54 protein-coding genes and 4 pseudogenes (2 of these 58 running past the window's edge) are annotated in these 57,671 nt (G+C 46.3%); 40 read left to right on the forward strand and 18 right to left on the reverse strand.

Translation table 11 applies throughout. The annotated features are described in order from the left end of the window. The 5 genes and pseudogenes from GCU48_RS22450 to GCU48_RS22470 all read left to right on the forward strand — a co-directional run. A pseudogene (locus tag GCU48_RS22450) lies at positions 1 to 535 on the forward strand (rhamnulokinase) (it extends 941 nt beyond the left edge of the window). A 20-nt stretch (positions 536 to 555) separates the two neighbouring features. Next, complete coding sequence (locus GCU48_RS22455) at positions 556 to 1,314, forward strand: DeoR/GlpR family DNA-binding transcription regulator (protein WP_152381515.1); 759 nt, start codon at positions 556 to 558, stop codon at positions 1,312 to 1,314. Positions 1,315 to 1,658: 344 nt separating this feature from the next. Next, entirely contained in the window at positions 1,659 to 2,387 is a 729-nt protein-coding gene (locus tag GCU48_RS22460) for a (Fe-S)-binding protein (RefSeq protein WP_152381516.1), read from the forward strand. Next, positions 2,384 to 3,904: a LutB/LldF family L-lactate oxidation iron-sulfur protein gene (locus GCU48_RS22465; RefSeq protein WP_152381517.1), complete on the forward strand. Its 1,521-nt coding sequence runs from the start codon at positions 2,384 to 2,386 to the stop codon at positions 3,902 to 3,904. The genes GCU48_RS22460 and GCU48_RS22465 overlap by 4 nt, the downstream gene beginning before the upstream one ends. After that, complete coding sequence (locus GCU48_RS22470) at positions 3,897 to 4,652, forward strand: LutC/YkgG family protein (RefSeq protein WP_152381518.1); 756 nt, start codon at positions 3,897 to 3,899, stop codon at positions 4,650 to 4,652. The genes GCU48_RS22465 and GCU48_RS22470 overlap by 8 nt, the downstream gene beginning before the upstream one ends. A gap of 338 nt (positions 4,653 to 4,990) precedes the next feature. Here the strand turns inward: GCU48_RS22470 and GCU48_RS22475 are convergent, their stop codons facing one another. Continuing rightward, the gene (locus GCU48_RS22475; RefSeq protein WP_152381519.1) at positions 4,991 to 5,416 is read right to left on the reverse strand and encodes a CHRD domain-containing protein; all 426 of its coding nucleotides are present in this window, start codon (positions 5,414 to 5,416) and stop codon (positions 4,991 to 4,993) included. A 169-nt stretch (positions 5,417 to 5,585) separates the two neighbouring features. Between GCU48_RS22475 and GCU48_RS22480 the strand changes: the two genes are divergently transcribed. The 3 genes from GCU48_RS22480 to GCU48_RS22490 all read left to right on the forward strand — a co-directional run bounded on the left by GCU48_RS22480 (position 5,586) and on the right by GCU48_RS22490 (position 7,838). Beyond that, positions 5,586 to 6,008, forward strand: a complete 423-nt coding sequence (locus GCU48_RS22480) for a hypothetical protein (protein WP_152381520.1) — start codon at positions 5,586 to 5,588, stop codon at positions 6,006 to 6,008. A gap of 238 nt (positions 6,009 to 6,246) precedes the next feature. Further along, positions 6,247 to 7,380: a rhamnogalacturonan acetylesterase gene (locus GCU48_RS22485; protein ID WP_370881005.1), complete on the forward strand. Its 1,134-nt coding sequence runs from the start codon at positions 6,247 to 6,249 to the stop codon at positions 7,378 to 7,380. 134 nt (positions 7,381 to 7,514) lie between these two features. After that, positions 7,515 to 7,838 (forward strand): MGMT family protein, encoded by a 324-nt coding sequence (locus GCU48_RS22490; RefSeq protein WP_152381522.1) that lies wholly within the window; start codon positions 7,515 to 7,517, stop codon positions 7,836 to 7,838. Positions 7,839 to 7,978: 140 nt separating this feature from the next. On the opposite strand, the gene GCU48_RS22495 is transcribed toward GCU48_RS22490, so the two are convergent. Continuing rightward, positions 7,979 to 8,167: a hypothetical protein gene (locus GCU48_RS22495; protein ID WP_010346071.1), complete on the reverse strand. Its 189-nt coding sequence runs from the start codon at positions 8,165 to 8,167 to the stop codon at positions 7,979 to 7,981. 319 nt (positions 8,168 to 8,486) lie between these two features. On the opposite strand from GCU48_RS22495, the gene GCU48_RS22500 reads away from it, so the two are divergent. The 10 genes and pseudogenes from GCU48_RS22500 to GCU48_RS29365 all read left to right on the forward strand — a co-directional run. After that, on the forward strand, positions 8,487 to 9,650 hold the full coding sequence (locus GCU48_RS22500; protein WP_152381523.1) for a TolC family protein: 1,164 nt from the start codon (positions 8,487 to 8,489) through the stop codon (positions 9,648 to 9,650). A 13-nt stretch (positions 9,651 to 9,663) separates the two neighbouring features. Beyond that, entirely contained in the window at positions 9,664 to 11,121 is a 1,458-nt protein-coding gene (locus GCU48_RS22505) for an efflux RND transporter periplasmic adaptor subunit (RefSeq protein ID WP_025717760.1), read from the forward strand. Between the two features lie 6 nt (positions 11,122 to 11,127). After that, positions 11,128 to 11,847, forward strand: coding sequence for an ABC transporter ATP-binding protein (locus GCU48_RS22510; RefSeq protein ID WP_152381524.1), 720 nt, complete (start codon positions 11,128 to 11,130; stop codon positions 11,845 to 11,847). Then, positions 11,844 to 13,055 (forward strand): ABC transporter permease, encoded by a 1,212-nt coding sequence (locus tag GCU48_RS22515; RefSeq protein WP_152381525.1) that lies wholly within the window; start codon positions 11,844 to 11,846, stop codon positions 13,053 to 13,055. The genes GCU48_RS22510 and GCU48_RS22515 overlap by 4 nt, the downstream gene beginning before the upstream one ends. 181 nt (positions 13,056 to 13,236) lie before the next feature. Next, complete coding sequence (locus GCU48_RS22520) at positions 13,237 to 13,908, forward strand: helix-turn-helix transcriptional regulator (protein ID WP_152382231.1); 672 nt, start codon at positions 13,237 to 13,239, stop codon at positions 13,906 to 13,908. A 13-nt stretch (positions 13,909 to 13,921) separates the two neighbouring features. Continuing rightward, on the forward strand, positions 13,922 to 14,728 hold the full coding sequence (locus GCU48_RS22525; protein WP_025717756.1) for a pyruvate, water dikinase regulatory protein: 807 nt from the start codon (positions 13,922 to 13,924) through the stop codon (positions 14,726 to 14,728). A gap of 216 nt (positions 14,729 to 14,944) precedes the next feature. Further along, positions 14,945 to 15,922 carry a class II fructose-bisphosphatase gene (gene glpX, locus GCU48_RS22530; protein ID WP_152381526.1) on the forward strand — a complete coding sequence of 326 codons (978 nt, stop codon included), beginning with the start codon at positions 14,945 to 14,947 and terminating at the stop codon, positions 15,920 to 15,922. Between the two features lie 809 nt (positions 15,923 to 16,731). Continuing rightward, on the forward strand, positions 16,732 to 17,556 hold the full coding sequence (locus GCU48_RS22535) for a thioesterase II family protein (protein ID WP_152381527.1): 825 nt from the start codon (positions 16,732 to 16,734) through the stop codon (positions 17,554 to 17,556). Positions 17,557 to 17,772: 216 nt separating this feature from the next. Then, a pseudogene (locus GCU48_RS29360) lies at positions 17,773 to 18,570 on the forward strand (ABC transporter transmembrane domain-containing protein); the annotation flags it as partial. Positions 18,571 to 18,576: 6 nt separating this feature from the next. After that, positions 18,577 to 19,422, forward strand: a pseudogene (locus GCU48_RS29365) (chitinase N-terminal domain-containing protein); the annotation flags it as partial. Positions 19,423 to 19,568: 146 nt separating this feature from the next. Here the strand turns inward: GCU48_RS29365 and GCU48_RS28675 are convergent. Further along, complete coding sequence (locus tag GCU48_RS28675; protein ID WP_269320816.1) at positions 19,569 to 19,703, reverse strand: hypothetical protein; 135 nt, start codon at positions 19,701 to 19,703, stop codon at positions 19,569 to 19,571. A gap of 29 nt (positions 19,704 to 19,732) precedes the next feature. Beyond that, entirely contained in the window at positions 19,733 to 20,086 is a 354-nt protein-coding gene (locus tag GCU48_RS22545; protein ID WP_025715885.1) for a hypothetical protein, read from the reverse strand. A 253-nt stretch (positions 20,087 to 20,339) separates the two neighbouring features. Here GCU48_RS22545 and greA point away from each other — a divergent pair, with 253 nt between their 5' ends. Further along, positions 20,340 to 20,819, forward strand: coding sequence for a transcription elongation factor GreA (gene greA, locus GCU48_RS22550; RefSeq protein WP_025715884.1), 480 nt, complete (start codon positions 20,340 to 20,342; stop codon positions 20,817 to 20,819). A gap of 135 nt (positions 20,820 to 20,954) precedes the next feature. Here the strand turns inward: greA and GCU48_RS22555 are convergent, their stop codons facing one another. Together GCU48_RS22555 and GCU48_RS22560 are read right to left on the reverse strand one after the other, a co-directional pair. After that, positions 20,955 to 21,494 (reverse strand): transcription repressor NadR, encoded by a 540-nt coding sequence (locus tag GCU48_RS22555; protein WP_152381528.1) that lies wholly within the window; start codon positions 21,492 to 21,494, stop codon positions 20,955 to 20,957. Further along, positions 21,491 to 22,645 (reverse strand): IscS subfamily cysteine desulfurase, encoded by a 1,155-nt coding sequence (locus GCU48_RS22560; protein WP_152381529.1) that lies wholly within the window; start codon positions 22,643 to 22,645, stop codon positions 21,491 to 21,493. The genes GCU48_RS22555 and GCU48_RS22560 overlap by 4 nt, the downstream gene beginning before the upstream one ends. Positions 22,646 to 22,810: 165 nt before the next feature. On the opposite strand from GCU48_RS22560, the gene nadA reads away from it, so the two are divergent. After that, positions 22,811 to 23,917 carry a quinolinate synthase NadA gene (nadA, locus tag GCU48_RS22565; protein ID WP_152381530.1) on the forward strand — a complete coding sequence of 369 codons (1,107 nt, stop codon included), beginning with the start codon at positions 22,811 to 22,813 and terminating at the stop codon, positions 23,915 to 23,917. Between the two features lie 43 nt (positions 23,918 to 23,960). Here nadA and GCU48_RS22570 read toward each other — a convergent pair whose 3' ends face one another. Then, positions 23,961 to 25,319 (reverse strand): outer membrane protein assembly factor BamB family protein, encoded by a 1,359-nt coding sequence (locus GCU48_RS22570; protein WP_152381531.1) that lies wholly within the window; start codon positions 25,317 to 25,319, stop codon positions 23,961 to 23,963. 224 nt (positions 25,320 to 25,543) lie between these two features. Here GCU48_RS22570 and GCU48_RS22575 point away from each other — a divergent pair, with 224 nt between their 5' ends. The 4 genes from GCU48_RS22575 to GCU48_RS22590 all read left to right on the forward strand — a co-directional run bounded on the left by GCU48_RS22575 (position 25,544) and on the right by GCU48_RS22590 (position 28,279). Beyond that, positions 25,544 to 25,873, forward strand: coding sequence for a hypothetical protein (locus GCU48_RS22575; RefSeq protein WP_244315849.1), 330 nt, complete (start codon positions 25,544 to 25,546; stop codon positions 25,871 to 25,873). After that, positions 25,839 to 26,672, forward strand: a complete 834-nt coding sequence (gene yidC, locus GCU48_RS22580; RefSeq protein WP_152381532.1) for a membrane protein insertase YidC — start codon at positions 25,839 to 25,841, stop codon at positions 26,670 to 26,672. The genes GCU48_RS22575 and yidC overlap by 35 nt, the downstream gene beginning before the upstream one ends. Positions 26,673 to 26,899: 227 nt before the next feature. Beyond that, positions 26,900 to 27,571: a GNAT family N-acetyltransferase gene (locus tag GCU48_RS22585; protein ID WP_244315851.1), complete on the forward strand. Its 672-nt coding sequence runs from the start codon at positions 26,900 to 26,902 to the stop codon at positions 27,569 to 27,571. 36 nt (positions 27,572 to 27,607) lie between these two features. Then, positions 27,608 to 28,279: a phosphatase PAP2 family protein gene (locus GCU48_RS22590; protein WP_152381533.1), complete on the forward strand. Its 672-nt coding sequence runs from the start codon at positions 27,608 to 27,610 to the stop codon at positions 28,277 to 28,279. A 39-nt stretch (positions 28,280 to 28,318) separates the two neighbouring features. On the opposite strand, the gene GCU48_RS22595 is transcribed toward GCU48_RS22590, so the two are convergent. Further along, positions 28,319 to 28,969 carry an undecaprenyl-diphosphatase gene (locus GCU48_RS22595; RefSeq protein WP_152381534.1) on the reverse strand — a complete coding sequence of 217 codons (651 nt, stop codon included), beginning with the start codon at positions 28,967 to 28,969 and terminating at the stop codon, positions 28,319 to 28,321. Between the two features lie 146 nt (positions 28,970 to 29,115). Between GCU48_RS22595 and GCU48_RS22600 the strand changes: the two genes are divergently transcribed. Then, entirely contained in the window at positions 29,116 to 29,826 is a 711-nt protein-coding gene (locus GCU48_RS22600) for a response regulator transcription factor (RefSeq protein ID WP_152381535.1), read from the forward strand. After that, positions 29,823 to 31,199, forward strand: coding sequence for a sensor histidine kinase (locus GCU48_RS22605; protein WP_152381536.1), 1,377 nt, complete (start codon positions 29,823 to 29,825; stop codon positions 31,197 to 31,199). Before GCU48_RS22600 ends, GCU48_RS22605 begins: the two co-directional genes overlap by 4 nt. Before the next feature lie 80 nt (positions 31,200 to 31,279). Here the strand turns inward: GCU48_RS22605 and GCU48_RS22610 are convergent, their stop codons facing one another. Then, a complete protein-coding gene (locus tag GCU48_RS22610) occupies positions 31,280 to 31,753 on the reverse strand; it encodes a C40 family peptidase (RefSeq protein WP_025718301.1) in 474 nt (157 codons plus the stop codon). 363 nt (positions 31,754 to 32,116) lie between these two features. Here GCU48_RS22610 and GCU48_RS22615 point away from each other — a divergent pair, with 363 nt between their 5' ends. Together GCU48_RS22615 and GCU48_RS22620 are read left to right on the forward strand one after the other, a co-directional pair. Continuing rightward, positions 32,117 to 33,151 carry a glycosyltransferase family 4 protein gene (locus GCU48_RS22615; RefSeq protein WP_152381537.1) on the forward strand — a complete coding sequence of 345 codons (1,035 nt, stop codon included), beginning with the start codon at positions 32,117 to 32,119 and terminating at the stop codon, positions 33,149 to 33,151. Between the two features lie 5 nt (positions 33,152 to 33,156). Then, positions 33,157 to 33,882: a succinylglutamate desuccinylase/aspartoacylase family protein gene (locus GCU48_RS22620; RefSeq protein ID WP_152381538.1), complete on the forward strand. Its 726-nt coding sequence runs from the start codon at positions 33,157 to 33,159 to the stop codon at positions 33,880 to 33,882. Between the two features lie 129 nt (positions 33,883 to 34,011). Here the strand turns inward: GCU48_RS22620 and GCU48_RS22625 are convergent, their stop codons facing one another. Both GCU48_RS22625 and GCU48_RS22630 read right to left on the reverse strand, forming a co-directional pair. Then, a complete protein-coding gene (locus GCU48_RS22625) occupies positions 34,012 to 35,355 on the reverse strand; it encodes a sugar phosphate nucleotidyltransferase (RefSeq protein WP_152381539.1) in 1,344 nt (447 codons plus the stop codon). Between the two features lie 40 nt (positions 35,356 to 35,395). Continuing rightward, positions 35,396 to 36,226 (reverse strand): DUF6492 family protein, encoded by an 831-nt coding sequence (locus GCU48_RS22630; protein ID WP_152381540.1) that lies wholly within the window; start codon positions 36,224 to 36,226, stop codon positions 35,396 to 35,398. A gap of 210 nt (positions 36,227 to 36,436) precedes the next feature. Between GCU48_RS22630 and GCU48_RS22635 the strand changes: the two genes are divergently transcribed. The 5 genes from GCU48_RS22635 (at position 36,437) to ytfJ (ending at position 40,812) form a co-directional block, all read left to right on the forward strand. After that, positions 36,437 to 37,306 carry a YheC/YheD family protein gene (locus tag GCU48_RS22635; protein WP_152381541.1) on the forward strand — a complete coding sequence of 290 codons (870 nt, stop codon included), beginning with the start codon at positions 36,437 to 36,439 and terminating at the stop codon, positions 37,304 to 37,306. 236 nt (positions 37,307 to 37,542) lie between these two features. After that, positions 37,543 to 38,250, forward strand: a complete 708-nt coding sequence (locus tag GCU48_RS22640; protein ID WP_025718281.1) for a DUF421 domain-containing protein — start codon at positions 37,543 to 37,545, stop codon at positions 38,248 to 38,250. A gap of 93 nt (positions 38,251 to 38,343) precedes the next feature. Next, positions 38,344 to 39,375, forward strand: coding sequence for a cupin domain-containing protein (locus GCU48_RS22645; protein WP_152381542.1), 1,032 nt, complete (start codon positions 38,344 to 38,346; stop codon positions 39,373 to 39,375). 174 nt (positions 39,376 to 39,549) lie between these two features. Further along, positions 39,550 to 40,329, forward strand: a complete 780-nt coding sequence (locus tag GCU48_RS22650; protein WP_152381543.1) for an ABC transporter ATP-binding protein — start codon at positions 39,550 to 39,552, stop codon at positions 40,327 to 40,329. Positions 40,330 to 40,404: 75 nt separating this feature from the next. Beyond that, positions 40,405 to 40,812, forward strand: a complete 408-nt coding sequence (ytfJ, locus tag GCU48_RS22655; protein WP_152381544.1) for a GerW family sporulation protein — start codon at positions 40,405 to 40,407, stop codon at positions 40,810 to 40,812. Here the strand turns inward: ytfJ and ppk1 are convergent. The 3 genes from ppk1 to GCU48_RS22670 form a co-directional block, all read right to left on the reverse strand. After that, positions 40,806 to 42,944: a polyphosphate kinase 1 gene (gene ppk1, locus GCU48_RS22660; RefSeq protein WP_152381545.1), complete on the reverse strand. Its 2,139-nt coding sequence runs from the start codon at positions 42,942 to 42,944 to the stop codon at positions 40,806 to 40,808. The two genes, ytfJ and ppk1, sit on opposite strands and share 7 nt — an antisense overlap. Before the next feature lie 189 nt (positions 42,945 to 43,133). Then, a complete protein-coding gene (locus GCU48_RS22665; protein WP_152381546.1) occupies positions 43,134 to 43,529 on the reverse strand; it encodes a hypothetical protein in 396 nt (131 codons plus the stop codon). A gap of 91 nt (positions 43,530 to 43,620) precedes the next feature. Beyond that, complete coding sequence (locus GCU48_RS22670) at positions 43,621 to 43,836, reverse strand: hypothetical protein (protein WP_152381547.1); 216 nt, start codon at positions 43,834 to 43,836, stop codon at positions 43,621 to 43,623. A 210-nt stretch (positions 43,837 to 44,046) separates the two neighbouring features. Between GCU48_RS22670 and GCU48_RS22675 the strand changes: the two genes are divergently transcribed. From GCU48_RS22675 to GCU48_RS22685, 3 genes are read left to right on the forward strand one after another with little or no spacing between them, the layout of a single operon-like run. Beyond that, positions 44,047 to 48,666: an HAD-IC family P-type ATPase gene (locus GCU48_RS22675; protein WP_425280854.1), complete on the forward strand. Its 4,620-nt coding sequence runs from the start codon at positions 44,047 to 44,049 to the stop codon at positions 48,664 to 48,666. Positions 48,667 to 48,703: 37 nt separating this feature from the next. Next, positions 48,704 to 48,982, forward strand: coding sequence for a DUF5132 domain-containing protein (locus GCU48_RS22680; protein WP_049825183.1), 279 nt, complete (start codon positions 48,704 to 48,706; stop codon positions 48,980 to 48,982). Further along, a complete protein-coding gene (locus tag GCU48_RS22685; RefSeq protein ID WP_025718266.1) occupies positions 48,983 to 49,207 on the forward strand; it encodes a hypothetical protein in 225 nt (74 codons plus the stop codon). It abuts the gene before it with no gap. Between the two features lie 78 nt (positions 49,208 to 49,285). Here GCU48_RS22685 and GCU48_RS22690 read toward each other — a convergent pair whose 3' ends face one another. Together GCU48_RS22690 and trhO are read right to left on the reverse strand one after the other, a co-directional pair. Beyond that, positions 49,286 to 50,209: an AEC family transporter gene (locus GCU48_RS22690; protein WP_152381549.1), complete on the reverse strand. Its 924-nt coding sequence runs from the start codon at positions 50,207 to 50,209 to the stop codon at positions 49,286 to 49,288. A 225-nt stretch (positions 50,210 to 50,434) separates the two neighbouring features. Next, positions 50,435 to 51,328, reverse strand: coding sequence for an oxygen-dependent tRNA uridine(34) hydroxylase TrhO (trhO, locus tag GCU48_RS22695; RefSeq protein ID WP_152381550.1), 894 nt, complete (start codon positions 51,326 to 51,328; stop codon positions 50,435 to 50,437). A gap of 355 nt (positions 51,329 to 51,683) precedes the next feature. Between trhO and GCU48_RS22700 the strand changes: the two genes are divergently transcribed. After that, on the forward strand, positions 51,684 to 52,727 hold the full coding sequence (locus GCU48_RS22700) for a PfkB family carbohydrate kinase (protein WP_152382232.1): 1,044 nt from the start codon (positions 51,684 to 51,686) through the stop codon (positions 52,725 to 52,727). A gap of 129 nt (positions 52,728 to 52,856) precedes the next feature. Further along, positions 52,857 to 53,826, forward strand: a pseudogene (locus GCU48_RS28915) (YbaK/EbsC family protein); the annotation flags it as partial. Here the strand turns inward: GCU48_RS28915 and GCU48_RS22715 are convergent. Both GCU48_RS22715 and GCU48_RS22720 read right to left on the reverse strand, forming a co-directional pair. Continuing rightward, on the reverse strand, positions 53,799 to 54,563 hold the full coding sequence (locus GCU48_RS22715) for a spermidine synthase (RefSeq protein WP_152382233.1): 765 nt from the start codon (positions 54,561 to 54,563) through the stop codon (positions 53,799 to 53,801). The pseudogene GCU48_RS28915 and the gene GCU48_RS22715 sit on opposite strands and share 28 nt — an antisense overlap. A gap of 27 nt (positions 54,564 to 54,590) precedes the next feature. After that, positions 54,591 to 55,520 (reverse strand): alkaline phosphatase family protein, encoded by a 930-nt coding sequence (locus tag GCU48_RS22720; RefSeq protein ID WP_152381551.1) that lies wholly within the window; start codon positions 55,518 to 55,520, stop codon positions 54,591 to 54,593. Between the two features lie 196 nt (positions 55,521 to 55,716). Between GCU48_RS22720 and GCU48_RS22725 the strand changes: the two genes are divergently transcribed. Next, a complete protein-coding gene (locus GCU48_RS22725; RefSeq protein WP_025718258.1) occupies positions 55,717 to 56,385 on the forward strand; it encodes a response regulator transcription factor in 669 nt (222 codons plus the stop codon). Continuing rightward, positions 56,385 to 57,671: the 5' portion of a HAMP domain-containing sensor histidine kinase gene (locus GCU48_RS22730; RefSeq protein ID WP_152381552.1), read on the forward strand. Its footprint extends 132 nt past the window's final position; only the first 1,287 of its 1,419 coding nucleotides appear in the window; its start codon is at positions 56,385 to 56,387; its stop codon lies off the right edge, out of view. Before GCU48_RS22725 ends, GCU48_RS22730 begins: the two co-directional genes overlap by 1 nt.

The raw sequence follows: 57,671 nt of genomic DNA on the forward strand, positions 1-57,671 counted from the left end.
AAGCTCCTATTCCTTTCCTGAATTGGTTCATATGGCGGAGCAGGCTCCGGCGTTCAACTGTTTGATTGACCCGGATGATGAACTGTTTCTGCATGCCGGGGATATGAAAACACGTATACGCCAATACTGCCGCAATACCGGGCAGCCCTTGCCAGAGACGCCGGGCGAGATCACACGCTGTATTTTGGAAAGTCTGGCCTTGAAGTACCGTTACGTTTTGGAGCTTACGGAGCGTGTATCAGGGCAACAGTTTAACGGGCTGCATATGGTTGGGGGTGGCATTCAAAATCGGCTGTTGTGCCAGTGGACGGCCAATTCGATTCAAAAACCTGTGTGGGCGGGACCGGCAGAAGCGAGCGCAATCGGCAATCTTGCGGTACAATGGATGGCACAGGGAAAGTTCGCCGATATATGGGAAGCACGCCGGGTCATTGCGGATTCTATTACCGTCGAGGGTTATGAACCTGCCGATTCAGAGGCGTGGGAGGATGCCTACGGACGATTCCGGCAGGTGGCGAGACTTTTTGTACATTAAAGATGTGGAGTGAGATTGCCATGCTGGTCGCAGAAAGATATGAAATGATTGTACAGCTCGTTAATGAAAAAGGCAGCATACGGGTGTCGGAATTAAGCGAGCTGTGCAAAGTAACAGAGGAAACGATCCGCCGCGATCTGGACCGTCTGGAGCAGGCGGGACGATTGCGTCGTTCGCATGGGGGAGCCGTCAGCGTCAAAAACGAGCAGCCTGAAACACCCTATGCGGTACGAGAAATTATGAACGCAGAGGAAAAGCGCCGGATTGCCGAGGAAGCGGTCAAGCTGATTCAGCCGCATGATCGTATTTTGCTGGATGCCAGCACGACCGCCTGGTATATGGCATCCAGTCTGCCGGATATTCCGTTGACGATATTGACGAATTCGATTCGGGTCGCTACAGAGTTGGCGGGTAAGGAAAAAATCGAGGTTATTTCCACGGGTGGGCAGTTGCTTCAGCGCTCGCTATCGTTCGTAGGCCCGCTCGCGGAGCGTTCTTTAGAAACCTATTATGTGGATAAGTTGTTTTTTTCCAGCCAGGGGGTTCATCTGGATCGTGGCATTAGTGAATCGAATGAACTGCAAGCTCGTCTCAAGCAGAAAATGGTCAGTATCGCAGACCGTGTGATTTTACTGGCAGATGCGAGCAAATTTGGACAGCAGGCATTCACGCATGTTGTAAACCTGTCGCAAGTGTCCGAAATCATCACGGATTCGCGGTTGTCGGGTCCGATTCACAGTCAGCTTGAGGAACAGTCGATTCCGGTTACGGTTGTGTAAAGCGTGTAGTTTCCGGGGTGAAGGCTGCTCCGCATTTGATTTGATCTTACGATCGCTGTTGCAGCGGGATTCTCTGATGATGTAAAACATGTATAGGTGAGAATCCCACTGCAAGGGCGAAAGCTGACGCTTCTCCAGATTCAAATGAAACCGCTCCGCTACTGCCCTCTTTACTATCTATTTAAGATGAACTTGTAAAATGTACACGACAACGGAGTAGGCGGAATGGTGCTGTACAAGCGGTAGCTATGGGAAGCACCATCCGACTGCGTAGTGGCGCAGCAGGCAACTTTTTAAGCTCAGTTTATATAATAGCTATTCCATGGACGGGAGGGGTGTTTCGTATGAAGGTATCTTTATTTATTACCTGTCTGAGTGATGCGATTTATCCCAAGGTGGGGGAAGCGATGGTACGCTTGCTTGCCAGATATGGTGTCGAACTGGATTTTCCGAGGGTGCAGACATGCTGCGGCCAGCCGTCCTATAACAGCGGTTACTGGGATGAAACGAGGGCAGCGGCCAAAACGATTCTGAGAGCGTTTGATGACAGCGATTTTGTCGTATCTCCCTCCGGTTCCTGCACATATATGCTTCACCATTACCCCGAGCTTTTCAAGGGGGAGCCCGAATGGCTGGACTCGGCGCGGAGGCTGGAGCAAAAGACGTATGAGTTTACACAATTTATGGTGCAGGTGCTTGGCGTGACCGATGTGGGCGCGTCTTTTCCGCATACGGTAACCTACCATCCGTCTTGCCATGGCACGCGTTTGCTCGGCGTAAAGGAGGAGCCGATGCAGCTGCTTGGCAGCGTAAAAGGCTTGCAATTGGTGCCGCTCCCTTTTGCCGAGGACTGCTGTGGCTTTGGGGGCACTTTTGCGGTGAAAATGCCGGATATTTCAGGAGCGATGGTAACGGAAAAGGTGGATCATATCAGGGAGACGGAGGCTGAGGTCCTGGTCGGACTGGACATGGCCTGCCTAATGAACATTGCCGGAAATCTTCGGTATCGGGATGAGCCGGTTCGGGTGATGCATTTGGCTGAGCTGCTGTATGAAGGAGTGAAGCACGCATGACCGCTGTACATTCGCATTCCATGAGTCAAAAGGTCCGTAAACGCGCGGACTTGGCCCTGAATGACGATTTTCTGCGCAAGGCTGTTCGTTTTACAACAGAGCGGCTGCGTAACGGCAAGCAGGTGGCTTCAACGCAGCACGGAAATTGGGAGGAATGGCGTGAACGGGGCCGTCAAATTCGTTTGCATACCATTGCCCATCTGGATTATTACTTAAATCTATTCGTGGAAAATGCCCGTGCCAACGGGGTGCATATCCATTTTGCCGATACAGCCGCCGACGCGGTACGAATTACACTGGATATTGCTGCACACAGTCAGGCCCGCTCTGTCGTCAAATCCAAGTCGATGGTGTCGGAGGAGCTGCATTTAAATCAGGCGCTGGAAGCGGCTGACATTGAGACGATTGAAAGTGACCTCGGCGAATATATTATTCAACTGGCCGGGGAAGCCCCATCTCACATCGTTATTCCTGCGATTCATAAAAACCGTTATCAGATTGCCGAGCTGCTGTCCAAAGAAGCGGGGGAGGAACTGTCCGCAGATACGACGGTATTGGCGGGTTTTGTCCGCAAAAAGCTGCGTGAAAAGTTTCTGGCGGCAGATATTGGCATGACAGGCTGTAATTTTGCCATCGCGGAGACAGGCTCCATGGTCCTGTTTGAAAATGAAGGCAATGCGCGGATGGTATCAACCTTGCCCAAAACGCAGATTACACTGATGGGCATGGAGCGGATTATTCCATCCTGGACGGATTTGGAAGTGATGGCTACCTTGCTGCCACGCTCCGCTACCGGACAAAAGCTGACCATGTACATGTCCGGTATTTCAGGCCCGCGGCGCAGCCAGGATGCTGATGGGCCGGAGGAAATGCACATCATCATCGTGGATAACGGACGTTCGCTCCAACTGGGCAACCCCGAGTTTCAAGAGCTGCTGAATTGTATTCGCTGCGGGGCTTGCCTTAATGCGTGTCCGGTTTACCGGCACATTGGTGGACACGCGTATGGCGGGACATATAGCGGCCCTATTGGAGCGGTACTTACACCTGCTCTGCACGGCAACATCGAAGAGTGGAATGATATTGCGAGTGCGTCCAGTCTGTGTGGTGCGTGTTATGAAGCCTGTCCAGTCAAAATACCATTGCATGACATGCTGGTTTATTTGCGTAGACGCAAGGTGGAGGCAGGACAAGGAGATCGGCTGGAAACGGCAGGAATGAAGGGGTTCGCGACAGTGGTTTCCAGCTCGAAGCGATTCGCAGCAGCGATAAGGCTGGGGCAGATTGCCCAGAAGGTGGTCGTCCGAAAGGGCGAAGTTACGCTCAAGCTTGGTCCGCTAAAGGGCTGGAATACGTACCGTGTGGCCCCGTCGCTGGCCAAAAAGTCCTTCCGCCAGCAATGGAGCACACTCGAACGTGAGCTGGAGCAGGAACGAAGCGTTATGCAAGCGGATGTGCGTAGCCGCATGGAGGCGATTTTGGCCGATAGAAATAAAGGAGGGTCGCAGCATGAGTGAAGAGCGTAATTCTTCTACGCAAACAAAAGCAGCTCATGAAGCGTGGCTTCATCAAATGGAAGCAGAATCCCGCGCCAAGCAGGTACGCTTTATGGATGGCATTGCAGCGAAGCTTAAACGTCCGCGACAGACAGAGCCGCCCGTGCAGCCGTTTCGCGGCGCACCTGCGTTTTGGCATGATTTCGAATGGAGCGTGGAGCAGCGCATCCAGGAGTTTACCGCCAACTTTACAGATGTTGGCGGGCATGTCGCGCGTCTGCCGGATTGGGAGCAGACGGCAGACTGGATCGCGCGCAAGGCGCAGGAACTGGGAGCGGCCTATATTGTCCGGCAGAATGAGCCGGACCTGGATGCGCTCCAGCTGGAAGCCGCGCTGCCGGAAGTCCGGCTGTCGGTGTGGAACACCGATCCCGCCGAAGACTGGAAGGCGCGCGCCGCCGAGGCGGATATCGGCCTCGTCATGGCCGATGAGGCCGCCGCCTACACCGGCTCGGTAGCGGTGCTGTCCTCGCCGGAGAAGGGCCGCTCGGTCAGCCTGCTGCCGACCGTACTGATCATTCTTCTGCCAGTGGAGCGTCTGCGAACGCGACTCGGTGAAATTTTAAGCCGTTTTGACGAAGCTGGGCGTGAGCAATTGCCCGCAGGCATTCATTTTATTACTGGACCCAGCCGTTCATCGGATATTGAAAATGATCTGACCATCGGCGTGCACGGGCCGGGTATTGTTTATACGCTGTTGATCGGCTAGGGGGGTTGCGAAAATACTAGGTGTTCCATACTCCGTCAGCACATTGGGCGCATTATGTATAACATAAAGGCTGGAATCTGTAAGTTGAACTGTTGCATAGGAAGTGGCGTGGACCATAATAACGGCTAATAGGCTGCATAAGCTTCATTTTTTTCGGCAGTGAACTGGATCTTATTGAACTTCCTCTATTAAAAGATAAAGTTCTTAACAACCTGAAAGGGTAGGGCTTAAGAAACGCTTATCAACTTCTTAACATTGGTTAAGTATCAAGAAAAAGAACTTCCATAGCCTCAATATGAGTGGTAAGGAAGTTCTTTTTTAATACTCATGTCCATTTGTTATTTGCAACGTCTGGTTTGTTCACGTTTGATTTGTCCACGAATGGCTCCGTTTGGATGACGAATGGTGTAAACATTGACGTAAGCATTGCCCTCTCTGATTTGGCATACCAAATCATAAATGGTTTTGCCTCTGAGCGGACCGGTGAGATCACATGCACGTAGCACGCCGCTAACGACACCTCTTTTAACGGTTATCCCAAACTTCGAAGGGCCAAACAGTGTAGCAACAATAGGGCCATTTTCATCTCTGCGTCCCAGATGGATATTCGCTCGGGTTACCCGTGAGATATTGCGCACAGTCAGCTCGAAGCTTAATTGTTGGCTAGCTTGACGGTAACGAAATTCGGCGGTTCCTGTCGCATTAGTTCTGACCGGAGGTACTTCATTAGCTCCCTTTAAAATAGCTTTAAACTTATTAGACATTACACCCCTCCTTTCCCAGTGTTGTTTTAGTGCATTCATAGAGCTAAAGAAAGGGCTGCACATTCGCCTATTCATAAGAAGTAGTGTGTTTTGCAAGTGATTCAGTCCAAGCACAAAACAATTCTTTTTCATAGTCTATGAGTATCTGATAGAGAGAGGAGGGGGAACCATGGGAACATTTATTGATGGAAGAACATCCCAAAATGCTTCGACAGCCAACTCTATTGCCATTCCGATTACTGTCTTGAATACGCCAGAATTGTTTGGGCAGATCGGATTAAACACACTGGGAATTACAGGTACGCCACGGGTTCTGCTTAAAGGAACCATATCGCTCCAGCTTCCGCTTGCTTTAGTCGGAATTACGATCACCATTGTAAGAGGTACCCTTATAACTGACCCTGTTGTTTATTCGGCAACTTCTACTTTTAGCTTGAGTGTATTGGCTCCGCAGGTCATCACGTTCTCGGCTGATGACTTTAACCCGCCGGTTACGCCACAGCTGGTGTATACCGCTTTTGTTTCTTCAGACGCACTGGCTACGATACGGGTAGGTCCAGAGAGTTTCGACGGTATTCTGGCAGGGGACTAATGTTGTGAATGAATATCGAATTATGAAATAATGAGATTTGGATTCACGAAGCTTCGCAGATATACCTGCGAGGCTTTTTTGTGCTTCTTTTCTTTTGCATAGAAATCAAATGAGTACAAACCTGTATTCATATGGTAAAATAATGTATGCGCTTACAATAAATTTGGAATATTCTTCTAGTACAATTTAATTTTTGAAGGAGGAATGAAGATTGAAGTGGAAAAAAGGATTGACAGGTATGCTTTTAGCTGCTTTTTTATGTGGTGGACCAGGCTTGGGCGTAGCTCCCCCGGCATATGCGGCCACTGGCGAGTACAAGTTTGATTTTGGGGGAGGCACGGTCGAAGCAGGCTATACCGGAGTGAGCGCTTCGCTTTCCTACGACAAGTCGCGTGGCTATGGCTTCCGTACTCCTGAGAATATGCGCAATGTCAGTGCCTCCGGGACTGGAGTGGCTAGTGATGCGGTACAATTTATGGCTACCGGAACAAAAAGTAAAAACACCTTTGATGTTGATCTTCCTCCCGGATTGTATGAGGTATCGGTTACGTTAGGGAATACTTCGCGTTCGAGTATAGCCGCTGAGGGTGTGTATCAGGTTATTAATATGACAGGAAACGGAGCCAAGGATCGCTTTCAAATTCCGGTGACAGACGGACAGCTCAACCTGCTGGCTACAGAAGGCAAAGAGGGTGCAGCTTTTACACTCAGTGCATTGGAAGTCAGGCAATTGTCTAGCAGCCCGGTCACCAATCGAACGATTTATATCGGCGGGGATTCTACCGTATGTAACTACTATCCGCTAGATAGCAGCGTGCAGGCCGGGTGGGGGCAACTGCTGCCAGCGTTTGTGAACACGAAAACTTTTCAAATTCGCAACATGGCGTCAGGCGGCCAAATTGCTAGAGGCTTCCATCAGGATGGCCAGTTGGAGGCCATTGTGAGATATATTAAGCCGGGGGATTATTTTATTCTACAGTTAGGCATTAATGATACCAATCCAAAGCATAATGAAAGCAAAGCGGAGTTTAAGGACTGGATGCGGGATATGATCCGTCAGGTTAAGGCCAAGGGGGCGACTGTAGTGCTATCGGCACCGCAAGGCCGAGCCACTGATTTTAATGCGAATAATGTACACAACGCTGAAAACAGATGGTATAGAAGTGCTATTTTAGCGTTGGCTCAAGAGGAACAAACCCCTTTGGTCGATCTGAACGTTCTGAGCTCAGCTTATTTCACTTCTATTGGCAAAGAGGCTACACTCGCCCTCTATATGAATGGTGACACGCTTCATCCGAACTTTGCGGGTGCAAGGGAGCTGGCACGATTGGTAGCGCAGGATTTAAAAAGACAGGGTCTGAACGGATTCTGAGCTTACATTACAGCGATTGGAACAACGGTCCGTTTGCGAAAGCGTCCACACGAGCGTCAACGTACATCCTACTCGAAAAACAAGGAGGGTGATATAATCATAGGAAAGCAATAGTAATGCAGGAGGAATAGAACATGCAGCCTTTCACTGCCCGTGTGCTTCAAATTATATTGCTGATCCCTGAGGGAAAAGTAATGACTTATGGGCAAATTGCGGCAGAAGCCGGCAGTCCGAGAGGAGCCAGGCAGGTAGTCCGCATTTTGCATTCACTAAGCCAAAAACATCGGCTTCCCTGGCATAGAGTAGTCAACCGTTTGGGCGAGATTGCTTTGCAGGAGGACGGGGCCGCCTCACTGCAGCGTCTGTATTTGGAGGAAGAAGGCATACATTTTAATGCAAACGGACGTATCCCGCTTGATCAATATTTATATGATCCGCAGGCGGAGATGGAAGAATAGGCGAGGTAAAGCAAAGATTGGGTCATCACCAAAAGAGCCAGGACAAATCGTAGTTTGATTTGTCCTGGCTCTTTTTAATCTAGCACGTCATGCGGCGATGGGCATGCCCGTTCATTTATAGCTAAATTTCGCCTGTCGGCTTATCCAATCAGGTGCTGCTGATTCCGCTGGGCAAGATGAAAAGAAATACTGTTCATCAGCGGTATATCGTTATTTTTCCGCGCTTCCCGGATCAATTGCATCTTTTGCTGTTCCGATTCACGTAAAAAACGGGTCATCCACAAATCAGACGGTTCGTTGGTAGTTGTCATGCGAGATTCTTTTATCATCTATTAACCCTCCTAGTGAGCGGCTGTTATTCTTTCTCTAGTATATGTCCCAAACCTTAATAGATGCTGTTGTTTTCCTTAAAATTAGCTGAAAATCAGGTAAAGTTCAGGTAAAAACAGTCTAATTCTGATATTTTCATGTGCACGGCGGGGCTTAGGTACGACTGGCGTTAAAGCAAAGGTTACAAAAATGTATTGTTTTTACACCTTGTACCTACATAAACAGGAAAGTACAATAGATTTCGATAGAGAGTGGAAATTTCTGTCGAAATCTATTGAAATGATGCGAATAACGCACAGAAAGGGGAGAAATCCATCTATGAAGCAAAAAGCGGCTGCCACGCTGCTTGTATTGTCCTTATCAGCAGGTCTGGTCTCGACTGTCCAAGCCGACAGTGCGCCCGGAAATACATCAGCAAGTACGTCAGGTGCTTCATCTTCTGAGGTGACATCCAAGACAACATCCGCAACGGGCCAGGCTTTGCCAACATTGACACTTAAGCAGGCAGTGGAATGGGCACAGACCAACAGCTACAACACGCGTACCACCGAGCGGGATGTGGAGCGTCGCAGAATCGAGTTTAAGAATGCGGAAAAGAGTCTGGGAAATCCATTCGTCGATTTTATAGACGGTGAATTTGTTGATGATGACGTTTCCTGGAGAAATTATAATTCGTCGACGTTATCTTATCTAGCTAGTAAAAAACAAGCCCAGTACGCCAAAGATCAGATTTATTTTAACGTGATGAAAAGCTACCAGAGCGTGTTTGTAGCAGAGAATCAGGTGAAAAATGATCTGGAAGCGCTTGAAATTGCAAAAGCGGAGGAACAGATTGCACTCGCCAAATTTGCTCGCGGGAAGCTGTCTGAGTATGCGAAAAACGAGAGCGTGCAGGCTAGAAGTCAGGCACAGCAGACCGTAGAGCAGAGCAAGATAGCGTTGCAAAAATCACGGGATGCACTGAATTTTCTCATGGGTCAGCCTAACGGAACAGTCTATGAGTTAGTGGATCGGCCTGTGTACAAGGAACCGAAGAAACTGGATATAGAAATACATATACAACAGCTGATGGATATGAATCCGAATTTATGGAAGCTGGAAGACAACATCAAGACTTCGGAACTCAATGTAAGATATTTTGACTTTAACAGCGGCGCCAGTGCTTATGATCTGGCCAAGTTGGATATCGATACAGCTAAAGACGAGCTGGACAAGGGACAAAAGGATTTTGCCGAATCGCTCCGCAATCTTTATGCCACGGTCAAGGAAAACCAAAAAAAATACGTACAACTGGAAGAAAGTCTGCGTACGGCCAAAGAGGGACTGGAGCTGGCACGCAAAAAGTGGGCCAGAGGCTTAATTATTGAGTTGGAGCTGAAAAATAGCCAGTTGAAGGTAGACCAAATTGAACGGCAAATGGAAGAACTGGCGATTGAGTTGAATCAGAATGAGTATACGTTGAACAAGCCATGGAGCACATAGGGAGGAAACGGCGTTGGCAGAAACGGTTTTAAACGATGCATTAATCAAGTTACGGAGAAAACGGAGAAAGAAGTGGATCTGGACTGCAATTGTTCTGTTGGTTGTAGGCGGGGGCGGAACGGCTGTTTATCTGAATCTGCCCAAGGAGCAGGCCGCCCCAATGGTTCAGGACGAGACACTTAAAGTGGAGCGCGGGGATGTGAGCGAGAAGCTGGATACGTCCGGTACAGTGCAAGCGTCCAAGGAAGTAAAGCTGAACTTCACGAGCGCAGGTGAAAATAAGCTGGCAGCAGTACACGTAAAAGCCGGGGATAAGGTGAAAAAAGGACAGGTGTTAGCGCTTCTGGACAGCTCTGAAATTAAAATGCAGATCCAGAGTGCGTCTGATAGCTTGGAGATATCCAAATCCAAGTTGGCTGAATTGGAGAAAGGGCCAAAGGCGGAGGATATTGAAATACAGGAGACAAACGTACTTCGGGCCAAAATGGCTGTCGATACAGCCAAGGAATCATTTGAGCTGGAAGAAGCTGAAAGTCAGAAGAAAGCTTCCCAAAAGCAACTGGAGCAGGCACAGAAGGCATACGATGATCAAAAGTTTTTACATGATGCCGGGGCGGTGTCCAACAGTGAATTGGAGCAGGCAGAGCAAGCGCTAAATAAAGCACAGACAGACTATGATGGTCTGGATCTACAGTTCCGCAAAATCATGTCGCAAAAGCGTCGCGCCCTCTCAGAGGCTGAAATCGGCTACCGTTCGGCAAAGGCTGAGCTACGCAAAACTCAGGTTCCGGCTGATGCTTCCAATATTCAAGCCTCGCGGATAGAGGTTCGAAGACTGGCGACTGAGCTGGAGCAGAAAAAAAATGAACTTAACAAGCTTCAGGTCACGGCACCGTGGGACGGAGTGATCTTGAAGGTGAACGGGGATGTCGGAACCAGTCCGACGGCTCCATTTATTGTCATGAATAACTCGGATTCCAACGATCTTAAGGTGGTTGTGAAGGTTAGTCAAACCGACATTGTCAAAGTGAAAAAAGGCCTTTCGGCGGTGTTATCTACCAATGCATATCCGGGCGAATCGTTTCCGGGGAAGGTGCAGTTTGTCTCACCGGAAGCATCTACAGATGAAGGGATGACGACGTATCTGATGGAGCTGTCCGTTCATGACCCGAAAGGGAAGCTTAAAACAGGTATGATTATGAATGTGGCCGTTATATTGGGAGTGCACAAAAATGTACTGTTCGTACCTGCAACTGCGCTGAGATCCGAAGGGGGACAGGACGGCGTCTATCTTGCTGCGAATCCTGCAAATCCAGGGACGCGCACGTTCAAGCCCGTAGAGCTCGGATTTTACACGCCAGACCGGGTTGAATTGAAATCGGGTGTAAAGGAGGGTGACACGATTGTCATACCAGCTCCTGAAGCACCTCCAAACCCTTCCAACATGGGTGGCATGCAGGGAGGATTTTAATAGGCTATGAGATACGTTATTCAAATTGGAAATCTGAAAAAGGTGTATCAGGTCGGGGATCAGGAAATTCATGCCCTGCGTGATGTGCAGCTCGACATTGCTGACGGTGATTTTGTTGCCATCATGGGACCGTCTGGATCAGGAAAATCAACGATGATGAATGTCATCGGCTGTCTGGATTTGCCCACATCGGGGCAATTTTACTTGGACGGTTATTCGATATTGGATGCCCGTGAGGATGAACTGGCTATTATACGCAATCAGAAAATCGGATTTGTATTTCAGAAATTTCATTTACTCCCGCGCGCAACGGCTTTGGAGAACGTGGAGCTGCCTATGATCTATGCGGGTGTTCCTGCCAAGGAACGGCGTTTGCGGGCAATGGAGGCCCTCACTAGCGTGGGATTAGGCGATCGGATGAACAACAGGCCCAACGAATTGTCAGGCGGTCAGCAGCAACGGGTATCCATTGCGCGCGCGCTTGTGAACAATCCGGTTATTCTTTTAGCGGACGAACCGACAGGCGCATTGGACTCCAAAACCAGCGTTGAAATTATGGGGATTTTTCAGCGTCTAAACGATCAGGGGAAGACGGTTGTACTGGTTACGCATGATCAGGAGGTGGCAGAATACGCCAAGCGTCTGATTCATTTTCGTGATGGGCGGATTGAAGAGGATGAGCCTGTTGGGAAACGAACAATGGCGGCGGAGGAAGTGAGAGCATGAAATTTCGGGAAATTATCCGGGTATCGCTTAATAGTTTGCGAACCAATATGCTGCGTTCCTTGCTGACCATGTTGGGAATTATTATTGGAGTGGCTGCCGTAATTACGATTGTAGCTATCGGAAAAGGCTCTACCGCAACGATTACGTCGCAGATTAACAGTATGGGAAATAACCTGCTTATGATTTATCCTTATGCTCCGTATGATGGCTCCAGCTCTATGTCCTTTACTCAGACCAAAGGAATTTCACTTGAGGATATTGAAGCACTGGAACAGCAAAAATCGGTAGCAGAGGTAGCGCCAAGTGCCATGACCAATGCGGATATTACGTGGAGTCGCAATAAGGTCAGCGGGCAAATTGAGGGGACTTCGCTGGCATTCGTTCATGTGAGAAAGCTGTCGCTCGCTCAGGGCAGGTCGTTTACTCATTATGAAGTGGATAAACGGTTAAATGTTGTGGTGCTGGGGAGCGACGCGGCCCGAAATATTTTTGGACCGGATACATCCAAGGCAGTTGGTGAGACGATCATGATCAAGCAGCTCCCTTTTAAGGTGGTCGGGGTACTAACAAATTCCAACTCCAATATGAGCAATAGTTCGCAGCAGGTGTATATACCGATTACGACGGGGATGGAACGGCTGGGGAATATGAGCATTCAGCAGGTCAACGCTTCTGCGACAACAGAGGATAAGATTGACCAGGCGCGTAATGAAATCAGGCAGACGTTGCGTATACGGCATGAGCTGAAGCCTTCCGAGGGGGATGATTTTCAGATTACGACCCAAACGGACATTCTTGAAACGGTTTCAGGTGTGGACAAGGTTATGAATATGCTGTTGATCGGTGTGGCTGCGATTGCGCTTGGCGTCGGCGGTGTCGGCATTATGAATATTATGCTGGTGTCTGTTACGGAACGGACGAGGGAAATTGGGATTCGCAAGGCGATTGGTGCGCAGCGCAGTGATATCATGCTGCAGTTTCTGGCTGAGTCCGTTTTTCTCAGTCTAATGGGTGGATTGGTTGGCGTTATGGCGGGTCTTGGGGGCGCAAAGCTGCTCGAAAAATTCGTCCAAATGCCGATTGTGTATTCGATGGAGCCGGTGCTGTACTCTTTTCTGTGCTGCATGGGAGTCGGTGTGTTGTTCGGAGTCTATCCGGCGCGGAAGGCGTCCAAGCTGCGTCCGATTGATGCTTTAAGATACGAATAAGGGAGCGGATACTTCCCATTACTCGCAAGAGTATGGTGAAAGTATCCGCTTTTCCGTGTTGAATAAGCGTTTTAAACGATAAAAGACCATGAATAACTGCCTTATTTTTATATATGTGATGTTTTATATACTTTTAAAGGTTGATTTATAAATATATATGACGTATTATATTCAATATCAGATGACAAGAAAAAAAGGAGGGGCGTTCATCATCGATCTTACGGAAAGACAACTGGAAATTTTAAATATAGTACAAAAGCATGCCCCGATTACCGGTGATCAGATTGCGGAAATGCTTAATCTCAGCAAGGCGACCATTCGGACCGACCTATCCAAGCTGGGTATTCTGGATTACATAGATGCAAAGCCCAAGGTTGGCTATTTTGTCGGAAAGCGGGGTACGCCGAACCGGGAGGAAAAATTCCGGCTCATGCAAATGAAGGTTGGCGATCTTCACGGGGTTCCGGTTATCGTACGAGAAACAACAACGATTCAGGAAGCTGTGGTGGCACTTTTTTTGGAAAATGTGAGCAATTTGATCGTCACCGATGAAGATGGGGATTTGGCGGGTGTAGCTTCCCGCAAGGATTTGCTCAAGGTTACGTTAGGCAATCCGAATGCGGCGACCATTCCTGTCAGTCTCGTAATGACCCGTCAGGCGAATGTCGTCACGGTTTCCCCGGAGGACACCGTTCTGGAGGCAGCCCGCAAAATTATTGCCCGTCAAATCGACAGCTTACCCGTCGTCGTCCCTTCTGACTCCGACAAACCAGGGGAACACTGGAAAGTTGTGGGACGCATTACGAAAACGAATATTATTAAAATGTTGCTCGATATGGTAGCAGAAGATTAATGGGAGGAATCGAATGGTTCAGGCGAGCAGTCATTTTATAGCGATCTGTTCAGACTCGATTGGTGAGACGGCGGAAGCTGTCGTCCAGGCGACCATGCGCCAATTTGAGCTACCGGACACAGAGATCAAAAGATTTATGAATGTAAGGGATGAAGACGAGTTGAGCCGGGTGATGGAGGAGGTCGCCGAGCGGAGAGGTTTTGTTGCTTATACGCTGGTTCAGCCAGAATTGAGAGAGGCGATGAAAGAGGAGGCTGTTCGGCTGAATGTACGGGCTGTGGATATTATGGGGCCGATGATGCAGGCATTTGCAGACACGTTTCATAATGATCCGAAGGAGAAACCCGGTCTGCTGCATCGGATGGACGACAACTATTTTCGCCGTGTGGAAGCCTTGGATTTTGCGGTTCAATACGATGATGGCAAAGATGTCAGCGCCATTCTCAAAGCAGATATTGTATTGCTCGGGGTATCCCGTATTTCCAAAACCCCTTTATCGATGTTTCTGGCACACAAAGGTTATAAGACAGTCAACATTCCGATTGTACCGGAGCTAACGCCACCCGCACAGTTGAAGGATGTGCAGCACGGTCGGGTGTTCGGGCTGACGATCCAGCCGGAGCTGCTGCTAAAAATACGCAGTGAGCGACTAAAGGTTATGGGGCTTCCCAACAATGTGCAGTATGCCACATCGGCGCGGGTGGAGGACGAGATTGCTTATGCGCAGTCTTTGTTCAAGGAACTGAGTTGCCCGGTTATTGATGTCACGGATAAAGCGATTGAAGAAACAGCAGGTCTGATTATTAGAATGTTGCAGTAGCGTAGTAATTCTTATAGAGAAAATATGAGCTACAGGATACCGGAGTGAATAGATAAATAGCAGTAAAAACTGCTCTAAAGAAAAGATCGGCCGTAGGATATAGGAGATTATATAAAAATAGATAAATAGACAAATAGATAAATGGCAACACGAAGCTACTTTAAAATAATGATTTGCCATGGGATAACAATGATATAGGAGAGGTGGAGGGATAGTATGGAGAGTCAATTGGCATTGGAATTCGTTCGCGTAACAGAGGCGGCAGCGCTGCAATCGGCGCAATGGACAGGACGTGGAGATAAGAATAGCGCAGACGAGGCAGCTACGGTAGCCATCCGCACCCATTTTAATGCGGTATCCATGGATGGTACGGTCGTCATTGGCGAAGGAGAAATGGATGAGGCTCCCATGCTGTACATCGGGGAAAGAGTAGGCAATCGCAGAGGACCGGCTATAGATATCGCTGTCGACCCGCTGGAGGGAACCGAAACAGTGGCAAATGGTTTGAACAATGCTCTCTCGGTCATTGCTGCTGCACCTCGTGGAGGTTTGCTCCACGCTCCAGATATGTACATGCAAAAAATGGCTGTTGGCCCGGACTTGGCTGGAAAGCTGTCTCTTGATGATCCGATCCCGGCTACATTGTCAAAAGCTGCACGGATACTGGGCAAGTCTTTACCCGATCTTACGGTATCCATTCTGGACCGTACACGGCACGCTGGAATCATCAAGCTTCTGCGGGAAAGCGGCGTTCGAATCAAGCTGCTTGGTCACGGAGATGTGATGGGGGCGATTGAAACTTGCCTGGATAGTGGCGTAGATTTGCATATCGGCTCCGGCGGCGCTCCCGAGGGTGTATTGGCCGCGGCAGCACTGAAATGCATGGGCGGAGAAATACAGGGCCGTCTGCTGCCTCATGGCGAAGAAGAAATTGAGCGTTGCAAACGTATGGGGATCACGGATCCAGGGGCACTGCTATCCATGGCTGATATGGTTGGACGTCAAGGTGTGATGTTTGTGGCTACTGGCGTGACACCTGGCGAGTGGTTGCAGGGGGTTCGTTCACTCCCTGGCCACAGGGCGGAAACTCACTCGGTCGTGATGCACTCGGAAACAAAAACGATTCGCTTCGTGCGTAGTATTCACCATACTACTGATGCGTCCGGTACGCTCGCTGCGGCTGCATCCTCTTAAGTCTTCACAGCTAAATGCAAGACAAACTCATCATAGGCTTAAAAAACAGCAAGTCTCACACTACTTGGAGACTTGCTGTTTGGCGTTTCCGGTTTGTTTACCGATTGCAGAAAGTTTATAACAAAAGTTATAAATTTCCTGAAAATTGACACTTTTGAAGGAAGATAAAAGGTTTCTATTAAAGTTTGAAAAGAAAATTCATAGTTTTAGAAGAGAAAAATTCAATTTCAGATGAAATTTTTAGACGGAGAGCCAAAAAAATTCATCTCAAAATAGTTCTATAGAACTATAAAATAGCATGATTTATTAAAAAATTAAAGAGTTATTAATTTGGATTGATGTGAGCTTGATGAAATTAAATCCCATAAAATAGGATGTTAAAGGCTGTTGCGGAAAAAGGCGGAATTTGTCGGATGATATCAGGATGAATTTGTTACATTTATGTTAATGGCATGTAAAGGTAAAATTGTTGTAGCACAAGGCTTTGGAGCTTTATTGCAAATCATAATAATTTTGATTTTACAAAATCCATGAAAATCTGAAAGCTCGCTTTGAATCAAATTAACAGATCATGATTAGCAGGCAAATCATCCAAAAAGTGAAATTGTTGTTTTTAAAGACTGAAAATAAATAGAATAATCTGGATTATATTTTATTTTTATGAATTCAATCAATTTAGCCCTTTTGTCCCATGCCAAGCGGTTTTAAAGTTTGTATATTTAAAAACAGCTAGAAAGTGTTGGAAGAAAAAAAGCGATATAAGGATTTACTGTAAAATCCTGAACTGCATAGAGGATGGAGGAATTCATATGACGACTCGGTCACAATCTTGGTTTGCGAAAACCGCGGTCCATCCGGCTGAGAAGCTCCAACTATTTTGCTTCCCTTATGCCGGTGGTGGCGCTTCCATATTTGGTCCATGGAAGTCTAGACTTGCGCCCGACATTACGGTTTTACCAGTACAGCTCCCGGGACGTGAAAGCCGTTCAACAGAAGCCCCAATGGACACCATTCAGGACATTGTACACTCGCTGCTTCCTGCTATGGCTTCCTACGTACATAAGCCTTTTGCTTTTTTCGGACACAGTATGGGAGCACTGATTGCATTTGAAACAGCACGGCAGTTGTACAGCAAAACCGGAAGATTGCCTATCCACATCATCGCGTCCGGTAAATCCGCACCACATCTTCCGTATTCCAAAAAACAACTTCATGATTTAGCAGATGAGCCTTTCACCGAAGAGCTTCGTTTAATGCAGGGAACACCTGAAGAAGTCTTGCAAAATGCAGAGTTAATGCAAATTATTATGCCTCGTCTGCGTGCGGACTTTAAAGCATGTGAAACGTATGCTTATCAGCCTGGGAATCCGTTGGCTTGCCCGATGACCATCTTTGGCGGCATGAAGGATTACGAGGTGACCACCGATTCACTGCATGCCTGGCAGCAGCACACCACACTGCCCATAGATGTGCAAATATTCGAGGGCAATCACTTTTTCATTCATGAACAAGAGCAGGAAGTTATCAGCGCAGTCGTGAATATTTTGTCCGCACCCTCAGCCCTGAACCACGCTGCCGCAGCTCATGCATCATACAGCACCAATACCCTACAACCACGATTCAGGCAGAGTTAAATGACCCACACATCACGATACACTACGTTATTAACATCTCGGCAACCAATCAATAATTAACCTACCACCAAGATGCAACTCTCAGCATAATTCAAGAACGATTTCATTCCATGCAAGCATTCATACATCCAGAGCCAGAGTTTATCTCACCATGTCCATTGCATCTTAAAAAAGTTCGCACTGCGAAAGTGTGAGCAACGAAAAAGAGGGATGTCCTTGTTTCGATCAAATTCTGCTTTTCGGAGACTCGCATGTTATGTAAGACCGTACAATCTATGGGTTTTCATAACAGTGCTCGCCTCCTTATGTTTGGCAGCCATTGACATTATTTTGGGTAAGGCCATCGAGCAAATGGCAGAGGGAACCTTTTCGTCCACCGAAAACATGATCTATCTGGTTGTTGGTATGACCCTCATTGGAATGCCCTGTAAGTTTGTGATGAGGTACGCTTCAGCGCGATTTAGCGTTAGCGCTCTACGTGACCTGAGAGGCGACCTCGTACATAAGTTTTGCGATTTACCGGTTTCCCGTGTAGAGAGGAAATTTACCGGAGATTTGGTATCCCGTCTTACGAACAATACAGCGCTGTTACAGAATTTTTTTATCGAGCAGTTTGCCAATCTGTTTTATTTACCACTTGTGTTTACGGCATCCTTAACGTTGCTTTTAATGACAAGCTGGAAGCTGGTTTTGGCCAGTCTAGCGCTTATGCCTGTAGGAATGATCATCACATCACTGATGAGCAGACCGATTGAAAAATATTCCGAGCAGCTTCAGGAGAAAATGGCCCATTTGAACGCGGTCGGACAGGATGCGATCGGAGGAATTCCTATCGTCAAGGCATTCAATATGCAGGCCGTGCTGTTGAAGAAGTATATGGTGATTATGGAGGAGGTCGTCAGACGCGGCCTGGGGCTGGAAAAGCGCTATGCATCCATTACTCCGGTAGGTGTGATGATGCTGGCAACACCGATTATTTTGGTCATTGTGTACGGAGGATATCTGATTCAACAAGTATAGCTTTCGCTGGACCACCAGAACCTCAATGTAGGAGATACCGCAACTGCATCTCTTAAAGGTACGTTGACAGATGGCAGCGAAGCTGATTTAAGTAAAGCTTCTGTTCAGTATACAAGCAGTCATGAGACTGTCACGCTGGATACTTACGGAGAGCTTCGAGCAGCAAAAGAGGGGAGTGCCGAGATTACAGCGAGCGTCACGCTCCAGGGCAAAACCGTCGTATCCAATCCTGTGACGGTTATCGTCGGAAAAGCTGCAGCTGGTGAAGTGCCAGGCAAACCTGTACTTTCAGATGATAACGGGCAGGATAATGGCCTGAAGGATGGTAATTATCATATCACTATGAATCTGTGGTGGGGCACGAACGGTGATGAACTCAAGCTGTACGAAAACGGTGAGCTGATCGGGACTCTACCTTTGCAAGCTGCTTCCCCTGGAGCACAAAGTGCAGTCATTCCAGTAACAGGGAAGGCCAATGGTACCTACACGTATACTGCTGAGCTGATCAACGCTTACGGCAAAGCGACCAGTGCTCCGCTAGTCGTCAAAGTGACAGATGCTTCACCCGGCCTGCCGGTGCTGTCTCATGACAACTGGGACGGTGATGGCAACTATACGATTTCCATGAACATGTGGTGGGGCACGAATGCGACAAAATACAATTTATATGAAAATGGTGAGCTGATCGACACGCAAGAGCTGCCGAGCCAAACTCCGCAGGCTCAAAGCGCAGCCACCGACATTCAAGCTCGAAAGCCAGGCACATATGAGTATCGGGCGGAGCTGATCAATGGCTCAGGTCAAATTTCCAGCCAGACCATAAACGTCGAAGTGAAGGATCGCTAAATCGTAAGAGCATCTATTGTCTTAACATGAGTCAATAGATGCTCCTTTTTTATTTTTTTCTAGGCTGTCGCTCCGTATGCTTGTCTATCGGTGCCCCATCCCGAATATTGGTCATTACAAAAAAACGGGAAAGGGGAACGGCCCATTTAAGATTGGGTTGGTTGAGCCGAGAGATTATCTATATTGGTGGAGCCAAAGAAAAATAAAACAATCAGAATTGTGATAATGATAGCCTCTGCAAAATGCTCTCCATCAAACTCACTTGCCGCAAGCTCATTCACCGTAAATTACCCCTTTCGCAATCGGCATTTTATTTTCCCATTTTCTTTTGAAAGGCTTGTATCACTTGATCTAGCGTCATATTCCCGTTATCATTTAAAAATTTCACCATGTTATCGACATTGGAAGGGTCTGCTGCTAATGTTTTGTATTTTCCCGTTAATCCCACAAGCAGAGTTGCTTGTCTGTATAAAGTAACGGAATCGACGTGTAGCCTTCCTGTTAATAGCAGGGCTGCTACAATAATCTCCACATTTTTTCCATGCAGGGCGGAGAAGATAGCCGAGTTACTGTTTAATCCGTTTTTCTTTTGTCCCTTGGGGTTAGGGGATGATTTGTATTTTTGATTACGATTACGGTTTCCATTCTTTCCTAAGGAAGTCATTGAATCTTCCTCCCGCCATAGTTGCCCTTGCCCGTCTTTTATGCCATTGCAGGATAAGGACAACGGAACTGCGTGTGCTCATTCAAATTGCCGTTATATTCATATAATATGCGAAAAGAAAGTATCGGTTACTGTAAGAATAACCCTGACTGAGTACCCCGGACTCTTATCACTTTGTAATTTCTTTTCGCATGTTGGTTCAATTTAGAGTAAACTACAATAAAGTGAGCTAATTAGGAGTTGTGAATAATATATGTCAAACGAAGAAGTATTGTTAACCAAAGAGGGATTAGCCAAGCTGGAGGATGAGCTTAAGGAACTAAAGACCGTAAAACGCAAGGAACTGGCTGAACGTCTCAAGCTCGCAATCAGCTACGGGGACCTGAAGGAAAATAGTGAGTATCACTCCGCCAAGGACGATCAGGCGTTCATGGAAACGCGAATCATGGTATTGGAGAAAATGTTGACCAAAGCTCGGTTGGTGGATGAAAGTAATCTGGACCTTGGAACCGTTAGTATCGGTTCAACCGTCATTCTCAATGATATCGAATTTTCGGAGAAGATGGAGTACAAAATTGTAAGTCCTGCTGAGGCAGACGTTCTGGATAATAAAATTTCCTATGAGAGCCCTTTAGGCAAGGCGCTTTTGGGAAAAGAAGTGGGAAGTATCATTCACGTAGATGCACCCATGGCTGTCATTAAATATGAGCTGCTCGAAATTAAGCTCACGTAGTTCATTCCCGATTCCCTTGATAAGGGAGCCGGGATTTTTTATTTTCTCGCTGCTTGCATACCAGCCTTACGGAGCATTGTCTGCGCTCCATATGCTGGACAAAATGCTCGTTATAGTTGCAGTAGTGATAATGAGCTAGTCCGTCATCAGAAAGCCGGCTTGCTCCAATGCAGCACAGGCATCATTAATTTTAGCTTCATCCGAGGCATGCAAGGTATGAAGATGAATGCCGCCGGTCAGCTGGGACAAATAAGTGGCCTGGGTGGAGTTGATTTTACGGATAAAATCCTCCACTTCCCTGCGATTTCCGACCCGTATCGGAGCCGTCAGATCGCCATATACCGGATGCTCCACAATAACATCCTGCACACTTACACCATAGTCCACAATGAGCTTTAATTCCTCTTCTGTCTGTTCAGGTCGGTGATTGCACACGATAATACGTGAGGCTATGGGAGCAGCCTGCCCCGCAGGCTCCATGTAAATGTATCCTTGGCTCGTTGCCAAAATAGGCTCTTGGCTTGCTTTTAACAGGGAAATATCCTGTACAACTACTTGTCTGGAGACGGAGGCTCTTCGTGCCAGCTCGCTCCCGGTCAGCGGAGATTCGTTCTTGAGCCACTGCAGCAGCTGCTTGCGGCGATCCGTTCCTGACCATTTTGAAGATTCAGTCAATGAGATAAGCTCCTTTCTTGTCGATGCGTCAAATCTGCCAAAATACCTGCCAGTACATCCAGATCCTCGATTGTAGTCGTCCTTCCGAAAGAAATACGGATAAATTGTAATGCTTCACGATCAGAGGCTCCAAGCGCTTGGAGCGCAGGCGAAGGCTCGTGGTGTCCAGCGGCACATGCGCTGCCGGTAGATATGCAGACACCGCTGCGGTTACACTCCAGCATAACATATTGTCCCTCATAACCGTGAAAAAAACATCCCACGATATGGCTGAGCGCAGTTTCTGTGCCGCTTTCCTGTATGACCAAACGCAACGGAATGGATTCTTTTTGAACTTGGCTAATAAAATATTGCCTTAACATAGCATACCGCTGCTGATGCAGCTCCATTTGTTCAGTCATCATTTCTGCTGCTGCGACAAACGCTGCAATACCGGGAACATTAACCGTTCCGGGACGGAATCCGTTCTCATGCAGTGTGTCGGGGTACACGGGACGCCACGGGGTCCCCGGCTTGAGATATGCAGCACCGACACCTTTCGGGCCGTACACTTTATGGCTTGATATGGAGAGGGCGTCCACTCCCAAGGCAGCTACATCAACAGGAATGTTTCCAAAGGTCTGTACCGCATCGCTGTGCAGCAAAATACCACGTTCTCGCAGTAGGGGAGACAAGGCGGCAAGATCCTGAATCAGTCCAGTTTCCGAATTGGCGTGCTGCACGGATACGAGACCCGTGGTTTCTCTGAGATGAGGCAAGAGAGCCTCGACGGTTATTTGTCCATTCTTGTCCGGCTGTACAATCGTCAGCTCATAGCCCTGACTCTCCAGCAAAATGGCAAGATTGTACATAGAATGATGCTCCAGTGCGCTCATAATCCAATGTTTTTTGTGCTCTGGCAATCCGTTCAGAATTGACTGCACAACCAACATATTGGATTCCGTTCCTCCTGCTGTAAAATAAACGCCTTCCTTTTGCCCGCCAATCATATCCGCCATCCGCTGTCTGCTGTAATCGAGCACATAAGCTGCTTGGCCGCCTGCATCATGGAGGCTGCTGGAATTTCCGAACATTTTTTTATTTACTTCGTTATACATATTCAAAGCTTCGTCACACATTGGTGTAGAAGCGGCATAGTCCAGATAAATCACAGCCAATCCTCCCTGTTTAAAAATAATTCCATTACAAAAATCCTTGAGATTATTGTAGGCATGTGTAAATATAAGTGTCAAGACACTTGTAAATAGCAGGAGCACGACGGTTATCTGTTAATAAAAGCAGAGACAGACAGCCGCAAAGATAATGGAGGGATTGGGATGTCTATACTTGACGTTTTACAGGGAAATCGAGGGCTGATGCCGGAGCACTATAAGACACTGATTGTTGCAGACATGGAGCATCGTGTCGCAGAGCTGAAGCAAAAATGGGGTCCAAAGCTGCTCATACCGGGCCATCACTATCAGAAGGATGAAGTCATTCAGTTCGCTGATATAACAGGAGATTCTCTACAGCTTGCCCAAATGGCCGCACAAAATCAGGAAGCAGAGTTTATTGTGTTTTGCGGAGTTCATTTTATGGCTGAAACGGCGGATATGCTGACTGCCGACCGACAAACGGTCGTGCTGCCGGATATGCGCGCAGGCTGTTCGATGGCAGATATGGCGAATATGGAGCAAACCGAACGGGCCTGGAAGCATTTGCAGGAGCTTGTTGGAGACACGATGATTCCGTTAACCTATGTGAATTCCACAGCGGAGATCAAAGCCTTTGTAGGACGGCATGGCGGGGCTACCGTGACTTCTTCGAATGCCAAGCAAGTGCTGGAATGGGCGCTGAAGCAAAAGGAACGCATTTTGTTTTTACCGGATCAGCATTTGGGTCGCAATACAGCCTACGATCTTGGAATTCCACTGGATGAAATGGCCGTATGGAATCCGATGACAGATCAACTGGAGACTGAACGGGACCCTGCAACCGTGAAAATTATTTTATGGAAAGGGCATTGCTCTGTACATGAAAAGTTTACGATAGATCATATTCGCAACGTCCGTGAGCGTGACAAGAACATCCGGGTCATCGTTCATCCCGAATGCTCTTATGAGGTCGTACAGCTCGCAGATTGCGCGGGATCCACAAAATTCATCATTGATACGATCCGTGCGGCAGAGCCGGGGACCCGATGGGCCGTTGGCACAGAGATGAATCTCGTGCAACGAATCAAGCAGCAGTACCCTGAACAGCAGATCGAATCGCTCAATCCTGATATGTGCCCTTGTCTGACCATGAACCGGATTGATCTTCCACATCTGCTGTGGTCAATGGAGCAGATTGATCGAGGAGAGCCTGTGGGTGTGATTCGTGTGGATGATCAGGTCAGACAGGAGGCTGTACTGGCGCTGAATCGCATGCTGGCTATTCGTTAAACTTTTGCCGTTCCAGCGAGATTCCTTCTTGAAATCTGTGGACTTATTTTAGAGAAGCAGGGAGCTTGACGGCAAGCAAACGGTTGCCGCTTTGAATAAATATCATCCCACCGGATTTGAGCGTTGGACCGAAGGAGCGTGAGCCTGTGTTGACAGTAAACACGGGCTTCAAGGTCATCAGGTCATAGCCGTGAAATACGCCATCTGATTGTCCGACGTAAACACCTTTGCCAAACACGTCAGCTTGAACGGTCGGATTATCACCGTAATCGTAATGGATGAATTGCCCGGAGGCCAGCTTCATGGCAATCAGTCCGCCTGTTCTAAAATCTTGATAAAACATGCGACCTTCATAAATGGACGATAAAGGAAAAAGTTGTTCATAGCCTTCCTGCGACCACTTGCGAGCAGGTTTGCTGTCTGCTTTGTAGTTCCAGAAGTCATAGGAAGCCAGTGCCTTTCCCTGAAAGACATAAAGGTCTTTACCGTGCAGAAAAGCAGAACCATATATGCCTCCAGATTGGAAAGTGCCATCTTTATTTTCAGCTTCGGTCCATCGGTACTGACGATCTCCTTTGGATTCACCTGTCTTGAGGTCGTACTGGGCTATCGTAACTTTGCGATTTACCGGGTCATCATCAATCATAACCGTATTGGCAAGAGAGTAGACCACCCCGTCTTTAACGGCCAGTGGAAAGGAAGTTCTGAAGCTGTCCCAAAGCTTTTTGCCGGTTTTAGCGTCATAGGCATTGATCTGTTCAAAGGTCAGGCTGCCCTGTACGTTATAATTGCGGATAAGGACACCATCAGTCTCCATCAGGTTGTTCAGACCATGGTATGAGTCCTTATCCTCACTGATCTTCCATTTGAGTTTGCCGCTGGCAGCATCGACAGCAGCCGTTTGCTCCGACTGTGTAATGTATACTGTAGAGCCGATTCGATAAATGTTACCTGCCTTCGTAAATCCTAACGAAGTGGTCCATACTTTCTTGCCTGATTCTGTAACGGCATAGATGGAGCCGTTCTGTGCCATTCCGTAGATGGTGCCATTGCTATGAATCAAAACAGGGGTAAGCTGATCACCATATTGCCACAATTTCCGGCCCGAGCTGCCCTCTAGGGCAACCAGTCTGTGGTTCGAATCAATTGCGAATACCTTACCGTTTTCCGCTACTGCAACCGCCTGCTCTGAATACTGATTTCTATCGATTGGGATAACGGGAAAAGACCAGGAAGGCTTGATCACAGGTGCTTGGATTGAGCTGCTATAAGCTCCGTTGCTCATCGAGACGACAGATTGCTCTGCACTTGCTTTTTCAGCGAACCTGCCGCTGATCAGAGGCAGTCCAATGATGGCTACCGCCAATCCTGTTAACAATGAGTAATGTATCGTTTTTCTCATACGTGCTTGCTCCTTTAATAGTTAGTAGTGGAGTAAGGTTTTACATGAAATTCCTTTTTGATTAGACTGTAAATAAAGCCAAAAGTTTCATGATATGTTTACATTTTAGTTTTTCTTGAGTCCAGACACTAAAACCAGTTGCTTGTGAACCAGGCTGTATCTCTAATTAAAGATTAGTCGTTGACCCGGTTTCGTGCTATAATCGTAGCAACGAACCGAAGGAGGTGAATCCCTTGTTTGAGCTTCAGGACCTGCTCCCCTATTTATTTACAATCGGCTTGCTGTGTACCGTAACCTATGCGTATCTCACTCATTTGCACGGCAGTGTACCCGAATGCTGGGTAGAAGGCGGGGCTGTGCGGTCGCATGCTTCTTCACTGATGCCGATATCTGCCCGTGGACAGGACATGCCTGTCCGACTGGCACGCCATATTCGGCGCAAGGAAGCGCCGGATGAAGACACGTCAGATTGTTTCCCCTCGTTGAACGATAGTACAGCCAATCAACGAGGAGGAACATATGAAACGTTTCAAGGGATTCACCTTTTGGGGTAAAAAAGAACGGATATTAGGAATGATGGTATCATTGGCGGTGGTCATGCTGTTATCTGGATGCGGTGCGACTGCTGGAGAGATTAATGCACAGACACCCGGATTTTTTAATCATTATGTAGTATTCCCGCTTTCTTGGCTCATCCAGCAATTGGCGCAATGGTTTGGTGGAAGCTTTGGACTGGCCATCATGACATTGACGTTAATTGTCCGTCTGGCGTTACTGCCGCTAATGATGCGTCAAACACGTGCTCAACAGGGGATGAAGCGCAAGATGAGCGCCATGCAGCCCGACTTGGACCGAATTAAGAAAAAGTACGAAAATAAGAAAGATGCTGCCAGCCAGCAAAGTATGCAGCAGGAAATGATGGCACTTTACAAAGAGCATCAGTTCAATCCGCTCAATATCGGCTGTTTGCCTATTCTCATTCAGCTCCCGATATTGAGTGGCATGTACACTGCGATCCGGTTAACCCCGGAGCTGGCCTCTCACTCCTTCCTATGGTTCCGGCTCGGACGGCCGGACTGGATTTTGGCAGTGATCGTCGCAGTCGTTTACTTGGCACAGGCCAAGCTTTCTCAGCTTCAAATGACGGCTGACCAGCGCAAGCAATTTGCCATCATGGGATATCTTTCACCCATTATGATGGCGGTCTTTTCCTTCAACGCCCCTGCAGCCATGCCACTATACTGGACAGTCAGCGGCACCTTTTTGCTGCTCCAGTCCTTATGGTTCCGTAAACGTTATCCAACGGAGGAAGTAGAGACTAAGGCTAAGCTTGGAAAAGTCACACCGACCTAAAAGAAGATAATGAGTGTTTAACATCTTCATTGCGTTCCAGTATGTCTTGTGTAATGACAGGATGCCATTCGAGCCGTTAATAAGGCTTGAGTGGCTTTTTTTATGCTGATCCTTCCTATAACACGAGTGGAGGGTTCTATGCTATTGTGCACAATTCGCTTGCATTATTTTAGTCATTATGAAATCCTTATTGGATAAAGTTAATTTTTAACGTTGGGAGAGGACATATGGAGAATTCAACCATGTCCATTGAATGGTATGAAAATCAAATCAGGGAGGACGGCTGCTATTGCATGAGAAGTATGCAAAAAGCACCAGGCTATATACAAAAGCTGAATTGGACAGAAAATGAATTTTCCCAAGGTTTGACTTACATACAGATAAGAAAAGACAATAAACCAGCAGGATTTATTGAGTATGCGTTGGGTGAACAGGCATGGAGGGCAGTTCATGCCGACGGATATCTTCTGATTCATTGCTTATGGATGGGTGTGACCAGATTAGGGCTAGGCTCCAAACTTATTCAACGTTGCATCGAGGACGCTGTCAGGTTGGGTAAAAAGGGGGTCGCAGTGGTTACTAACACTGATACATCGTGGGCGCCTGGTCCCGATATTTTTCTAAAGAACGGGTTTCAGCATGTGGAGAACGCACCTTTTTCCTTTCAGTTGTATGTTTATAAGCTGAACAGCAATCACTCTGATCCTTATTTTCCAAATAACTGGGCGCAGCGGCTGGAGCGTTTTCGTGAAGGCTTAACCATCTTCCGAACTCATCAATGCCCCTATTTGGAGATTGCCACGCAAAATGTGATTGAAGCGGCAGAGACTGTGGGTATAGAGCCCGAAATCATGTATATAAAAGCTGATTCTTTGGGTGAAAATATTAAAGAAGTGTAAGAACAGTAAACGAACATCACGGAGGGCCAACAAGACATGAAACAAGCACCAGCAAAGCTACCCATCTCTATAGCCCTGCTTACATGTATGGTATGTGCACTTGGCTTTGCTTTAATCGCATTATGGGTCAGCGACCATCAGGTGCGGCATTTTGACTACATGATCATAACGGATATTCAACAGCTGGAGTCCCCAGCAATGACTCATATAATGAAGTTTTTCACCATAATCGGTAGCGGGATTCCGATTATAATCATTATTTTAATCGCCATGTTTGTGCTGAACAGAGTATTGGGACACCGTAGAGAACTGTTGTTTTTAGTAATTGCTGTGCTGGGTTCGGTGCTGCTGAATACGGTGCTAAAGCTGCTCTTTCACCGTGCGCGTCCCGAAATTAACCGTATTATTGAGGCGAATGGATATAGCTTTCCAAGTGGACATTCCATGACTGCTTTCAGTATGTATACGGCACTGGCCTTTATAGTGTGGAAGCATATTCCTTCCAGGCTGGGACGCATCCTGCTGACCGCGCTCAGCAGCCTACTGATTGTAGCGATCGAGACAAGCCGTATTTATTTAGGCGTGCATTATCCAAGCGATGTTCTGGGCGGTTATTTTATGAGTGCCTGCTGGTTGGCGGCCTGTATTTGGTTTTATCAGCGTTATGAAGAACGAAAGCCGCCACTTCGCTCTAAATCGAAAGCATAACCGGTGACAGACCCATAAAGCTGTAAAAAAGCAGACGCATTAGCGCCTGCTTTTTATTTGGGCAGAGGAAGTGGGACCAGTGATGTGAGTCCTGGCCTGTACAGCAGGCTTGAGCCCCAGTTTTTTCTCCCCATTTTCATAAAAAATAATAGCCGCCTGTATGAAGATACCAGGAAGCTTCCGACGCCGTATGAATGTATGAATGCCGACAGCGCACCCTGCCCCAATGACCGCACCTGCCAATATATCCGAAGGATAATGTACACCGGTCCAGACTCGAGATACAGCAATGAGAATCGCCAGGAAAACCCAAAGCACGCGATATTTTTGACGATGAAGCCACAAAATTGCGGCCAGAGCAAAAGCTCCAAGGGCATGATTACTCGGAAATGAAGCGTTAGCCTCGTGGTGAATAAGCTGGATAACAGCATGTCCGACGAAAGGACGATCCCTGTAAAACAAATGCCCCAGGCCCCAACTGATTGCAAAGCCAATGCTAATAGTGACAACAGCTTCTATAACCATCATCCGATGTGGCATTTTAAAGGAGAACCAGTAAATCAGCAAAGCCACTCCAAACAAATAAGGTGCATATTGAGCCAAGAAACGCATGATTCCATTTAAAAAGGAAAGGTGATTAGCCAGTTCATTGATCCAGTGAAATAAAGCATAGTCTACATTAATTAACATGAATAAATTACTCCTTAACATCAAAAAATGAATTACAAAATTACATTATAGAGGGTCTCAACGAATAAAAGCTTAAAATCAAATAAAAAATGCATGTCTTTCCCATTCCTCAATTTGTTTTTCTATAAAAAATAGGTGGTTTTGCGGTGAAAAAATCGGTACTGGTCATTGATGACGAAGAAAAAATATCCAGATTACTCCAATTGGAATTATCCCACGAAGGATATGCAGTTGAAATTGCGCAGACGGGCAAAGAAGGATTGGAAAAGGCTTTGGCACAGACATGGGATATCATCATTTTGGATGTGATGCTGCCGGAGCTTAACGGAGTCGAGGTGTTGAAGCAGTTTCGAAAAGTGGACAATCATACGCCCATTATTATGGTCACTGCACGTAACAGAACGACTGATAAGGTCTCCGGTCTGGATGAAGGTGCGAATGATTATATTACGAAGCCTTTTGAAATCGAGGAGCTATTAGCGCGGATGCGGGCCAGTATGAGGCATCAATTGGAGCCTAAAGCCACTCCTTCACAAGAAGGGGAGAAGCTCCCGTGTCTTCAGGTCGATAGCCTGGTGCTTGAATCCAAAACACGCTCTGTAATGCGGGAAGGGAAGCGAATCGAGCTTACGCCCAAAGAATTTGATCTGCTTCACTACCTCATGGAGCATAAAAATCAAGTATTGCAGCGCAATCAACTGATTCAGGATGTGTGGGGGTTTGATTTTGTGGGGGATACGAATGTAGTCGATGTGTATATCCGATACGTTCGTAAAAAGGTGGATCATGGCTACAAAAAAAAGCTGATTAAAACCGTACGTGGCGTAGGATATTGTATCAGGGAGGAAGACCGTTGAAGCTGCGGACCAAAATTACACTGCTCAGCTCAATTCTAGTGATGACCATTCTCCTGTTTGTTGACGTTACCGTTCATCTGTTGTTTGTCAAAATCGCCACTCGCAATGAAAGAGAAGTGCTGCAAAATAAGTGGACTGATATCATTACCGAGACCGGTTCCAAGATGATTCTAAAAAATGCATGGGGACCTGAGTTGAAGGATGAGCTTGCAGGAGACACAATTTTGAGGGTTTTTGACCAGCAATCCCGCCTTTTGTATGAAGTAAGTCGTCAGTCCCGCTTCAAGCTGGGTAACTTACGTTTTAACACTTCTCAAAGCTCACAGCTGACAGAGGTACAGGGTCATAAGATCCTGGTAATTCATCTTCCGATGCTTTCTGCTGAAGGAAATCAAGAGGGAACGCTGGAGATCGTGGAAAAATGGGATGCGCTCGAAAATAATCTTAATATTTTAAATACGATCCTCATCACCTCGACTACAGGAGCCATGTTACTTAGTCTTGTAGGTAGCACGATTTTAGCAAATGCCATATTGCTACCTATTTCGAGCAGTATTCAGACGATGCAGGAAATTGAAAGAAGCCTTAAATTTAAAAAAATCCCTGCTCGCACCCACAATCAAGATGAATTGTCCCAAATGACCGCAACCTTTAATCGAATGATGGACAGATTGGAAGAGAGCTTTCAGAGCCAGCAACAATTCGTATCAGATGCTTCGCATGAGCTGAATACGACATTAATGATCATTGAGGGCTATGCTAATATGCTGCGACGGTGGGGCACACGTGATGAGGATATTCATAAGGAATCCATTGAATCAATCTATGAAGAAACTCAGCGAATGCGAACGATGACACAGCAATTACTGACTTTGGCTTCCTCACAGCAGAAAGACTCGGAGCCGTATGAGCGAATAGAGCTGATCGGGTGCTGTCAACAGGTGGTTGCACATCTCAAGCCTGTACATGATCGTCAGATTACTATTTTTACAGATGAAAAAGAAATCTGGCTTGATGCCAGCCTTGCAAAAATCAAGCAGCTGCTGCTTATCTTGCTCGATAATGCTCTAAAGTACAGCTCAGATCCAATTGATATCCGGTTGTCTACAGATGAAAAAGATGTGCACATCCAGGTCAAGGATTATGGAATCGGGATACCAGAGAGCGAGATCAAGCGAGTCTTTGAACGATTTTATCGTGTAGATAGCTCCAGGCATCGTAAAACCGGAGGAACCGGGCTTGGGCTGCCCATTGCCAAGGCGATTACAGACGCACATCAAGGTACGATATGTATGGAAAGCGTAGAAGGAGAAGGAACACAGGTGACCGTCACATTGCCTCGAAGACAACAGGAAGGGCTGTCCCTCCGGTAGACATATCTACTCGCGGAACAGCCCTTTGTGTTGATATTTATAAGTGGACATAATGAAATGGACTCTTATCTATGCTTGTCCTAGAGGACACGACGAGCTGTAGTGTAATGGGAATTCCACCAGCCTGAATTAAGATCCGTGATCGTTACGCCACCTTTACCAAATGTGTGTAGAATCTTGCCGTCTCCCATATAAATGGCTACATGGTGAATTGGCGCATAGAAAAAGACCAAATCGCCTTTTTGCAGCTGACTACGTGGTACAAAAGTACCGACGGTCGATTGCTCTCTGGACGAACGCGGGAGCTTGACTCCATTTTGTCCAAATACATATTGAGTAAATGAAGAGCAATCAAAAGAGCTTGTGTTGCCTGCGGGTGCTCCATGTTGATAGCGTACACCCATAAACTGGGAACCTGTAGAAATAATCCGATCAGCTGTGCTGACAGAAGCGGCATGAGTAGTGTCTGGTCCAACGATAAAGCTTCCTGCGCCGAAGGCCAAAGTCATTGTAAAGCAAATTCCCATCCATAATTTTTTTGAAGTGTGTTTCATTTAAACATTCCTCCGTTATTTCGTATTTTGTATCTTGTCGTGATGTCCTGAGATGACAATAACACAAATATAATATCCGGAATTTACCACTCAAGGTTACAATCCTGTTACCCCAACGCTTTTTCCTCATTTATTAGAAAACGATGAGAATTTTCACCTGAAATTTTGATTGACAGAACGTGCATTTCCCCCTTATCACTGGGTCCGTATGACAAAAAGCGACTTGCAGACGATTCGCACAAGCAAGCACGCAAAATATACATACCTATATACTAGAGTTAATAACTTGTACGGGAACAAGCTTAGGTTCCCGTTCATATCGTAAAGATCACACCGCTTTTCCGGTCAGGAAGGAGGATTCATATGGCTTCAAAACAGATTAAAATGCCCAAAGGTCAACGTCTAAGCATTGTTCAGGTCATTTCCAACTATCCCAATGCACAACCGGTCCCTTCCATCAAGGGTGGAACGGAAAAGGTCGTGTATGAATTGACGGAGGAACTGGTAAGACGAGGACATCATGTATCTTTGTTTGCCGCCCGTGGGAGTAGGAGCAGTGCGCGACTGATTACCTATCCTAAGGGTATGAAGCACGATCAGATCCACCAGTACGTTCTTCAGCACATGCCTCCCGGCACACAAATCATTCACGATCATACCTTTCGCACTGCTGTGGGACGCAGGAAGCTGCCTTGTCCGTCGATATGCACAGTTCATCTTCCAGTGAAGAGATATGGTGAAAATCCAGTATTTGTAAGTAAGCGGGCGCGCCAGCTTATGGGCGATGGCAAAGGATTTTATGTCTATAACGGTATCAACACACATGAATACGAGTTCAGCAGCGAGAAGCACGGCTATTTGCTGTTCATGGGCAGAATTATACGAGATAAAGGTGTATTGCAAGCCATTCAGGTTGCAGAACAAACAGGAAAAAGACTGCTTATTGCCGGACCTATCAAAGCCCCGATATTTTTTCGCCAAGAGATTCAAAAGCGAATTCAGCACAATCCCAAAATCCGCTATGTAGGGGCGGTGGGAGGGGAACAGAAGCAGAAGTTGCTAAAGCATGCTGAATGTCTGTTGTTTCCGACACTGTGGGAAGAGCCTTTCGGACTTGTGATGGTAGAGGCGATGGCATGTGGAACACCCGTACTCGCTTTAAAAAATGGCTCCGTTCCCGAGGTGCTGTCGGGCTTTCCACAGCTAATTTGCAAATCGGTTGACCAAATGGCACGAAAAGTGAAGCAAAAAAAATACCCGTCACCAGCCAAACTTCGCCAGTATGTCACACAAAGATTTACCAACAAACAGATGACCGATAAATATGTAAGGCTATACCGTGAAATCATCCGTCGGCAAGGCCAGAAGAAAAGCCAGGGATTGCCTAAGCGGAGGTGAAAGGGATGCAGGTCAAACAGTATATGCTTGGAAAGGGTTATTCTTGGGCTACTCCTTATTATATAGCCACAGGGGAGCAGGGAGGTCCGCATGTGATGGTGGTCGCGGGCATCCACGGCAAGGAAATCGCAAGCATTCGCGCGGCTGAGAAGCTGGTGGAGCTGTTGAATCAGCAGAAGCTGCACATCAGCCAGGGCAAGCTTATCATCGTGCCTATTGTGAATCAAGAAGCTTATCGCAAACGAATCAGGGGCGTACCCGATCTCAATCGAACCTTTCCACGCAAAAAAAAGCAGGCGGCATCCAATCGACTTTCCGCTGCTGTATTCGAGTTGGCACAGAAGCATCAACCCGAGTGGTATTTGGACCTGCATGAGGCCAACGGACTGTCTCAAAAGGACAACAAGGTACTCGGCCAGACGATAATTTCCAATAGCGGCAATCCGGCGGTCCCTGCTGTTCGTAGGGTTATAAAGCTAATGAATCGTTCCATCAAGCTGCAAGACCAACATTTCAATATTCGGCTGCGCGAACTTTCCGGCTCCTCCCGTACGGCAGCAGCCCGAATCTTAGGCGCACGCGCGGTCACGGTGGAAACATGCTGGAGTCTACCCAAGAAGGTACGTATAAAGTATCATTTGGAGATCGTGCAGCATTTTTTAAGAGAAGCCGGACTGGTCAAGGCCAATGGAGTATATTTAGCTGCCAAGGTTAGAACTGTTACTCCATGAAATGTAACATTACAAAATAAAAATCGCTTCTAGAGCTAGGGATTTTCCTCTCCCATACTCAAGAGCGATTTTTTTTATTTGCCATTCTCGTGCACAAATTATTTTGGGCTTATGTGACATCTCTATGCGTCAGGATTCGGATTTATAGAACGCGCTCACCAAGCTTTCCCCCAGGCGAACCTCGATCAGCTCCAATGGCTTATCCAGATCGGAACGGATCGTGTGATGCGTATCGACCGGGATACGAAAGACGGAACCACTTGCTGCCGTAAAACGTTCTCCGTTCAGCATGACCTCCCCCCGGCCGGAAACGATCGTCCACACTTTCAGCCCACTACCGTGACAATGTCCGTTTAAGCGGTGATCCGGGAGCACCGTCAAGCGTATCGCTAGAATATCGTTCAAACTCCGATGATCAAATTCGTCCAGCACCCGGTAGCTGCCCCAGGAGGCTTCCCCATGCATAGGGCGTAGCTGAAGTGTTCCCAGCTTCTCCTTGATCGCGTGGGCATGACTCTTGGCGGCAATGAGGATGCCATCAGGGCTGGCAGCAGCAATAATATCCTCCACGCCAATGACATGGAGTGGATAGGGCAGCTCATTGACGATATGCGTGCCATGAGCGGGACCACTGATCTGTCCGCGCCCAATCACCTGGTTGCCGAGTTGTTCCGTTAATGCCTGCCAGTTGCCGATGTCACGCCATTCACCCTCGTAGGGGAGGACGACGGCACGTTCGGCACGCTCCGCAATCTCCTCGTCGAAGCTGCGAACAGGGAGGCTGTCGTACATCGCGCATAATGCCTTATCGTTCAGCGGCAAATCACTACGCTCCATGCAGGCCAGTATATACTGTAGCTTAAAAGCGTAAATGCCGCAGTTCCAGAGCGCGCCTTGGCTAATAAGCAGTTGCGCTCCCATGCGATCCGGCTTTTCTGTGAAGCGGGCAACTGACGCATGGGAGGGTTTTCCCTTTCTTATCATTCGCTGACCTGGAACGATATAACCGTATTGGTCGGAAGGATGAGTGGGCCTTGTCCCAAGCATGGCCAGATCGGCTCCACTATCGAGCAACAGACCGGGGAGTGCCGCTACACTATGGAAGAAATCCTCTCCCGCAAACATATCCGCTGGAGCGATACAAACAATTTCGTCCAACCCCACGCCATTGGCGTGAAAATGAGCAGCTGCCAATGCAGCTGCGGTGAAGGTTCCCCGTTTGGCAGGCTCACCTAGAACGGGCAGACGACCTTCCGTATGACGAAAGGCTAAATTTACCTGACTCCGATGAGTCAGCAGCAGGGCAGAGGAATCCAGCCCGGCTACAGTAAGCTGTCGATACACTCGACTGAGCATAGATTCCTTTTGCCCGTCAGGGGCAGGCAACAATCGGAGAAACAGCTTCGAGCGGATATCGTTGGACAATGGCCACAGCCGTTTTCCAGCACCACCGCATAGCAATACGATGTGCACGGGCACTTCCTCCTTCGATCCAGATCCAATGTGGACCGTATCATTTTGCGGAATGTTGTTGATTTTTAGCTATTTGATACACCTTACGTTGATGAAAGGATAAAGAACGATGGCTTTTAGCAAAGGTTCCTAATTGTTTTTGAGAGAGGGAAGATGCCCGACTATGAAGCGCTTTATTAAGTGACTTGCGTAAAATCATCCGAGAGGGCTGCATGCTGTACAGATAGTTGGCATATGTCTCATATTCGGAAAAACCAAACTGTTTTTTGCGGTTTATATTTTGGATAATCGCGTTATACCAGGGTTTCCCGTGACGGGCCTCAATGACCTGTTTAAGTCGCGAGAGCCGCGCTTTTTCAAACAGCATATAGTGAGTAACAAAGGACTTCGGTGAGGGAGCTTTAACGCCCATCAGCTTGCGGTAGGTGCGGAAATACTCAGGCTGGCTCCAGCTCCGATAATAAAATATCGTTTTGCCATCCTTTCGAAACACATGGGGACGAATCAAAATCGTATCCGCATCAATAACGAGAAAAAAAGAGGCTTTGCTAATTTTATCACCGTTCATTTTGAGCAATTGCTGATACAGCCAGCCTGAGCGGTCCCAGCGTGCCGTACCGTAACGGATTTGTTTTTTTGTGATAGGCAGTACCGTCTTCTCATCAACAAATGTACAGCTCTTGCTTGCACACAGCCGACGAATGCCGTCGCTTTGGGGTGAAATGATATAAATGGTCCCAATTCGGTGCTGCACGTAACGGCGCAGACTGTCAATTACCAGCGGTAATGTGCCCATATCTTTATCAATGGCAGGAATCAAAACATCAATTGTAAAAGAACCCTTCTGTGACCCATCCGATTGCGCTGACAATGCTATTCACTCCCTATTTATGCAAATGTACGTATTCGTGTATTGCATTATCATATGCCCGGACAAGCGATTTCGACCGGGCAAGGTCGGTTGAATATTTCTAAGCAAAGACAGGGCGAATGCAGCTTTCAGATGGGGGGATAGTGCATATGATGGATTGATCTTTTTAACAGAAGCGTTTTACTTTGAAAATAGAGGGGAGAAGGGGAAGTGAATACTTCACGAACACAGGCTGTACGCAGCAAGTGGCATAAGACCCAATTGCTGCTCAGGAATCAGGGGATCAAGCCTTTTATACCGGATACCCGGAAATATACCAAAGCCAATTTAAAGTCAATGCTGGAGAAGTACGGGATGGTCTATGTAAAACCCGATGGAGGAACATTCGGTAAAGGTGTGATGAGGGTAGAGCAGGGGGAGGGTTCGCGTTTTGCCTATCAACATGAGGAAAAGCGTTTGGAGTTCAAAAACGTAGAGGCACTATATGTCAGCCTGTCGAAGAAAATAGGGAAGAAAGTCTATCTCATTCAAAAGGGGATCCATTTACTGCGTCATCAGAAACGCTACTTTGATATCCGGGTCATGGTGCAACGCAATGCAAAAGGGCCGTGGGAATCAACCGGAATTATTGGCCGACTCGGTCATCCCCGTAAAATCGTAACCAATTATCATAGCGGCGGCAAGCCGACGGCACTGGAGGAACTGCTGCAGTCTCATTCACCCAAAAACAAACAGGCTGAGCTGGTAAAGAAACTGAATGCCCTGGGCACTACCATTGCCGTCCAACTGCAAAAAACATATCCCAATTTCCGGCAAATTGGAGTGGACATTGGACTCGATCGCAGCTTGACCCCATGGATTATTGAGGTGAACACGAAGCCTGACCCGTATATTTTTAACCAGTTAAAAGACAAGTCGATGTACCGCAAAGTATTAAGCTATTGGCGACTAGCCAATCAAAAGAATAAAGCTACAGGTCCGAGCAAAGATAAGGATAAGGATAAAGATAAAGATAAAGATAAAGATAAGTTAAAAGACAAGGTGAAAATTACAGGCTCTAAAAAAGCAAAAAGCTCATAAGTGAGGAATCGGTTCAGTGACTGAAGCTCTGAGAGAAATAAAAGGATGAATATCTTATTGATTCATCCTTCTTACATAAATAGCGGGGGTACCCGAATTCACATCTGCGATATGCCGATTGACGCTGGAAATTTTACGGCGATACCCGGAATCGCTCGAAACGGTTTTGTGAATGTAATGAAAACAGTGGAATTGGAAAAACTATATGAAAACAATCAGAACTGAGGTCTTGGTATATGGAATTATGGGAAACCATGTTAAGATCAATATTTGCATTTACCCTAATGATGATTGTAGCACGTATATTGGGCAAACCGACTATTTCCCAAATGACCTACCATGATTTTGTGGCTGCCATTACATTGGGCTCCATTACCGCGAATCTTTCCTTTAATAGCTCAGTAGGGGTATGGAATTTAATAACTTCTTTACTTATATTTTCGGGAATTGCTTACTTGCTAATGTTTCTCGCCATGAAGAACCGAAAGCTGAGAAGTTGGTTATCGGGGAAACCAACCGTGTTAATTCAGGAAGGGAAAATTTTGGAGAGTAATATGAAAAAGCTTAGGATTACACTGGATACACTGAATCAGGAGCTAAGAAGTAAAAATATTTTTAATATTCAAGACGTTCATTACGCCGTACTCGAAATGAATGGAGCCATTTCCGTATTACCCAAGTGGGAAAGTAAACCTGTAACCAGAAAAGATTTGCATTTGGACGATCGTTCCGAGCATATTTTTCCTATTGAATTGATGATGGACGGGAGCATCATTGAAGCTAATTTGAAGGACAATAACATTACAACAGATTGGCTGCATGCACAGATAAAAAAGAAGGGGCTTTCGATTGAGAACATCAATTATGCCGTAATCAGTTCTGATGGTAGTATATTTTTTGATGAATATAAGGATCGAATCAAGCATCCGGTTGATAAAGAATGAATGAATTTGATTTCATTAACATTAAAGGTATATAATAGGTATACACAATTAAGTAAACATAGACATATGAAATGATTTTAAGGAGGAATCGCTATGAAATCATTTAAGTATGCATTGGAGAAAAAGGAACCCAGAACCGGACCGGGAGGCATCACACGTGGGGCTTCGGTCCATGATTTTCCTGTATCGGAAGGAATAGCAGGGGTGTCCATGCGATTGGAACCGGGTGGAATGCGTGAGCTTCACTGGCATGCCAATGCGGCTGAATGGGCTTATGTGGTTAGCGGCTCCTGCCGGACAACCGTTATCCATCCGGACGGTTCTTCGTATGTCGATATTTTTAATCCAGGTGATGTATGGTATTTTCCGCGTGGTTATGGTCATTCGATTCAAGGTATTGGTCCTGGAGAGTGTCATTTTATATTGATTTTTGATAATGGAGATTTTTCGGAGGATCACACGTTCAGTATAACTGATTTCATCGCACAGACTCCTGCGGAGGTTGTAAGGCAGAACCTGGGACTTGCAGCCGACGAACTGGCTCTTTTGCCAGATAAGGAAGCCTATTTTGCAAAAGGACCTGTACCTTCTAACGGATCTCATGATGCATTTCCTCGCATTTCCTCCGATCTGATCACTAAGCATCGGTATCCTTTAATGGCCAAACAGCCCAGATTAGCACCGGGTGGTGGGACACAGCGGACAGTTACGGTAGAAGATTTTCCGATTTCTTCGACAATGGCAGGATCTGTGATTGAGCTGGAGCCGGGCGGATTACGAGAAATGCACTGGCATCCCAATGCGGACGAATGGCAATACTATTTGGATGGTCATGCAGAAATGACTGTGTTTCTCGCTGAAGGGAATGCCGTCACAGAGCAGTTTGAAGCCGGAGATGTAGGATACGTACCCATGGGAGCCGGGCATTATATTAAAAATACCGGATCAGAGATATGCCGTATTTTGATTGGTTTTAACAGCGGTCATTACGAAGCCATTGATCTGAGTGAGTGGATGGCTGGTAACCCAGTTGATGTATTAGCAACGAATCTGGGCCTTCCGAGAGAAATAGCGAATAAACTGCCTCATAAATCAGTCTTCATCGCTCCAAAATCTAAATCATAAGTCAGCGAAACAGCCCGCTTTTTGTTCCCCGCATATATGGGGGAGCAGAAAGCGGGCTAATTGAACAACCTGTAACTCTATGCTATCCTTATGTATTAATAGAGAATAAATATAGTAATATTTAATTTCTGCGCCCATAAACGTCAGATGATATGATCAATAGGAGGGATAAACATGTGTTCTTTCATTGAACTTAACAATGTGAGCTGGAAAAGAGACAATCGTACCATACTGGATCAAATCAACTGGAAGGTAGCCGAAGGTGAGCACTGGGCTGTGCTTGGACTGAATGGATCGGGTAAAACAACGATGCTGAATATGATCAATGGTTACATATGGCCAACTACAGGTAGTGTGAGTGTGTTGGGACATACGTTCGGGGACGTGGATCTGAGGGAGCTGCGCAAATCTATCGGCTGGGTCAGCTCCTCTTTACAGGAGAGAATCAATGGTAGTCAGCGCACGCAGGATGTTGTCATTAGCGGCAAATTTGCCTCCATTGGACTTTATGATCAAACAACGGATTCGGATTTTGAGCAGGCCGTACACCTCATGACCCAACTGGGCTGTGCTCACCTCGTGGACCGATTGTATCAAGGATGTTCACAGGGGGAGAAGCAAAAAGTGCTTATTGCCCGCGCGCTCATGGCCTCACCCAAGCTGCTGATTTTGGACGAGGCGTGTAACGGCTTGGACTTCTTTTCCCGGGAATCCTTACTTACTAGCATTCATCAGCTGTCCGAATCGCCAGGTTCCCCGAATTTATTATATGTCACACATCATATCGAGGAAATTTTACCAATGTACACGCATACGATTCTGATACGCCGGGGGACTGTTTTCGCTAAAGGTAAAACGACAGACATTCTGAGCAGTGAAACGCTTAGTGCCTTTTTTGAAACCCCTGTGCAAGTAGAATGGAGACAGGAGCGTGCATGGCTATCTATGGTGTAGAGAGTCAATTCGGTTTATTCTCTTCCAATCCTGACTACAATGACATAAGAGAATCATTGTAGAGAGGTGAATGGAATGTCAGAGCATCCATTACAATCTTTTATGGAAACGGTCAAAGATCACTTAAAGGACATGGTGAACGTCAATACGACCATTGGAGAACCGGTTGTCGTGTCTGACGGCACCATTATCATCCCTGTTTGTAAAGTAAGCTATGGATTTGCGGCAGGTGGCCGCGATTTGGACAAACGCAACCAGGAATCCACAAGGGGGATGCCCTCATTCGGCGGAGGTATGGGCGGAGGTGCGTCTGTAACACCTCTCGCCATTATAATTATCGGCAAAATGGGCGTTCAAACAGTCTATCTGGATAACTCTCCTACGGTATATGACAAGATTTTGGACATGGCGCCACATCTATTGGATAAATTACATAAACTTATCAAGGAATACCATACAGAAGAAGGTGATAATAGTCAGTGAATCAGGTCTGACTCGTTTGTGTATGCAAAAGATGCCAACGGGGTTATGCGGTCGTTTTGAATTGGAAAAGCGTTATTTTTCCTTATTACAAGATTTTTGGCCTCTAATTGGCTACAGCAGGGGGGCTGTTCATTGTGCACCATGACATATTGGCCATCGGGAAGCAGCTGTCGGGCTTTAATATTATCATCTAGCAACAGCAATAAATATTGGATGATGACAGATTGATGCTCTTCATTTAATAGCGGACACATTAATTCAATCCGCTTGTCCATATTTCGGGTCATCCAGTCTGCACTGGACAGCCACAATTGGGGCGTGCCAGCATTTTCAAAATAAAAAATACGGGAGTGCTCCAAAAATCGGCCGACAATGCTGCGAACGGTAATATTGTCGCTCAGTCCGGGAATTCCTGGACGCAAGCAGCAGATACCACGAACGATCAGATCAATTCGGACGCCTGCCTGGGAAGCAGAATATAGTTGGTCGACCAACTGTTTATTCGATAACGAGTTCATTTTGGCTATAATCCTTGCAGGTTTACCGCTCAATGCATTTTCCACTTCACGCTGAATGCAGTCTACCAACTGTTGTTTCAAATGCGCTGGAGCTACGCTGAGGTAATGCCACTGGCTCGGGGCGGAAAATCCTGTGATTTTATTGAATAAATTGGAGACATCTTCGCCGATCTCCGGATAGGAAGAGAACAGTCCGATATCTGTAAATATTTGTGCCGACACTTCATTGTAATTTCCAGTGGCGACATGAATGTAACGTCTAAGAGAATCTGCTTCCTTACGTACAACCAAAACCATTTTGGCATGAATTTTCAACCCGGGCAGGCCATAAACGACATGGCATCCTGCTTTTTCCAATTCTTTTGCCCATTCGATATTTCGGGCTTCATCGAAGCGTGCTTTCAACTCAACGACTACTGTGACCTGCTTTCCTAATTCGGCAGCTCGATTCAAAGATCGGATAATCCGTGAATTACCATTTACGCGATACAAGGTCATTTTAATAGCCATAACGGATGGATCGACCGCTGAATGTTCGACAAAATCGTTAACAACGTCAAACGATTCATAAGGATGAAGTAAGAGAACATCTCTTTTTCGCAGCACTGAAAAAAAATCGTCCGTCTTCGTAAACTCCAACGGATAAAGAGGATCAAATCTTGAATGCTTGAGATGCTCAAAGCCCTCAACCGAATTGGCGAATGACATAAAGTAGCTCAAGTCAATAGGTCCATCATTCGTAATTAAAAACTGGCTTTCTATTTCCAGTTCTTTTTCTAGCCATTCCAATGCAAAAGGATCAAAACCCTTTTCTATTTCCAAACGAATCGGAGTGCCCCATTTTCTTGCGCGCAATACTTTTTCCACTTCATCAAGGATATCCTCCGCTTCTTCCTCATTTAAATCAAGATCTGCATTTCGAGTTAAACGGAATGTATGGAAAGTAATAGGCGTATAGGTAGTAAACAAAGTGTGAATATGCTGCTTAATCAAATCTTCGAGCAAAATAAACTGCCATTGATCATGATCCGATAGAGACGGAACTTTAATATAACGAGGCAGATTGGATGGAATTTCAACCAAGGCAATATAAACTTCCTTGCCCGATGCATCGGAAGGCGGCTTCAAACCGACGGCCAAATATACACTTTTTGAACGAATCAGAGGGAAAGGACGGCTTTTATCAATAGCTAGAGGAGTTAGCACGGGAAATACTTTTTCAAGATAATAGGTCTCCATTTCCCTCTTCTGCACAGAATTAAGCTCGCCATAAGTAGTAAAAGCAAGGCCCTCTTCCTTTAGCAGTTGAATAATCCGGGCATAGGTTGAATACTGATCTGCTACTAATTGCTCAATCATGACAATTACTTTATGCTGTAGCTGTTGTGGAGTAAAGCCAGTGAAATCGACCTCTTGATTGCCAGCTCTAATTTTATCCATAAGTCCTGCGACCCTGACACTGACAAACTCATCCAGATTGGTGGAAACAATTGATATGAACTTTGTTCGCTCCAACAGAGGAGTGCTTTCGTCCTGTGCTTCCTCAAGAACACGTCTGTTAAATTGAAGCCAGCTTATTTCACGATTAATATAGTTCACGGCGCACGCCTCCATCTGCCTATTCTTTTTTTCTAAATAATAAATACCGTATTTTTTGGAACAATTGCCATGTGGCACTGAGGCGAATCGTGATCGTGTCGGGAATATTCTCATCGTTTTTAGTCATATGGTTAGGTTCCTCTCGTTATTAAAATAGGGAAAACTCGCTAAACGAGGTTAGCGAGCGATATGGATATTTTTTATTTATTCGTGAGATGTTGTTGTCTGCATTGCATCCACGACCGGGCCTGGTGTTGATGACTCCGCTCCTTTTGCTGCGGATTGTGTCAGGTTGCACACCAAACGGCTGTTAACAAGCATACTGCCTGCTTGCGTTCCCACTGTATGACCCACACTGTTCCCTAACAGCCCACCAACAACGGACCCAAGTACGGTCCCTACGCCTGGCAGCAGCGAAGTTCCGAGGATTGCCCCATACTCAATACCGGCCATGACCCCGAGTGCTCCAGTCAAATTCCCTGACGTATGAACCATATAATCTTTGTTATCCATTTGTCCTTTCGTCAAGCTAATGGTATCCTGCAGCTGGGTTATACCTCCGGAAATAAGACCTCCCCATAATGAATTGCCTTGTAGCATGCTGATCTCTCCTTTGTTTAATTTATTTTGTTACTCCAGGATAGTAATTCCCCACTATGCACTTTTTAAATTATTGAACATTTACCAACTGTTACGGTAGCAAATGATGTTCTGTATTTTTTTTCTCATTTTTTATTGCTTCTGCGGATGGCGGCTCTTTAGTACGGTCTTTGACTTGATCTGCGAGCTCAAGCGCAATTCCTGCTCCTTTAACGGCAAGTTTACGTGCAGCTTTTCGGGCTTCGGGGGACACAGCAAGTACTAAGGCCGCAGCAGCAAAAATAATACCAAGCGGTGATTTGGCCACAAAAATCCTCTCCTCAAAAAAGTTGTTAATAAAATAATTCCTTAATATGAAATTTTTATACCAGATTACATTCAGAAAACAAAATGCATATTTTGTTAACTGTTGTTAATCATAAGTGGAGTTGATTTTAATTATGGACAAGGGAGGTTAAATATGGTGACGCTGCGAAACAAGAACAGGTTTCTTCATGTTCTACCAGGAAGGATACGAATGGAAATCTACAGCTTGCAGGGAAGCGAAGCTGCCGCAGAGCTTTTGGCCAAAAGTCTGTCAGCTTGTAGTGGAATTAACAGAGCGGAACCTTGTACAGTGACGGGCAGAGTGCTGGTGCATTATGATGTAAAGCTTGTTTCTGAGCAGCACATTATCCATATACTCTGTGAAACAGAAGAACGGATGTGTTCGGCTAATTTAACACCCCGCCCGGATATTCGGAACGAGGCTACCTTGTCGAAGGAAGCGGAGCGCGAAGCTGCTGCTACTCAAGCTGAATTGAATATTCCTTGCCCTCTCCCGATTAACCCTACGGCACCTAAGACCAATACGGGGGAGCCGAAGGAGAAAATTCCCATTGCATTGGCTGTTTCCATGAGCGGTTTAGCCGTGCTGGGAATCAAGCAGATCTTTTTAGGACGTTCAGCCCTGGCAAGGAGTCCGGCAACGTTCTTTTTATCGTCGCTCGTATCTGTCGTAACCGGCTACCCTTTTCTCAAGCGAGGAATTCAGACCTATTCGGATAAGAGAAAAATAAACTCAGATCTCATATTAGGTACAAGCGCTCTCGCTCTTGCACTTATGGGCGAAAATCTTGTAGCACTTGCCGGACACAGCATTTTGCAATATGTGAACTGGAAGCGAAGCCACTCTGCATTAAATGGACAGCAAGGGGCTTCTTTGTCACCGGAAATTCAAGCATATAGCGATAAAGCAGGCAAATTAGGGTTTATTGCAGCCGGAATGACTTGGGCCGTTACCCGGAACCCGTTCCGTGCAATCGCCGTCCTTCTGGCAGCAAATCCGCGCGTGGTGACCGTACCTGCCGAGTATGCCTGGAAGCAGGCTGAGCTCGTTTCAGAAGAAAGAAAATACGTAGTTCCGGAAAAAGGATCATTATCCCAACTCGCTCGAACGAAAACGATTTTATTCGAAGACTCGTCACTCCTGTTTAACCGTCCGGAGATTGAAGAAATTCAATGCATGGCAGAGAAGGAGCAAGATGCGGATAAAGTGATATGTTTGGCGGCTTCATTAATGGAGAAAACAGAACATCCATGGAAAGAAGAGGTGTTTAGCAAGGCAAAACAAACCTGCCGGACGATCCGCACAGCTTTTCATGTGGAAGAAGAGCTACAGGGTATAAAAGGAAAAGTCAATGATATACAGGTTATCATTGGCAGCTACACATATATGGAGGAGCACGGTATTGATTGCAGTTCCTATGAGCTTAAATCAAAGAGGCTTACAAGAAAAGAATACGATGTTCTTTTTGTCGGAAGCCAAGGAAATGGCAAAGGCGAATGTCTTGGGTTAATTGCCAGACATCGGCCATCAACGGTTAACGAATACGGCTCTACCGCCTTATCATTCAGCGAAAAAGGCTGGAGGCTTGGACTGTTGAATAACAGTCTGCATATCAGTGCTGACGAGCTTTCGCAATACGGTATGGATACAAGCTGGTCCTCTTTTGAACAAGGCGAAGTGATTGAACGGATCGTAGTGCTCAAGCAGCAAGGCGAAGAGGTTTTATTTGTCGCCGGTCTGGAGCAAAATCCACTCAATGAGTTTTATAAGGAAGCTGGAGTCCAGACGATTTCCATTCATGAGCTGCAACCTATTCAGGAAAGCGCTCTGTACGCCGAAAGAACAGAGCGAATCGTAAACGAGCATGCTTCAATCGCTAAAAAGTGGAATCTTATAGGATCCGCTTTTGCTACATTAGGCATGATCAGTGCGCCATTGGCCAGTTTGATCGGGGATGCTTTATCACTTGTTTTTACATCCAGAACCAAAAACAGGAGTGAAGCCTTGCCATGTCCAACGGGAATTGCGTATAAGGACGAGGCTGCGGTTGCTTCCGAAGCCTTTGCCTGGCATCAGCTGCCTGGCGAACAGATTATCACGAAGTTTCAAACAAACCTACAAAGCGGGTTGACGTCTGATCAGGTACTTTCAATTCGAAGCCGATATGGTTCAAATCAGCTTGAGAGTAAAAAGCCTACTCCTTGGCTCATTGCATATTTGGGTCAATTCAAGGAATTCACAACTCTGATTCTCCTTGGTACAAGTGCACTGGCCTTTCTTACAGGTGGATTATTCGATGGACTTGCAATGGGGGCAATTCTGCTCGCGAATGCCGCAATTGGCACAATTCAGGAACGCAAAGCGGAAAAAGTTGTGGACAAGCTGAATCAATTTCAACCCCCGGTATGTAAAGCCATCAGACAGGGCCAGCACGTAGAGCTAAACGCTGTGGAATTGGTGCCCGGCGATATCGTTTCCCTGGAAGCAGGGGACCGCGTTCCAGCCGATATCCGGTTGATCAACTCATGGAATATGCGAGTGAACGAGTCGACCCTGACTGGGGAATCTCTTCCCGTCGAAAAGAACGAGTCCTCTTTGCCTGAAGATTGTGCTTTATCTGAGAGAACCAACATGCTCTTTATGGGAACCGACGTGTGCGGAGGCAAGGGGATGGGTATTGTTGTACAAACCGGGATGAATACCGAGATGGGGCATTTAATGTCCCTTTTGAAGCAGCAGGAAAAAGAAGTAACCCCTTTACAGGAAAAAGTAACGTCAATTAGCAAAAAATTTGTGAAAGGCGCTCTCATCGTGGGCGGAATCGTATTCGCAATTGGTATGCTCCGTGGCATCCCTTTTCCACAAATGATTTCGACTTCGATCACACTGGCAGCCTCTGCCATTCCTGAAGGGCTTCCGGTTACCATCACCATTGCCCTCAGCGCAGGCATCTTCCGTATGGCGAAGAAAAACGCGCTGATCCGAAAGCTCTCCTCATTGGAAACATTAGGGAGAACTACAGTTATTTGCACAGACAAGACGGGCACGTTAACCAAAAATGAAATGACGGTAAAAGCGCTCTCTACTGCGGATCGCGCGTGGACTGTAACAGGCAATGGCTACGAGCCGAGGGGAGCATTGGAAGAGCTTGCTCCCGAGGCTGCTGCAGCAGCTGCGGGGATCAAAAATGTTGAAAGTTACGAAAACCCCTCAACCCATCCTGATTTGACTCGCTTGCTGCAAATCTGCTTGTTATGCAATAACAGCAAGCTTGAGCAGCAGGAAGGGCAGTGGATGACCAAAGGGGATCCGACTGAGGGCGCGCTTTTGACGCTCGCGGCCAAAAACGGACTGTGGCTTAAAGATATGACCCATTGGCATCGTGGACATGAAATTCCATTTGATTCGAAAACCGCGAAAATGAGCGTGGTTTGCAAGGACGTTCAGTCGCAGCAGGAATGCTATCTCTTTTCCAAAGGAGCCGTAGAGACGATTCTCGGCCATTGCAATCGATATCAAAAGAACGGGGAGATACTGCCTCTATCTGAAGAACAGAAGCAGCACATTATACAGCAAAATGAAAAGTTTTCAGCCGCAGCGTTGCGTGTGCTTGCTTTCGCGTATCGACCCTTGGATGAGAGCATCGACAATGAGTCCATTGACGACGAATGTGAATTAATTTATGTCGGCATGACCGGCATGATGGACCCTCCCAAACCTGAAGTAGAACAAAATATTCAGGAAGCCTTTGCACTCGGGATAAAGCCTGTGATGATTACCGGTGACCACCCGATTACAGCCATTGCCATTGCGAAGCAACTCGGAATTTACAGTGATACGCAGAGTGTTGTAACTGGACATGAGCTTGACCGTATAACAGACGAAGAGTTAAGCCAAATTGTGGACGAAGTATCCATTTTTGCCCGGGTCACGCCTGAGCACAAACTTCGCATTGTAACGGCGCTGCAAAAACGAGGACAAATCGTTGCCATGACTGGCGATGGCGTCAACGATACGCCTGCTATTAAACAAGCCAACGTTGGTATCGCAATGGGAAGAACAGGAACGGAGGTAACGAAGGAAACTGCGGATATGGTGCTAACGGAGGACCATTTCGGCACGATTATAGAGGGGGTCAAAGAAGGCCGAACAATTATTGGAAATATTCGTAAGGCACTTGGCTGTTTATTAACTGGAAATCTGGCCGAGATCATTGTCACGAGCGTTGCCGTGATGGTTGGATTGCCGATCCCTCTGGTTCCTATTCAAATTCTGCTGATGAATTTGTTGACCGATGCTTTGCCAGCAATGGTTCTCGCTGTCAATCCAGGCCAGAAAACGAAGCAGCAGAAACGAACGGATATCGTCGATAAAGACCTGTACCAGAAAGTGATTACAAGAGGGGTTCTGCTGGGATTGGGATCGCTCGGCTTGTTTGCCGCAAGCCTTGCAGTCGGTGCGCCTATGCCTGTGGCCCGAAGCGTTGCTTTTGCAACCTTGGTTGCGGGGCAATTGATACAAACCTTTTCGTGGCGTCAGGAAGGCTCTGAAGAAACAGTACGCGATTGGACAAAAGATCGCTTTTTGATCGGGGCCCTTTGCGTTTCCTGGCTGGCTCTACTAGGAGCCATATATATCCCGCCATTGGCCGGGTTTTTCCATACCGCCCGTCTGCCGCTCCAATATTGGGCTCCCATCCTTGGCGTAGCCAGCTCGGTATCTCTTTTATCCAAACCGATTTTGGCTCTGATTACAAAAAAGCAGGCAATCAGGGCTTCTCATGCAACCCAAACCTTTGCTGCGGCTTAAACGGCCGCAGTAATACTTAATTACAAGGAGGATCACGATGCTGCAAAATAACAATATTAATAAAATTGTAGTTGGCACTGTGCTTGCCTTTGCCGCTTCCGCTTTGCTTCCCATTGCTAAAACTACTTTTCGTCCTCTTGCCGAAGCTGGAAAGCAAGGCGGAGTCAGCTTGATCAACCGGGGCAAATCTTACCTTCAATTAGCAAGGGAGGAAATGGAAGATATCATCGCCGAAGCCCAATTTGAAAGAATGAAAAAGCAGTTGGACCAAGAAATCGCATTGCTTGACGAACCCAAAAATGAGGAGAATGGATAGATGAGCGAACAAAATATAGATAATCATTTACGCGAAGCCTTAACACACCTGGAATTGGCCTTAAACCAAAGCGTAAGATGCGTGCTTGAGAATGATAGCGCGAAAAAAGAAATAGGTTTAAAGTGGGAACGATTTCTTGGGGAGTTTATGGGACAAATCCGGGAAAAGGGGAAAAAATCAAGGTTAAATCTGCTGGGCTGGATCAGTTTTCCAAGAATACGCTAATAGAGTGTATGCAGCCTCATTCAACAGCAGGCTGCATACTGGATTCTCTACACCATAGAGAGTCTTTTTTTCTAGCTATCATGTTACGATCATAATGAGGATAGGCAAAATCAGGAATGAGGCTAACGTGCTCCACAGGATACAGGTGGACACGAGTTTGGGCGATGCATTGAATTTTTGTGCTAAGATGACGGCATTCACGGCAACCGGCATGGAGGCCAGAATAAAAAGAACGGAGAATAAAAGGCCAGATATCCCCAGTATCAGCATGGAAAGGCAGGCTGCAAACGGAGAGAGCAGAAGCCGTATGATGAGTCCTGCATAGCTGGCTTTTTTAATAGACGGCTCCAGCTTGGAGATTTTTACATAAGCCATCTGGGTTCCAAGGATCGCCAGCACGACCGGAGAATAGGCTGCAGCAATCATCGAGACGCCCGATTGAATCCCGGAGGGCAGATGCCAATCCAGCAGCCGAAGCCCCAGGGCAAGTAGGGCTGCATAGATCGCAGGCAGTGAGAATACCGACTTGACGGCGCTTTGAACAGAAAATTCAGAGCGGGCTGCAAAGTAAACTCCAAGGGTATTGACCAGGATCATCTGGATGACCACATACACAGAGGCCCTATCCAATCCAAGCTGCCCAAAGGCAAGTAAAATGAGCGGCAACCCATAATTCGCACTATTGGTCAGTGTGGAGATCAGGGTAAGTCCAGCGGTTTCAGGAGCACTCAGCTTTAAGATTTTCCCTGCTAATTGAGCAATTCCCCATAACAACAGTAGATTCAATATGGAAAAGGCGATAGTCTGCGCCACATCATGCCAGGAAAGCTGAGCCTTGAGCAGCGTGTCCAGAATCACTGCAGGAATTAAAAAGTACAAGTATAAAGTTGAGAGCGGCTTAGTTTCCAGCTTCATGAATTTGCCGAGTAAAAACCCGGCAATCACTGGAAGGGACAGCGGAACGATAACAGATAAAAGAGTTGAAAGTACAATTTGAATCATGAAATCCACTCATCCTTTCTGTAATAACAATTTTTATTATAAGATGTGGCTTTCTAGCCCGTCCAAGATGTAAATACGATCAAGCTCATAGGTATATACTATGAAGCTTCTGGTAGTTATTCTAAATATGCATTGAGTAGAACAACAAAAGGGATGCCCACAGCCATGTTGAAAGGCTGGTGGAACATCCCTTTTATTATGATGAAAACAAATTTTCCTGCTGAGTTAAGCAGAAACAACAGCTTCCGCTTTAGTCCGGCACTCATCAGAGCAATAGTGTTGATGCTGCTCTTCGCAGTCTGGACATACGATATGCTGGAGATTACATACCGGGCAGTTGATATAATGATCGTTTGGCGTTTCACAATGGAAGCATTTGCCTACAATAACGTCCTCGTCGGTGTGGTTGATTGGAATCGAAATCCGTTCGTCAAACACATAGCATTTACCGTCAAACAAGCGTCCTTGTACTTCCGGGTCCTTGCTGTAAGTCACAATGCCGCCATCCAGTTGGGCTACATCGTTAAAGCCTTCTTTGATCAGAAGACCGGACAGCTTTTCGCAACGAATACCTCCGGTGCAATACGTCAGGATTTTCTTGTCCTTAAACTGGCTCATATTGTCGCGAATCCACTGTGGAAATTCACGGAACGATTCAACTTCCGGGCGAATAGCTCCGCGGAAATGTCCGATGTCATATTCATAGTCGTTACGACCGTCCAGTACAACTACATCTTCATCTTGAAGCTGCTCATAAAAATCCTTCGGTGACAAACGCTTGCCGCTAATTTCATTAGGGTCGAGCTCATCCTCATGACGCAGCGTAACAAGCTCCTGACGATGACGTACGAATATTTTCTTGAACGCATGACCGTCAGAATCATCTATTTTAAAAACGATATCGTGGAATTTCGGATTGGCGCGCAAATCACGAATATACTGCTCTGTTTGCTCTACCGTACCAGACAATGTTCCGTTAATACCTTCCTCAGCAATCAAGATTCTTCCCTTGACGCCCAGCTCCTTGCAATAAGCCAGATGCTCTGCCGTAAAGGTGGCAGGATCTTCAATATTTACATATTTGTAAAACAACAAAATTCGATAAGCATGCTTACACACGTAAAATCACCCTCTGATTCAAGTCAAAGTTTTTAACACCAATTTTAAATGTACCACATTCTTTAAGTTAGTCAACATAAATGTATAAAAAGTGGAAATAAAAAGGGTATTTTAAAATAGTGTGATGCAACGAAGGATATAAGCAGTATTCTACCAAATCACCCTACCGTAGGATGGCATCTGCGATAGGGTGATTTTTTTGTTGTAGAGAGTAGATATATGTTTAGGATATTTTACGGATTCGACACGATTCTTGGGAAATTGACATTTGGAACATGTTAATTTTATAGAGTACCTATTGTTTTACAAATTTTAAATCATTCGGCGCGAACAGACTCGCGAAAGGGGTCAAATGATGAAATTAAAACTGAACCGCAATAATGAACTGAACGAGCCTTGGCCCACTAGACAACAAATACTATGTATCGGGGGAGCAAATCTAGACCGTAAAATTATGATTAAAGGTACATTTCAGCTTCACACCTCCAACCCGAGCAGCACCAGAAAGCAATCCTGCGGTGGGGTGGCTCGAAATGTAGCCGAAAATTTGGGGAGGCTAAGCCAGCAGGTCAGCCTGTTGACCGCAGTTGGCGATGATGCCGAAGGTGAATTTATAGTCGAGCAGTCTAGACTTTACATGAATGTGATTCCGCTGCAGGTCAAGGGAGAACCGTCAACCGGGGTTTACACCGCTTTGCTGAACGAGTGTGGTAAGCTGATTGTAGCGACAGCAGAGATGGAGATTTATGATCAGATTCGTCCTTCAGCTATCCTTGAAAATATCCCCTTAATCACCTCATCTCAGCTGGTGCTGTTGGATACTAATTTCTCAATGAACGTAATTGCTTCAACCATACGGCTATGCCAAGAACATCGAATCCCGCTTATCGTTTCTTCCGTATCAGCCTTCAAAATGAGAAAACTTCCTCGAAATTTAAACGGGGTAGGCTGGCTGGTATGTAAGCAGATGGAAGCTGAATCCTATTTGGGAATACAACTTACAGATGATCAGCAACTACTGGACGCAACCCGAATTTTTCACCAACTCGGGGTTCAAAACGTAATTCTGATCCGGGGAACTGACAGTGTCCTATTTACCTCCCAGGATGGAGCGTATGGGCAAATTTCTATACAGCACGATCAGGAAGTCATTGATGTCACGGGTGCTGACGATGCTTTTATTGCCGGAATGATATATGGAATTATCCAAGGATATCCAATGGAGCAGGTATGCCAATTCGGAATCAGCTGTGTCGCCTTAACCATTCAAACAGATCGGACGGTTTCAGAGACTATTTCTCTAAATAAGCTTCATTCCATGTTCAAGGAGCTGTACGGCACACATCCGCAAAATTTTGTGTTTTTTAAAGGTGTGTATTTTAAGGAGAAAGATACATAAATAAAGAAAAGAATCTTACCCACTTTTTGTTGCTGAAACTGTAAAGGGAGCAGGTTGCTTAATGAATCATCTGAGATACGCCATCGTTTTTCTACCACTGTTCTGCCTGTATTTGTTTTTAAAGGGAGGCTCTTTCGTGGCAGGGAATTTTTGATGAAGGATGCCTATTCTTTTGATACGGATTGGGAGGGATTAGACCAAACCTACTGGACCATGTTCGAGACGTATCATCGTATTTTCACACGCTGCGGTCTAAACTTTCGCGCAGTAGAGGCAGATGCGGGCGCTATTGGCGGTGAAGGAGGAACTCATGAATTTATGGCGCTTGCTGACATAGGAGAGGATACGATAGCAGCATGTACCTGCTGTGAATACGCGGCCAATCTTGAAAAAGCCGAGTCACAGGAACATGTCAGCTATTCTTCTTCTCTCAGCACAGAGCCAATGGAGAAATTTCATACTCCAGGTCTGCGCACGATAGATCAACTGGTTGAAGGGCTTCATATAGAGGCAAAAGACATCATCTAAACACTGATTTACATGGCTGATGATCAACCCATCGCTATAGTGGTTAGAGGAGATCATGACGTCAACGAAGTGAAAGATCAACATATTTTAGGTAGTGAAAAATTCGAAATAGCAAGTGCAGATATCGTATCAACGGTAACCGGGACCCCTTCCGGGTATATAGGCCTGTTTGGATTGAGGATTCCTGTATGGGTGGATTGCACAGTTGCTCAAATGTCAAACAGCATCGCCGGCGCGAACGAGCTGGAAACCCATTATCGGCATGTGAATCCAGGACGCGATATGGATCTTCGCCATGTGACGGATTTACGTAATGTCACAGAAGGGGACAGATGCCCTCGCTGTGACGAAGGGGAGTTGAAGCTTTATCGTGGTATTGAGATTGGACATGTGTTTAAAAAAAGATTCAGATTTGATAGGTATTCCAGTGAGGATCGTCGTTGGTAAAGATGCTGAGCATGGAAAAATAGAGTGGATAGAGCGAGGCGCCAGCAACAAGGAGACGATTCATATCACGGAAGCAAGCAAACGGATTTTGGACATTCAAGCATTAGTGTCTCGTAAAATATGACCTTCACCAAGTGTAATCTCATAAAAGCCGACCATTTGACGTGTCTGAAAACGGATCGCTTTGTGCCGCCCTATGATGATGACATTTTGAATATCAGCAGTGCCCTCCGGGGGTAGCGAAAAAGCAGTAACATAGGCGAATTCCTCACGTAATGTCGTATGAATAGCATTTATCACGTGATCGTGTTCCCTTTTACCCATTAAGTTCATGATAATAGAGCCCTCGGCATCCAGCTTTTCTTTGACCAGCTTAAAAAATTCTCTGGATACTAAATGCAATGGCGTACCCTGCTCCGTAAAGGCGTCCAAAATAATATAGTCATAAGCATCCGATGCTTCTTGCTCCAAGATGTGACGTCCATCCCCAATCGTCACATTGTCTTTATCGTACCCAAAGAAGGTTTGGCTTAACTTCACGACCAGGGCATCCAGCTCTGCAATCTTAAAGTGTTTTTCTCTAAAATGGCCCGCAATCGTTCCGATTCCATGTCCGATGACAAATACGTCCTCGAATGAAGGATCGTTCAGCTCCATCAGATGGATGATAGCCCTCGGGTATTCGAACAGGATACGTTGCGGATCATTCAAATCCAACGCACCTTGGACAGCCGCATTCGAAAATTGCATCACACGGAAGGACCCCTTTTCACCGTCTAGTTCCGGGGTGTCGTACACCATAATCTCATGGTTATTACTGCGCTTGCTATACAATACATCCAAGTGACTAATCTCCTTCAAGTCGTACTTCACCACCATATTAGACATTTATGAGCCTGTTGTCCATAGATTCAGCGGCGGGGCCGTTCTGCTCTTGCCTAGCAAGTTCAATCCGTAAAATTGTTCAATCATGCGTAGCATGGAAAAATGATTGCTTTTTTCATTATACAGGCCCTTTTTCAAATGAGCGCCTATGATCATAGTCGGAATTTTGTTGTTGCTGCTCATATCATCTTCGTCCCATGTTACGATCAAAAGACTGTTATGCTGCGGTGCCCATCGAGCATAAGAAGATAAGTGGGCCTGCAGCCATTGATCAGCTTCCCGGATTGTGCCGTCGTGCATATCGTGTTGCAGGTTAGGAATGACAAAGGAAACCGTCGGCAGCTGATTAAAGTTTTGCGGGAAACGGGTCAAAGGCATATTGATTGAGGCAGGCAGATTGTTGAAATTTACCCACGGATTATGTTTTCTCGCATACAGGGTTTCCAGATCATATGGACCGGTAAATCCGGTTCGAGGCAGCCCCTCCGAATAGCCCCCAAACGTATATCCATGCTGTATAAGCTCTAAAGCCAGATTGCTGGTGTTCATTTTCTTTGGAGTCAAATCATTGTGGACGCCCTGATTAGAACCTGAAAACAGATCCAGGTAGTTGGGCTGACTTGGATGCTCAATCGCATAATGATTCATCAGATTGACACCGTTTTTCATTAAATCGTTCATAAATGGAGCGGAGGGATTACCTGAGATTTTTTTCGACGAATGATTTTCTTCTACCACAATAACAATATGGTCAATACGTTGCGGAGATTCGATAGCATTGGGCTGCGATGCTTTAACCTTCACAGACGAGTCAGCCCGGGTTAAGGCTTGAGCCGCCATAGCATCAGAACGGACAATAAACTTACCGGCATGAGACAACATACAGAAAGCTACCGATAGAGTGATGGAGGTTATCAGTGTTTTCATTTTCAAGAATACAACCTTCTTTCATGATGAACGGCTAACAGGGCCATGTTCATAGAGTCATGACTCAGCTTACACAGGGCACATTAAAATATCATGAGAAAAATAAATTGAAAAGATCATTATTTTTTAATGTACATAGAGTAAACTGATTTCTATATCAAGCGTTTAGAAAAAGACGCTCTTGCGCCTGGAAAGGAAAGCTATGAAAAAGATACTCCTGATTGAGGATGAGAAAAACTTGGCCCGTTTCATTGAGCTTGAACTAAAGCATGAATCTTACGAGGTGACTGTCGAGTACGAGGGGCGGAAAGGGTTGGAGTCTGCGTTAAGCGAGGAATGGGACATCATTCTGCTGGATTTAATGCTACCAGGCATCAATGGAATTGAAGTGTGCCGGCGGATTCGCAAAACAAAGCAAACCCCGATCATTATGCTAACTGCAAGAGACGGTGTGATGGACAAAGTGATGGGATTGGACAGTGGGGCCGATGATTATATTCCAAAGCCTTTTGCTATTGAAGAACTTTTGGCCCGGATGCGTTCTTTGCTCCGACGCAGTGGAAGTGTTGAGGATACCAAGCAAATTACCTACAAAGAGCTGGTACTGGATAGCGAGGCGCGCATTTTGACAAAAAACCAACAGATTGTTGAATTAACGAAGCGTGAATTTGATCTGCTCTCCATATTGATGCATAACATTGGACGCGTCATGACTCGGGAGAGACTGCTGGAGCTTATATGGGGCTATGATTCGGAGGTCGAAACGAATGTTGTCGACGTGTATATTCGTTACTTGCGCAGCAAAATCGACGAGCCTGGAGAACCAAGCTTTATTCAGACATTACGCGGACTAGGATATGTGATTCGATAATGGCAACTTTAAAATCCGTATTCTCCAGGCTGCCCATCCGTTGGAAATTGGCGGTGTGGTCCTCGTTGCTGTTATGTATTTTGTTTGTATTGTACAATAGTGTCCAATATTTTACGATTAACCAGTGGATGGTCAGTGAGGGAGAAGTGAGCATCCGCAAGAGTATGAATGAACTCCAAAGCTTTTTTCAGGAAAAACAGATGTCAGCACAGGAAATAGTGAACAGTCGGCGATTTGTTGAGGATATGAATGATCCGCATCAAATCATTCGCATTTTGAACCAGCAAGGAATCCCACTGCTCAGCGTCAGCAACGAGCTGCCTGAGGATTGGTTTTTGCCCCAAACAGTTCAAAGCACCCGGATTATGACGGCCTGGCATTTGGAGGATCAGGTCCTGATCATGCGAAGTCCGCTGCATTCAGGCCGTTTTACGGGAACGATTGAAATTATCAACAACATGGAAAATTTAGAGAAGGTGAGTGACAAAATAAAAGGTGTCATGATTGCAGGAGGTATAGGTGCTATTCTATTGAGCGCCTTGGGAGGAATTTTTCTTTCACGCCAGTTAATTCGTCCGATTCAATCCATGACGGATACGATGACAAGAATACGGAAAAAAGGGATACACGAGGAACGTGTGCAAGTATCCGATAACAATGACGAGCTGTCAAATCTGGGAAGAGTGTTTAATGGGCTGATGGACCAGTTAGAGCGTTCATTCTTACAGCAAAAACAGTTTGTCGAAGATGCCTCCCATGAATTACGCACACCCATTTCGATTATTGAAGGTCATATCTCCTTATTGAACCGTTGGGGTAAACACGACCCGGCCATATTGGACGAGTCGCTTAGTGTGTCCATTCTGGAGCTTGAACGCTTGAAAGGTATTGTAAACGATCTTCTAGAGTTGACCCGAGCCGAGTCAAGAACCTCAGACCAGGATGTGCCTGCAATAGATACTCGTCACACCGTTCAGTATACGCTCACCAATTTTGCGATGCTGCATCCTGATATGAAATTCCGTGAGGAACTGAATCCCCTCGAAAAGGTACAGGTCAAGATCACGCCACAGCATTTGGAACAGCTGTTGCTGATCATGCTGGATAACGCCGTCAAATATGCAGGCTCTTCAAAAGAAATTCTTGTAACCGGCACGTTGGAACGAAACGAGGTTTGCATTCATATTACTGATTACGGAATCGGGATTCCGACAGAGGACTTGCCTTATTTGTTCGACCGATTTTATCGGGTGGATAAGGCAAGAAGCCGCGAACAGGGCGGAACA

Source organism: Paenibacillus brasilensis, assembly GCF_009363115.1.
Taxonomy (GTDB): domain Bacteria; phylum Bacillota; class Bacilli; order Paenibacillales; family Paenibacillaceae; genus Paenibacillus; species Paenibacillus brasilensis.

Excerpts from the sequence above, each read along its gene's own strand:
- GCU48_RS22455 (WP_152381515.1), top strand. The coding sequence starts at position 556 with ATGCTGGTCGCAGAAAGATATGAAATGATTGTACAGCTCGTTAATGAA.
- GCU48_RS22460 (WP_152381516.1), top strand. The coding sequence starts at position 1,659 with ATGAAGGTATCTTTATTTATTACCTGTCTGAGTGATGCGATTTATCCC.
- GCU48_RS22465 (WP_152381517.1), top strand. The coding sequence starts at position 2,384 with ATGACCGCTGTACATTCGCATTCCATGAGTCAAAAGGTCCGTAAACGC.
- GCU48_RS22470 (WP_152381518.1), top strand. The coding sequence starts at position 3,897 with ATGAGTGAAGAGCGTAATTCTTCTACGCAAACAAAAGCAGCTCATGAA.
- GCU48_RS22475 (WP_152381519.1), bottom strand. The coding sequence starts at position 5,416 with ATGTCTAATAAGTTTAAAGCTATTTTAAAGGGAGCTAATGAAGTACCT.
- GCU48_RS22480 (WP_152381520.1), top strand. The coding sequence starts at position 5,586 with ATGGGAACATTTATTGATGGAAGAACATCCCAAAATGCTTCGACAGCC.
- GCU48_RS22485 (WP_370881005.1), top strand. The coding sequence starts at position 6,247 with ATGCTTTTAGCTGCTTTTTTATGTGGTGGACCAGGCTTGGGCGTAGCT.
- GCU48_RS22490 (WP_152381522.1), top strand. The coding sequence starts at position 7,515 with ATGCAGCCTTTCACTGCCCGTGTGCTTCAAATTATATTGCTGATCCCT.
- GCU48_RS22495 (WP_010346071.1), bottom strand. The coding sequence starts at position 8,167 with ATGATAAAAGAATCTCGCATGACAACTACCAACGAACCGTCTGATTTG.
- GCU48_RS22500 (WP_152381523.1), top strand. The coding sequence starts at position 8,487 with ATGAAGCAAAAAGCGGCTGCCACGCTGCTTGTATTGTCCTTATCAGCA.
- GCU48_RS22510 (WP_152381524.1), top strand. The coding sequence starts at position 11,128 with ATGAGATACGTTATTCAAATTGGAAATCTGAAAAAGGTGTATCAGGTC.
- GCU48_RS22515 (WP_152381525.1), top strand. The coding sequence starts at position 11,844 with ATGAAATTTCGGGAAATTATCCGGGTATCGCTTAATAGTTTGCGAACC.
- GCU48_RS22520 (WP_152382231.1), top strand. The coding sequence starts at position 13,237 with ATGACAAGAAAAAAAGGAGGGGCGTTCATCATCGATCTTACGGAAAGA.
- GCU48_RS22525 (WP_025717756.1), top strand. The coding sequence starts at position 13,922 with ATGGTTCAGGCGAGCAGTCATTTTATAGCGATCTGTTCAGACTCGATT.
- glpX (WP_152381526.1), top strand. The coding sequence starts at position 14,945 with ATGGAGAGTCAATTGGCATTGGAATTCGTTCGCGTAACAGAGGCGGCA.
- GCU48_RS22535 (WP_152381527.1), top strand. The coding sequence starts at position 16,732 with ATGACGACTCGGTCACAATCTTGGTTTGCGAAAACCGCGGTCCATCCG.
- GCU48_RS22545 (WP_025715885.1), bottom strand. The coding sequence starts at position 20,086 with ATGACTTCCTTAGGAAAGAATGGAAACCGTAATCGTAATCAAAAATAC.
- greA (WP_025715884.1), top strand. The coding sequence starts at position 20,340 with ATGTCAAACGAAGAAGTATTGTTAACCAAAGAGGGATTAGCCAAGCTG.
- nadA (WP_152381530.1), top strand. The coding sequence starts at position 22,811 with ATGTCTATACTTGACGTTTTACAGGGAAATCGAGGGCTGATGCCGGAG.
- GCU48_RS22570 (WP_152381531.1), bottom strand. The coding sequence starts at position 25,319 with ATGAGAAAAACGATACATTACTCATTGTTAACAGGATTGGCGGTAGCC.
- yidC (WP_152381532.1), top strand. The coding sequence starts at position 25,839 with ATGAAACGTTTCAAGGGATTCACCTTTTGGGGTAAAAAAGAACGGATA.
- GCU48_RS22585 (WP_244315851.1), top strand. The coding sequence starts at position 26,900 with ATGGAGAATTCAACCATGTCCATTGAATGGTATGAAAATCAAATCAGG.
- GCU48_RS22590 (WP_152381533.1), top strand. The coding sequence starts at position 27,608 with ATGAAACAAGCACCAGCAAAGCTACCCATCTCTATAGCCCTGCTTACA.
- GCU48_RS22595 (WP_152381534.1), bottom strand. The coding sequence starts at position 28,969 with ATGTTAATTAATGTAGACTATGCTTTATTTCACTGGATCAATGAACTG.
- GCU48_RS22610 (WP_025718301.1), bottom strand. The coding sequence starts at position 31,753 with ATGAAACACACTTCAAAAAAATTATGGATGGGAATTTGCTTTACAATG.
- GCU48_RS22615 (WP_152381537.1), top strand. The coding sequence starts at position 32,117 with ATGGCTTCAAAACAGATTAAAATGCCCAAAGGTCAACGTCTAAGCATT.
- GCU48_RS22620 (WP_152381538.1), top strand. The coding sequence starts at position 33,157 with ATGCAGGTCAAACAGTATATGCTTGGAAAGGGTTATTCTTGGGCTACT.
- GCU48_RS22640 (WP_025718281.1), top strand. The coding sequence starts at position 37,543 with ATGGAATTATGGGAAACCATGTTAAGATCAATATTTGCATTTACCCTA.
- GCU48_RS22645 (WP_152381542.1), top strand. The coding sequence starts at position 38,344 with ATGAAATCATTTAAGTATGCATTGGAGAAAAAGGAACCCAGAACCGGA.
- GCU48_RS22650 (WP_152381543.1), top strand. The coding sequence starts at position 39,550 with ATGTGTTCTTTCATTGAACTTAACAATGTGAGCTGGAAAAGAGACAAT.
- ytfJ (WP_152381544.1), top strand. The coding sequence starts at position 40,405 with ATGTCAGAGCATCCATTACAATCTTTTATGGAAACGGTCAAAGATCAC.
- ppk1 (WP_152381545.1), bottom strand. The coding sequence starts at position 42,944 with ATGGAGGCGTGCGCCGTGAACTATATTAATCGTGAAATAAGCTGGCTT.
- GCU48_RS22665 (WP_152381546.1), bottom strand. The coding sequence starts at position 43,529 with ATGCTACAAGGCAATTCATTATGGGGAGGTCTTATTTCCGGAGGTATA.
- GCU48_RS22675 (WP_425280854.1), top strand. The coding sequence starts at position 44,047 with ATGGAAATCTACAGCTTGCAGGGAAGCGAAGCTGCCGCAGAGCTTTTG.
- GCU48_RS22680 (WP_049825183.1), top strand. The coding sequence starts at position 48,704 with ATGCTGCAAAATAACAATATTAATAAAATTGTAGTTGGCACTGTGCTT.
- GCU48_RS22685 (WP_025718266.1), top strand. The coding sequence starts at position 48,983 with ATGAGCGAACAAAATATAGATAATCATTTACGCGAAGCCTTAACACAC.
- GCU48_RS22690 (WP_152381549.1), bottom strand. The coding sequence starts at position 50,209 with ATGATTCAAATTGTACTTTCAACTCTTTTATCTGTTATCGTTCCGCTG.
- GCU48_RS22700 (WP_152382232.1), top strand. The coding sequence starts at position 51,684 with ATGAAATTAAAACTGAACCGCAATAATGAACTGAACGAGCCTTGGCCC.
- GCU48_RS22725 (WP_025718258.1), top strand. The coding sequence starts at position 55,717 with ATGAAAAAGATACTCCTGATTGAGGATGAGAAAAACTTGGCCCGTTTC.